We start from the raw sequence: 55,748 nt of genomic DNA on the forward strand, positions 1-55,748 counted from the left end.
CCGGGCCGCCGGTGGCCCGGTGACCGCCTCCCCGAAGCCCGGCGTGGGGTCCCCGTGCCCGTAGCAGACCGTGGAGGGCCCCAGCGTCAGCAACCGGTCCATCGACTCCCGCGCGCGCTCGCGGTCGACGTGGAAGACACCGAGGCTGACGCCGTTCACCGAAGCCATGGTGTCCCCGACGAACAGCACACCGTGACGCGGCAGATGGACCGCGATCGAACCGTCGGTGTGCCCCGGCGTGTGCACCACCCGGGCCCCGTCGCCGAAGCCCAGCTCGTCACCGTCCCCCACCTCCCGGTCCACCCGGGTGGGCGGCGCGGGCGGCACGGTCAGGCCGTGCTCGTACAGCGGGATCTCCCAGTCGAGCAACACCGGTTCCGGCACCGGCAGTTCGCCCCGGACGACCGGGGCGTCCAGCCGGTGCGCGACCACCTCGGCGCCGAACCGCCGCGCCAACTCCCCGGCGGAGCCCACGTGGTCGCGGTGGCAGTGGGTGAGGAGCACGCGCCGCAGCCCGCCGGGATCCAGCCCCAGGCCGGTGATCGCCTCCCCGATCCGCGCCCCGGCACCGCTGTGCCCGGCGTCGATCAGCGTCAGGTCCGTACCGTCGCGCCACAGATAGGCCTGGCCGATCGGGAAGCGCAACAGGTGCAGCCGTGGGCGTACTTCGACGACGTCGATGAGGTCCATACGGCGACCGTAGGCACCCGCGTCCCGCCCCCGCGCCCCTCTACGCTTCGAGCGATCTCGCTGTCCGCTGAACCGCCCCGCGCGCCCCGAGAGGCCCGTGAGGCAGCCGGACGCGGGCCGGTACGGCTCAACGGCCCGTACGGCTCAACGGCCCGTACGGATCAACCCCGCTTGGATTCCGCGTAGTTGACCAGGAAGTGCGCCTCGGTGACGGACAGGCGCTCCAACTCCTCCGGCGAGACACTCTCGTTCACCGCGTGGATCTGCGCCGCCGGCTCGCTCAGCCCGATCAGCAGGATCTCGGCGTCCGGGTACAGCGCGGCCAGTGTGTTGCAGAGCGGGATGGACCCGCCCTGGCCCGCGGTCTGCATGTCCTGGCCCGGGTAGCCGGCCCGCATCGCCTCCGCCATCGCGGTGTACGCGGGGCTGGAGGTGTCCGCGCGGAACGCCGCCCCCTGGCCGATCTGCTCCACCGCGACCCGCGCGCCCCACGGGGTGTGCTTCTCCAGGTGCGCGGTCAGCAACTTCGTCGCCTCGCCGGTGTCCTGCCCCGGCGGCACCCGCAGGCTGACCGTGGCCCGCGCCCCCGCCTGGATCGACGGGGTGGCGCCCACGACCGGCGGGGCGTCGATCCCGATGACGGTGACGGACGGGCGCGCCCAGATCCGGTCGGAGACCGAACCGTCACCGATCAGCCCCACTCCGTCGAGCACCTTGGCGTCCTTGCGGAAGTCCGCCTCCGGGTAGTCGAGCCCGTCCCACTCGGCGTCCGCCGCGAGCCCGTCCACCCGGGTCGAACCGTCCTCGGCGCGCAGCGAGTCCAGCACCCGGATCAGCGCCGCGAGCGCGTCGGGGGCCGCGCCGCCGAACTGCCCCGAGTGCAGGTTCCCTTCGAGCGTGTCCACCCGGACGCGCAGGAGCGTCATGCCCCGCAGGGTGGCCGTGACGGTCGGCAGGCCCACCCGGAAGTTCCCCGTGTCGCCGATCACGATCGTGTCGGCGGTCAGCAGGTCCGGGTGCGCCTCCGCGTACCGCTCCAGGCCGCCCGTACCCTGCTCCTCCGAACCCTCGGCGATCACCTTGACGGTCACCGGCACCCCGCCGTTCGCCTTGAGGGCGCGCAGGGCCAGCAGGTGCATCAGGAAGCCGCCCTTGCAGTCGGCGGCCCCGCGCCCGTACCAGCGCCCGTCGCGCTCGGTCAGCTCGAAGGGCGGCGACAGCCAGGCGGCCTCGTCCAGCGGCGGCTGTACGTCGTAGTGGGCGTAGAGCAGCACCGTCGGGGCGCCCTCGGGGCCGGGCAGCAGACCGTAGACGGACTGGCTCCCGTCGGGGGTGTCGAGGACCGCGACGTCCTGGAATCCTTCGGTACGCAGCGCGTCGGCGACCCACGCGGCGGCCGCCTCGCACTCGCTCTTCGGGAACACCGCGGGGTCCGCGACCGACCGGAAGGCCACCAGTTCTGCGAGCTCCGCCCGGGCGCGGGGCATCAGGGAAGCGACCGTTCCGGCAATCGGATCCGCGGTCATGGGCACGCTCCTGGTGGGTGCGACGTTCTCCTGGTGGGAGGACGTGGTGGGTACGTCGAAGGCACCACAGATCCTCCCACAGCGGTTCCGGGGCGCACGCGCCGTAGGATGCCGTTCGACAACAGGGGCCACCGGTCGGATCAGGAGCAGAAGCACATCGTGAGCAGCGAGAACGCAGACGCCGGAAGCGAGCACGACGAGCCGGTGTGGGATGTCGTCGTGGTCGGAGCAGGGCCGGCGGGAGCGTCGGCGGCATATGCCGCGGCGGTCGCGGGCCGTCAGGTGCTGCTGCTGGAGAAAGCCGAGTTGCCCCGCTACAAGACCTGCGGGGGAGGCATCATCGGTCCCTCGCGTGACGCGCTGCCCCCGGGCTTCGAGCTTCCGCTCAAGGACCGGGTGCACGCGGTCACCTTCTCCCTCAACGGCAAGCTGGCGCGGACACGACGGTCGAAGCGCATGCTCTTCGGGCTCATCAACCGCCCCGAGTTCGACGCGAGTCTGGTCGAGCACGCGCAGAAGGCGGGCGCCGTGCTCCGTACGGGAGCGACGGTCTCCCGGGTCGAGCAGCACGGCCCGGCCGTGCCCGACCGCCGCACGGTCGCCGTGGTCCTCTCGGACGGCGAGACGGTGCTGGCGCGGGCCGTGGTCGGCGCCGACGGCAGCGCGAGCCGCATAGGCGCGCATGTCGGGGTGAAGATGGACCAGGTCGACCTCGGCCTGGAGGCGGAGATCCCCGTCCCGGAGACGGTCGCGGAGGACTGGGCGGGACGGATCCTCATCGACTGGGGCCCGCTGCCGGGCAGTTACGGGTGGGTGTTCCCCAAGGGCGACACGCTCACCGTCGGGGTGATCTCGGCGCGCGGCGAGGGCGCGGCCACCAAGCGGTATCTGGAGGACTTCATCGCCCGGCTCGGCCTCGCCGGGTTCGAGCCCTCGGTCTCCTCCGGGCACCTGACGCGCTGCCGCAGCGAGGACTCGCCGCTGTCGCGCGGCCGGGTCCTGGTGTGCGGGGACGCGGCGGGGCTGCTGGAGCCGTGGACCAGGGAAGGGATCTCCTTCGCCCTGCGGTCGGGACGGCTCGCGGGGGAGTGGGCGGTCAGGATCTCGGAGTCGCACGACGCTGTGGACGCCCGCAGGCAGGCGCTGAACTACGCGTTCGCCATCAAGGCCGGCCTGGGCGTGGAGATGGGCGTCGGCCGGCGCATGCTCGGCATCTTCGAGCGCCGCCCCGGGCTGCTGCACGCGGCGATCACGGGCCTGCGCCCGGCGTGGAACGCGTTCGCGGACATCTCCCGGGGCTCGACGTCGCTGGCCGGGCTCGTACGGACCCATCCGCTGGCCCGGCGCGCGCTGGACATCCTGGACCGCAGGCAGGCGGCGGCCGCGGCGGCCGCCGAGGCCGAGGCGGGTGCCGCGGAGGCAGCGGCGGCGGAGGCCAAGGCGCCGGAGGTGGGCGCTCCCTAGCGGCGTCCGGTGGTCCGACCGACCCGCTTCATCCGGCCGACGGGTGGGGCGGGTCAGTGCGTCGTGATCAGGAAGACGGGGTGGTCCGGGGCCGCCGCGACGATCTCCGCGTCGGAGGACTTCGCGGTGACGCCCTGGAAGTACTGGTTGACCTCCCAGCCCCAGCGCTCCAGGTAGGCGCGCAGGATCGCGGGCTTCTCGCTGTCGGGGACCTCGGTGGCGGTGAAGGTGCGGACCTTGCGGCCGACGCGCAGTTCGCCGCCGCCCGCCGCCCTCATGTTGCGGACCCACTGGGAGTGGCCGCGGGCGGAGACGAGGTACTGGGCGCCCTCGAAGGGGTGCGGGTTGACGGGGACGCGCTGCATCTTGCCGCTCTTGCGGCCCCGTACGGACAGCTCGGCCGTGCCGAGCATGCTGACGCCGTGCCGGGCGAGCCAGCCGATGACGCTGTTCATCCGGACCGTGAACCGGCTGCCCTGGAGGTAGTACGGCTGCGACATGGTGACTCCCTTGGGGTGATGGGTGGGGCGAGGGCGGTGCGGAGAGCTGTGCACCGTTTCGAGAGCACTGCTCTCGCTTGAGATCAGTGTGCACCGGTCGGGTGCTCCAAAGCAAGAGCACCGCTCTCGATTCTGTTCACTGATCCGAATCCGGGTACGCTGCTCTCCATGGCAACCATCCGGGGAGCACGCGAACGAGCCCGCACCGAAGTCACCGCGGCGATCAAGGACGAGGCCCGCGAGCAGCTCGCCGCCGAGGGCGCCGCGAAGCTCTCGCTGCGCGCCGTCGCCCGCGAGCTGGGCCTGGCGTCCTCCGCCCTCTACCGCTACTTCCCCAGCCGGGACGACCTGCTGACCGCACTCATCGTCGACGCGTACGACGCCGTCGGCGCCGCCGCGGAGAAGGCCCTCGCCGCCGCCGGCCCCACCGACCACCCGGCGCGCTGGACCGCCGTCTGCGTGGCGGTACGGGACTGGGCCCTGGCCCACCCCCACGAGTACGCGCTGATCTACGGCTCGCCCGTGCCCGGCTACGCGGCGCCCGAGCTGACCATCGCCCCCGCCTCACGCGTCGGCCTGGCCCTGATCTCCATCGCGCGCGACGCCCATCGGGACAACGGCGTCGCGCTCCCGCCGCTCACCGACCGGCTCCGCCCCAAGGCGGCGAGGATGGTCGAGCGGTTCGCGCCCGACATCCCGCCCGAGGTGGCGGCGGCCCTGGTCGCGGCCTGGGCACAGCTCTTCGGGCTGATCTCCTTCGAGCTGTTCGGCCAGTTCCACAACGTGGTCGACGACCGCACCGCGTTCTTCGCCCACGCCGCCCGCCGCCTCGGCCACGAGGTCGGCCTGCTCTGACGGCCCGCGTCCGGAGGACGCCGCCCGCCGCCCTGCCCGCCGGTCTCAGGCCGCGGGCAGCGAACCCGGGCGCGGGGCGGGGTTCCGGTGTTGTACGTCCTCGGACCGGGCACCCGGCGCGGCGCCCAGGTCCGTCACCTCCACGACCCCGGCCCGCGCCTCCCCGTACGCCGCCGGTACCTCTTCCTGCGCCGCCGGGCGCCCGCCCTGCTGGAGCGCCCGTACCAGCAGCCCGGCCGCCCGCTCGCGGAGCGGATGCGCGGCCACCAGCCGCGTCAGCTCGTCCACGCACGCGGCGGAACGCCCCCGCTCGATCTCCCCCTCCAGCCGGGCCTCCGACGCGCGCAGCCGGTCCTCCGCCCAGCGTCGCCGTTCCGCCTCCAGGTACGGCCCCGCCAGTCCCTCCGCGTACGCGCCGCGCCACAGCGCCTCGGCCCGTACGGCCAGTTCGCCCGCGCCCCGCAGGTCCCCCGCCTCGCGCGCCGATTCGGCCGCGCGCAACAGGGCCCGGCGCTCGCGCAGATCGTCGATGGCGGCGCCCGCGAGGCGGTATCCCCGGCCGGTCCACGCCAGTTCCGGGGCGGCCCCCGGCTTCCCGGCTCCCGGTCCGAACGCCAGGGCGTGGCGCAGGCCGGAGACGTATTTCTGGACCAACGTCCGCGCCCGCGCCGGGGGTTCGGCGCCCCAGACCGCCTCGACGAGCGACTCGTACGGCATGGCCGCGCCGTCCTGGTGCAGCAGGACGGCCAGTACGGACCGTTGCAGCGGCGGCCCCAGCGGCACTTCGCCGTCCGGCCGCACGGCCCGCAGTGGGCCGAGCAGTTCGAACCGTATGCCCGCCACGCGTATTCCGTCCGTCATGTCCCGAGCGTATCCCGCCGCCCCTTCCGGTGGTCCGCCCCCGTCGGGGCGTACTCCCCGGGGAGTACGGGGGGCCACCTCGCCCGGCTGACGCCCGGACGGTGCCGCCCGGTCTAGCGTGGCCGGTATGGACGACCAGCACCCCCGCCGTGACCAGGGCCGCCCCCGCCCGCGCGGCCGACCGTCCTGGCGCCGCGACGGCGGACCGGCCCGCCTCCGCGGCGGACCGGCGTTCCTCCGCGCCCGGGGGACGGGGACCGGCGGGCGGGACCGGTGCGTCCCGTGGCCCTCCACCCTCCTGCTGTCGGTCCTCGTCGTCCTCGGATCGGTCTTCGCCGGGCGCCACCAGCACCGCGTCGGCCTCGACGCCTACGCCGTCCTGCTGCTGCTCGCCGGCCCCGCGCTGCTGCTGCTCCGGCGGCGGCACCCCGTGGTCGCGGTGTACGGGGTGGTGGTCACGGCGCTCGTCTACCTCGGCGCGGGCTATCCGTACGGACCGGTCTTCGTCTCCGTCGTCGTCGCCGTCTTCGCCGCCATCGCGGCAGGCCACCGGTACGCGGCCTGGTGGGCCGTCGGCCTGCTCTGGGCGGGCCACCTCCTCCTCGCGCACTGGCTCTACCGGTGGCTCCCGCCGGCCGGCGACCACGCGGCGCCCTGGGGACAGGAAGTGGTCGTCGCCGCCTGGGTGGTGGCCGTCTGCGCCGCCGCCGAACTGCTCCGGCTGCGCAGGGAGCGGTGGGCGCGGGAGGCCGCCGAGCGCGAGGCCGCCGAGCGGCGCAGGAGGGACGAGGAACGGATGCGCATCGCCCGCGAACTGCACGACGTGCTGGCCCACTCCATCTCCGTCATCAACGTCCAGGCCGGTGTGGGGCTCGCCCTGCTCGACGCCGACCCCGAACAGGCCCGCTCGGCGCTCACGACCATCAAGGCGGCCAGCAAGGAGGCCCTCGGCGAGGTACGGCAGGTCCTCGACACCCTCAGGACACCCGGCGACGCCCCGCGCGCCCCCGCCCCCGGCCTCGACCGGCTGCCCGAACTGGTCGAACAGGCGGCGGCCGCCGGCCTCGCCGTGGAGGTACGGCGGGAGGGCGAGCCCGTCCCGCTGCCGCCCGGCGCGGATCTGGCGGCCTTCCGGATCATCCAGGAGGCGCTGACCAACGTGGTGCGGCACTCGGGTTCCCGTACGGCACGGATCACACTCGCCTACGAGCGCGGGGCCGGCCGGGACGCCGACCAGGACCCGGAGGCCGGGTCCCGCGCACCGGCACGACGCGCGCCCGGCGCGCCCGGCCTCCTCCGTCTCCGTATCGACGACGCGGGCCCGGCCACCCGCGGGAACGCGGGAGGCGGCGGCAACGGCCTCGTCGGCATGCGCGAGCGGACGGCCGCGCTCGGTGGCACGATCGAGGCCGGCCCGGACCCGGACGGCGGCTTCCGCGTCCACGCCACGATTCCCCTGACGCCCGAGGAGACCCCGTGATCCGCGTCCTGCTCGCCGACGACCAGTCCCTCGTACGGGCGGGCTTCCGCGCCCTGCTCGACGCGCAGCCGGACATCGAGGTCGCGGGCGAGGCGGCGGACGGCGAGGAGGCCCTGAGCCGGGTGCGTGAACTGCGCCCGGACGTCGTCCTGATGGACATCCGCATGCCACGCCTGGACGGTCTCGCGGCCACGCGCCGGATCACCGAGGACGAGCGGCTCGGCGGGGTGAAGGTGGTCATGCTGACGACGTTCGAGCTCGACGAGTACGTCTTCGAGGCCCTCCGGGCCGGTGCCTCGGGGTTCCTCGTCAAGGACACCGAGCCGGACGAACTCCTGCGCGCGGTACGGGCGGTGGTCGCCGGGGACGCGCTGCTCTCGCCGGGGGTGACGCGCCGGCTCATCGCCGAGTTCGCGTCTCGCTCGAAGGCCCCCGCGGGCGGCTCGGGTCTCGGTGAACTCACCGAGCGGGAACGGGAGGTGATGGCCCTGGTGGGCATCGGGCTGTCCAACGACGAGATCGCCCGCCGCCTGGTCGTCAGCCCGCTCACCGCGAAGACCCATGTGAGCCGGACGATGGTGAAGCTGGGCGCGCGCGACCGGGCCCAACTGGTCGTGCTGGCCTACGAATCCGGGCTGGTACGGCCGGGCTGGCTGGGCTGATCCGGACCGGGCGTGCCACTGAGCCGGTCGTTCACGGACCGGCCCAGCTCCGTGCCCTGCGCCGCGCCGCGCGGGAAGCGCCACAGCACGTGCACCACCCGCACCACGAACGTGAGGGCCGCGAGCCCGCCCGCGACGCGGGCGAAACCGCGCGGCAGGTCGAAGTACCCGATAGGGGCGTACAGGCCGAGGTACACGAGAACGGCGACGAAGCCGCCACTGACCAGTGCGTAGCCGATCTCGACGGTGATCGCGTCCCGTTGTGCCCCGCTCCGTGTCCCCATGCGCCGAGGTTGCCCCCATATGCCGTCCCGGGCAAGGGAGTTGCCCCGGCCCGCCCTACTCCGCTCCGGGCCGGGTCAGGCCTCGCGGGGGTGCGCGGGCCGCGGCCGGTCGCGCAGCAGCCGTACGAACGCGCCGAGCGCGGCCGACTGGACGAGGACCGAGAGGACCAGCGCGGCGTAGAGGTAGGCGGCGGAACCGGCCACCCCGTCACCGAGCACTCCGCCGCCCACGAAGAACAGGAAGACGGTCGGCGCGGCGAGGAAGAAGAGCCAGATCCCGGCGAAGGAGGCGTCCTGGTGGTGGACGAAGAGGGTGTCGACCGCGACGAACACCGTCGTCGCGGCCACCAGGCCCAGGTAGACCTGCGAGGCGCGGTTGCCGAAGGTCAGCCGTGCGAGCGCGGTCAGTCGTCCGGATGTCATGTCGTTCTCCCTGGTCCCCGTCGGTGCGCGACGTGTGCGAACTGATGCCTCTTCAGCATGCGACGGACCGAACGCGTGTGCCTGAGTACGCCTACTCAGATGCCGGGAGTACGTCGTCCGTGACCCGGGACGCCTGGCCGGCGGAGGCCGGGCCTGCGGGGGCGGGAGCGGCGGGCGCCGTCGGCACGTCGCGCGCCGCCCAGCCGATGACGGACGCGGCGGCGGCGAGGACGGCGACCGTGGTCAGGGCGAGCGGCAGCGTGAACCAGTCGGCGAGGAAACCGATGGCGGGCGGGCTCAGCAGCATGCCGCCGTACCCGAGCGTGGACGCCGTCGCGACCCCGCCGGGCCCCGCCAGCGCGCCGGCCCGGCCGATGGCCATGGGGAAGATGTTGGCGAGGCCCACACCGGCGACGGCGAAGCCCAGCAGGACGACCCAGACGGACGGGGCCAGGGCGCCGACCAGCATCCCGGCCGTGGCGGTGGCCCCGCCGAGGACCAGGGCGCGGGTCTGGCCCAGCCGCTCCTGGAGGACGGTGCCGGAGAGCCGGCCCGCCGTCATGGCGAGGGCGAAGAGCGCGTACCCGGCCGCCGCGAGACCCGCGGACGCGTCGAGGTCCTGGGTCAGGTGCAGCGCGCTCCAGTCGGCCATCGCGCCCTCGCCGTACGCGGTGCAGAGGGCGATGACCCCGAAGACGACAACCGCCCGGCGGGTGCGGCGGTCGGGCTTCGCCGGGGCCGCCCGCCCCGGGAGAGCGGAGCCTTCCCTCGGCAGGGCCCGCTCCTCGTGCGCCCCGACGGGCGCCGGGTGGCGCACCAGCGCGGGGCCCGCCACGGCGATGACCGCCAGGCCGAGCCCGGACAGGAGCAGCAGATGGACGGTGGGGGAGAGGCCGCCCGCGAGCAGCCCGCCGAGCCCCGCGCCGGCCATGCCGCCCAGGCTGTACGCGGCGTGGAAGCTCGATATCACCGGCCGCCGCAGGGCGGTGACCAGGTCGACGGCCGCGCTGTTCATCGCCACGTTGGCCGCGCCGTAGGAGGCGCCGAAGACCAGCAGCACCAGGCCGAGGGCGAGCGCCGAGTGGGTCAGCGGCGGCAGGACGATGCTCAGCGAGAGCAGCGCCACGCTGCCGACGGTCACCGGGTGGTTGCCGAAGCGGCGGCAGAGCCGTCCGGTGAGGGTCATGGTCACGACGGCGCCCGCGGAGACGCCGAGGAGCGCGAGGCCGAGGTGGCTCTCGGAGGCTCCGGTCTGTTCCTTGATCGCGGGGATGCGGACCACCCAGCCGGCGAACAGGAAGCCGTCCAGTGCGAAGAAGAGGGTGAGCGCGGTACGGAGGGCGGAGAGCGAGGACGCGGCGGCGGGCGGGGCGGGGCTTACTTTGTTTCGGAACGGCACAAAAGGAGGATAGGGGCGGTGCCCCGTTCCGTACAAGGCGTCCGTCACCCCTCCGGATCATGGGAGACTCGCCCCCATGAACGGCAAGGCGACCACCCGGGCGAAGCTGGAGAGAGGCCGTGGCGCGCTCGGCCCGGCACTGGAACTGGTCCACACGGGACGGGCGCCCACCCGCGCCGTCCTCACCGCCGAGCTGGGTGTGACCCGTGCCACGGCCGGCGCGGTCGCGGCGGAGCTGGAGGCGCTGGGGCTGATCCGGGTCGATTCGCGGCCCGGGGCGGCGGCCGGTTCGCAGGGCCGTCCCTCGCACCGGTTGTCCGTGGACGACACGGGGCCGGTCGTGCTCGCCGCCCAGATCCACGCCGACGGCTTCCGGGCCGCGCTGGTCGGGCTCGGCGGCCGGATCGTCGCCACCGCGCCCGCCCGCGGCACGGTCACGGCCGACCCGGCGCAGGTGCTGGGCGAGGTGGTCGAGGTCGGGGCCGGGCTGTTGCGCGCGAGCGGCCGGCGCTGCGTCGGCGCGGGCCTCGCCGTCCCGTCGGCCGTCGCCGAGCCCGAGGGTACGGCCCTGAACCCGCTCCACGTCGCCTGGCCGGCCGGCGCCCCCGTCCGCGAGATCTTCGCGGAGCGGGTGGCGGCGGCGGGCATCGAGGGCCCCGCCTTCACCGGCAACGACGTCAACCTCGCCGCCCTCGCCGAACACCGCCACGGCGCCGGGCGCGGCGCCCAGCACCTCCTGTGCGTCGCCACCGGCCACCGGGGCGTGGGCGGGGCGCTGGTCCTGGACGGCCGCCTGCACACGGGCAGTTCGGGCCTCGCCCTCGAAGTGGGCCACCTCACCGTCAACCCCGAGGGTCGCCCCTGCTACTGCGGCGGCAAGGGCTGCCTGGACGTCGAGGCCGACCCGCTGGCCTTCCTCACGGCGGCGGGCCGCGAACCGGGCCCCGAGGTCTCGCTGTTGCAGCAGTCCCGCGACCTGCTCGGCACGCACGGCACGGACCCGACGGTACGAAGAGCCGTCGAGGAACTGATCGACCGCCTCGGCCTCGGCCTCGCCGGCCTGGTCAACATCCTCAACCCGGACCGCATCATCCTCGGCGGCCTGCACAAGGAACTCCTCGAAGCCGACCCGGACCGCCTGCGCGCCGTGGTCGCGGACCGCAGCCTCTGGGGCCGCAGCGGCGGAGTCCCCATCCTGGCCTGCACCCTGGACCACAACAGCCTGGTAGGCGCGGCCGAAGTAGCCTGGCAACCGATCCTGGACGACCCACTGGCCGCCCTCGCGTCCTGAGGCCGGCCGTGATCGTCATTGCCGCGGAGTCCGCCCCGATCGCGATCACGGCCAGTGCCGCGCACACCACCCCGGCGGCCTCCGACAGCCGCCGCGTCTCCGCGACCGCCTCCGCCAACAGGTCGGGCAGCGCGGCGGTTTCGGGGACGAGGTGACGGCGGCGTACGGCCGTGCGGGCCACGTTCGTGCTCGCCGGGCCCTCCTCGAAGGCGAGACCGGTCCAGTGCTGGACCTCGGGCCTGCCCGCGGTCCAGAGGTAGAACGGCGCGTACTGGTTCACCACCGACTCCGGGCCGCGCTCACGCATCAGGTACGCCTTGAGGCCCAACCCGGCGAAGTCGTCCAGGAGATGGCCCTTGGTCGCGACACGGGTGCGGATGATCCCCATGTCGTAATCGGCGGGCAGGGTGATCTCGTACTGCATGGTGTGCATACGGGCGGTCCTCCGTGGACGCGGTCGGGACAGGAGTCGGGCGGGGGCGGGGCGTCAGGGCGTCGCGGTGCGCGGCGGCAACAGCGCCGACAACCCCCGTACCCCCGCGTCGAACGCCTCCGGCGACCCCGACGCCCTCGCGAGCACGTAACCGCCCTGCACGGTCGCGGCGATCGTCGCGGCGACCTCCGCCGGATCCAGCCCGGCCGCGAACTCGCCGCCCGCCACGCCCTCCTCGACGATCTCCGCGAGCCGCGCCCGTACTCCCGGAGTGGTACGCGTACCGCCGCCGGGCGTACGACGACGCGGGGCCCCTCCCGGGGTGAGGCTCGGGGGTGACGGAGGGCGGCGGGGAGGCCGGGAGAACGGCTTCCGGATGACCGCGGCCGCCTCCACCGAGGAGCTGACCGACATGAACACCCTGGCTTTCGACGGCGGGCCCGGCCCGTGGATCCTCTTCTTCCCCCTGGTCTGGGCGGCCGTGATCCTCGCCGTCGTCACCCTCCTGCGCCGCACGGCGGGGCGGGGACGCGCCCTCGCCCACCGCGGCCCCTGGCGGGCGCCGCTCACCGGCCGTGGCGACGGCGGCCCCGCACACGACGAGCGGTCGCCGATCGCCCTGCTCGGCCGCCGGTTCGCCGCGGGCGAGATCGACGAGGACGAGTACTGGCGCCGACTGTCCGTACTGGACGAGCAGTTCGGCCGTACGGGGAAGGGCGGCGGCGACCTGTGAGCGCTCCGTCCGATCCCGTCCGGGCGCGGAGGGCCGTTCGGGTGGATCCGGCCCCGGGCCCGCCCCGTACGCCCGTACGCCCGTACGCCCATACGCCCATACGCCCGAGGGTCCGTTCAGCCCACGACGGTCGAACGCGCGTCCGTGGGTCCGTGCTCCCTGATCACCGCGCTCAGCTCCGACCCCCGGAAGGGGCCGTCCGTCGTCGCCCCGTACACCGGGCGCGGCGGCAGGGCCAGGGCGGCCGGCGGCGCGGGCAGGGTGAACCAGATGCTCTTGCCCAGCTCGCCCTCGGGGCGGATGCCCCAGCTCTCGCTGACCGCCGCGATCAGGGCCAGGCCGCGGCCACCGGTGTCGAGGAGTTTCGCGTCGTTGACCGTCGGCACCCGTGGGTCGTGGTCGCTGACCGAGACCGTGAGCCGGTCGAGCAGCAGCGCGATGTCGACGGTGCACAGCTTGTCCGGCTGCGCGTGCCGGTGGACGTTGGTCAGCAGCTCGGTGACTCCGAGCGCCGTGGGGTCGATCAAGGGATCGAGATGCCAGTAACGCAATTGCGCGCAGATGATTCTGCGGACCTGGCCGATCCGCGACGGCAGGGCCTGGAGCTCCACCGTGCAGTGCCTGCTGGGCTGGCTGATCACGGCTGCGACTCCCCGAATTGAGGTCCGGAAGACGGCGAAGGACCGGATCCAGCAACTGGCTCGCTGCTGTTCCCGCCCGGCGGGGGCTGGAGATCTCAGCGTCACCGCCGGTGCACCCTGAGTGAGGGGTGAGACCAGAGTGAACCAGGGGATACGGCTCCGCAACTCGCGGACAGCGGGGGAGGGCCCGGCGACCGGCCTCGGGCCGGTCCCGGCCCGGACTCAGCCCTTCGTACGGGTCGCCCTGCTCACGGCCTCCAGGAACCGGCCCGCCAGCGCCGACGCGTCCGGCCTGCGGCCGCCGGTGCGCTGGCCCATGGTCAGCCGGTAGCGGGTGCCGTTCACGGTGGCGACCGTGCTGCCCTTGCCCGCGAACCACGGCCTCGCCGCCTGGACCGCCCGGAGCGGAGCACTGTCGATCACCCGGCCGTAGCTGGTCAGCAGCGCCAGCCTGCCGTCCTGGATCAGCACCTGCCCGGCCCGGGTGAGCGAACGGGGCCACCGTTCTATCCGTACGCCGCGCGCGCTGAAATCGGGCTCTGCCATGGCCTGTCAGCCCCCTCCGTGCCACTGACCCGAGCGTGGTCCTCACCAGTATGCCGGTCGCTACCAGAAGCTGATGCCATGGATACCCAAAGTCATCATTTGCCCAGATGGTGGCGGTAGCGTGACGCATCGGGGACCGGAGTGGACCACTACGGAGGAACGGCGCTCATGACCGAACAGGACAGCGTGGGACCGGCCGCGGACGGCCCGGGAACGGGCGTCGTGACCATCGACGTGAACCGCAGCGACCCGCACTACCGCGCCTGGCTCAAGGAAGCCGTACGCAAGGTCCAGGCCGACGCCAACCGCTCCGCGGACACCCACCTGTTGCGCTTCCCGCTCCCCGAAGCGTGGGGCGTGGACCTGTACTTGAAGGACGAGTCGACCCATCCGACCGGCAGCCTCAAGCACCGCCTGGCCCGCTCGCTCTTCCTCTACGGCCTGTGCAACGGCTGGATCCGCCCCGGCAAACCGGTGATCGAGGCCTCCAGCGGCTCGACCGCCGTCTCCGAGGCGTACTTCGCGAAGCTGATCGGCGTCCCGTTCATCGCGGTCATGCCGCGCACCACCAGCCACGAGAAGTGCCGGCTCATCGAGTTCCACGGCGGGCAGTGTCACTTCGTCGACGAATCGAGGACGTTGTACGCGGAGTCGGCGCGCCTCGCCGCCGAGAGCGGCGGCCACTACATGGACCAGTTCACCTACGCGGAGCGGGCCACCGACTGGCGGGGCAACAACAACATCGCCGAATCGATGTTCCAGCAGCTGGAGTTGGAACGCCACCCCGAGCCCGCCTGGATCGTCGCCACGGCCGGTACGGGCGGCACGTCGGCGACCATCGCCCGCTACGTGCACTACATGCAGTACGACACCCTCATCTGCGTGCCGGACCCGGAGAACTCCTGTTTCTTCGACGGCTGGACCCGGGGCGACGCCACCGCCAGCACCGACTGCGGCTCCCGGATCGAGGGCATCGGCCGCCCCCGGATGGAACCGAGCTTCGTGCCCGGCGCCATCGACCGGATGATGAAGGTCCCCGACGCGGCGAGCATCGCCGCCGTACGCACCCTGGAGCGGGTCGTCGGGCGCAAGGCGGGCGGCTCCACCGGCACCGGACTGTGGAGTGCCCTGCGCATTGTGGCGGAGATGGTCGCCGAGGGGCGGCAGGGCAGTGTGGTCACGCTGCTCTGCGATCCCGGGGACCGCTACCTCGACAAGTACTACTCGGACGACTGGCTCGCCGCGCAGGGACTGGACATCGCCCCGTACACGATCACCCTCGAACGTTTCCTGGACACCGGGGTCTGGCCGTCCTGACCCGTCCTGACCCCTCCCGCCCCGTCCTGATCTGTCCTGATCGGCAGGAGGCCTTCTACGCCCCGCCGCGCAGCAGGCGGTCGACAGCCCGGCCGAACACCCTCCGTCCGGCCCGCGCGGTGAGCGGGCCGAACGCCCCGGGCAGCAGGCGCAGCCGGAGGTCCTCCTCCCACGTCACGGACGATCCGCCACCCCGCGCCCGTACGTGGATCTCGGCCCACCCGAGCACCGCCGTGCCCCGCTTCTCCAGCCGGCACCGGCCCGGCGCGTCCCCGGCCGGCGGCTCCCACAGGACCACCTCCATCGGGTCGTCGAACCCGACGGCTCCCACCGCGCTCCGCGCGACGAACACCGTACCGACCCGGGTGGGCCCCGGTGTGGGCACGGAGATCGTCGTCAGCGGCACCTGGTCGGCGTGCGCCGGCCAGTCGGTGAGCCGCCGCCAGGCCTCCTCGGCGGCGAGCGGTGTGGTCCGCTCGATACGGAACGCCGTCACCCGGACCCGCCCTCCTCCGGCTCGCCCGCCACCACCAGGCCGGGCAGCACCTCGGCGATCTCCGCGCGGGCCCCCGCCGACAGCCCCGCGTCCGTCACCAGTGTGTCGACCTCGTCCAGCGTCGCGAACGAACTGAGCCCCACCGTGCCCCACTTGGTGTGATCGGCGACCACCACCACCCGGCGCGCGGAGCGCACGAACCGCCGGTTGGTCTCCGCCTCGCCCAGGTTCGGCGTCGAAAGACCCGCCTCCACGGAGATGCCGTGCACCCCGAGGAACAGCACGTCGAAGTGGAGCGAGCGGATCGCCTGGTCGGCGATCGGACCCACCAGCGAGTCCGACGGGGTCCGCACCCCGCCCGTCAGCACCACCGTTGCCGCGCCGGGCCGCCGCCCGCCCGCCGCCCCGGCCGACTGGGCCGCGTGGAACACGTCGGCGACCCGCACCGAGTTGGTCACCACCGTCAGGTCCGGCACGTCCAGCAGATGCTGCGCCAGCGCGTAGGTGGTCGTACCACCCGACAGTGCGATCGCACTGCCCGGCACGGCCAGCTCCGCCGCGGCCCGCGCGATGTCCTCCTTCGCGCTCAGCTCCAGCGCCGACTTCGCCTCGAAGCCCGGCTCGTGCGTGCTCGCCTCCACCACCGGCACCGCGCCGCCGTGCACCTTCTCCACCACACCCTGCCGGGCGAGCGCGTCCAGGTCCCTGCGCACGGTCATGTCGGAGACCTTGAGCTTGCGCGTCAACTCGTTGACCCGGACCCCGCCCCGCCGGCGCACCTCGTCCAGGATCACGGCACGGCGCTGCTCCGCGAGGAGATTCTGGTTGTCGCTCACCACGGGAGCTGTCCTTCCGCTTCGGCCTGCCTGTTTCATCCTCCCACGCGCCTGTGACCCGTGCGGCGGGGTTGGCGGCGGTGGCACCCGGGGAAGTACCCGGCACCGGCCGATCCCGGCATGCGGAGGGCGAGTGACCGAAGTGTTCCCCGAGACCCCTGTTCCCCACCGTGGCGGACCCGCGCTCGAACTGCTCGTCCACGGTGTCGGTGGCACCACACCGCAGGAGATGCTCGACGACCCGCGTACGGTCCGCGTCACGGGCGACAACACGGCGGCGGTCTTCCGCCGCGCGGACGACGTGGACGCGGAGGACCGTACCGCCGAGGCCCGTACCCGCGAGGACCCGGCCGGAGACGGTACGGACGCCCGCGACCGGCCGGTCCCGGAGGCGTACGTGTGGTGCAACCTCACGTCGGGGAACGGCTCGCGGGCCCTGTGGCTGTTACTCCTGCCCTTCATGGTCGTCAACCTGGCGCACTGGATGCGCCCGGCGACCAGGGGCCTGATGAAGTCCCAACGGCTGTACGGCGTCCTGGTACGGCTGGTCGCCCTCACCCTCACCGTCCTGCTGACCGCCGCCGCCTGCGAGGTCGCGCTCGACCTCACCGCGTGGCAGTGCGCCGGTTCCGCCCGCTGCGTCGCCGACCGGTCCTGGCTCGGATTCCTCTCCCCGGAGGGCCACGGCTGGTGGGCGCAGCCCGGCCGCCGCCTCGCCCTGGCGTCCGTGGTGCCCGCCGCGCTGGTGGGCCTGCTCTGGTACCTCTCCAACCGGACGTGGAGCGCCTACGAGTCCCAACGGCCGCCCACCGACGCGCGCCCGGGCGGGTTCCCGGAGACCGAGGCCGTCCCTCACACCGGCACGGACACCGACACCCGGACGGACACGGGGACGGACACCGGCACCAAGACGGACACCGGCAGCCCCGTCCCCCGTCCCGCCCTGGGCCGCCCCGGCTTCTGGTACGGCCGCCGCCTCGTCGCCCGCCTCCGCGCCGCCCACACCGCCGCCGGCTTCCTCACCGTCGCCACCTCCCTCGTAGGGGCCGCCGCCCACCACGACCGGGACGCGGGCGGCGCCACCGCCGACCTGCTCGGCCGCCTCCTCCAAGCGGCGCTGGTCGTCTGCGCGGTCGTCGTCGTCCGGGTGGTGTGCAGCAGGGGCCGCGGCGAGCGCCGCCGCGACGCCACCGTCGACCGGGCGCTGGTGACCTGGCTGCCCGTCACCTCCCTCGCCCTGCTGGCCGCAGCGATGCTCTACGGCGGCTGGTCACGCCCCCGCTGGGTCTCGTCCGGCGCGCTCCCCAGCGACCTCACCTTCCGGGTGATCGTCCTCACCCAGGTCGCCCTGATCCTCGCCCTGTTGGTCACGGCGAGCGCCCTGCACCGCAGGGCCCCGCACGAGAGGACCGTCCTGCGGGGCCTCGGCGGCCCCGCCGTCGCGATGCTCGCCTGCGCCCTGGCCGGGGTGATGACCGGCGGCGTCGCCCAGCGCGTGGCCGACTGGCTGGACGGCGGCGCCACCCCCGGCATGGGCGAGGGCGCCATGGCCGGCCCGCCGGTGCTGCTCAGCTGGCAGGCCGCCGCCATCCCGGTCCTGCTGGTGCTGCTCCTCGTCCCGCTGACGGTCCTCGCCGTCCGCACGCTCCGCGCCGGGCGCCGGCTGGCCCCGGTCGTGGAGGCGGAGTACGGCGACGTGAGCGCCGACCCCCTCCGTACCCGCCAGATCGCCGGCGCCCGCGCGCGGGCCGCGCTGACCGACGCCGCCCCCTGGCTCGTCGGCACCCTGTCCGGGGCCGCGCTGCTGCTCGGCGCCGCCGCCGTCGCCGGGTCGTGGCTGAGCGGCGCCGTGCCGGGACAGGCGGCCGAGGGCAGCAACTCCCTGGTGGAGTCCGCCGCCGACACCGCCCAGGCGCTGGGCTCCTGGCTGATCGGCCTCGGCTTCATACTGTTCGTCACCTGGGGCCGCCGCGCCTACCGCGACCCGTCGGCCCGCCGCACCATCGGCATCCTCTGGGACGTCGGTACGTTCTGGCCGCGCGCCGCCCACCCCTTCGCCCCGCCCTGCTACGCCGAACGGGCCGTGCCCGACCTCACCTGGCGGATCGCCTCCTGGACCGGCCGGACCGGCGGACGGCTCGTCCTCTCCGGGCACTCGCAGGGCAGTGTGCTGGCCGCCGCCGCCGTCTGGCAGCTGCGCCCCGCCACCCGCCGCCGCGTGGCCCTGCTCACGTACGGCTCACCCCTGGAACGCCTCTACGGCCGCTGGTTCCCCGCCTACTTCGGCGCGGGCCCCCTGGCCGGCCTCAGCAAGGAGGTGCACTGCTGGCGCAACCTGTGGCGCGCCACCGACCCGATCGGCGGCCCGGTCAGGATCCCCGCCGACGGGGACCGGCCCGAGGTGGACCGCGGACCGCTCAAGGACCCGCTCGCGTACGGCCGTTCGGCGCGCCACCCGCTGCCCGAGCCGATCCTCGGGCACTCCGCCTACCAGAGCGACCCGGTCTTCACCGAGGAACGGGACGCGCTGCTCGACCGGTTGCCGCCCGCGCCACTCCCGCGCCAGAACACCTCACGCCGGAACACCTCACCCCACAAGTCCTCGCGCCCGGACACCTCGCGCCCGAACCCGCCCGGGAATCAGGGCAGTTCGGGAAGGTCGTCCGGGTAGAGGAGCGTCAGGTCGTCCGTGCTGGTCTGCGGCAGCTGGGCGACCCGGCCCGCGTGCCGCTCCACCATCGACTCGAACGTCTGCCGCGCGGTACGGCCGTTGCCGAAGGCGGGTCCCTTCGGCAACACGGTGAAGTACTTGAGCAGCGCCTCACCCGTGCCCTCGCCGAGCCGGTACTCCTGCTCCTCGGACTGCTGCTCCACGATCCGCAGCAGCTCCTCGGGAACGTAGTCGCTGAAGGTGATGGTGCGGGAGAAACGCGACGCCACACCGGGGTTGACGGTCAGGAACCGCTCCATCTCCACGGTGTAGCCGGCGACGATCACCACGACCGCCTCGCGGTGGTCCTCCATCAGCTTCACCAGCGTGTCGATGGCCTCCTTGCCGAAGTCCCGGCCGGAGTCCTCGGGCGACAGCGCGTACGCCTCGTCGATGAACAGCACACCGCCCCGGGCGCGGTCGAACGCCTCCTGCGTACGGATCGCCGTGGACCCGATGTGCTCCCCGACGAGGTCCACCCGGGACACCTCGACCAGATGGCCGCGCTCCAAGACGCCGAGGGAGTGGAGGATCTCGCCGTACAGCCGGGCCACCGTCGTCTTGCCGGTGCCGGGGGAGCCGGTGAAGACCAGGTGGCGGCGCACGGACGCGGCCTTGAGCCCGGCCTCCTTGCGGCGCCGGCCGACCTCGATCATGTCGGTGAGCGCCCGGACCTCCCGCTTGACGCTCTCCAGGCCGACCAGCGCGTCCAGCTCCCCGAGCACCGCCTCCGCCGCGCGCGCCGCTGCCGGGGGCGCCTCGGCCGCCGCCGGTGCGGCGGCGGGACGCGGGGGCACGGTGTTGAGCAGTCCGCCCGAGTGGGCCGCGACCGGCACCGGCGGCGGCTCCGCCGGCGGGGTCAGCACCCCGCTCTCGTCGCTCGTGCAGTCCTCGGCGACGGGCCCGTCCTCCGCGAACTCGTACCCGCCGCGCGCGCAGCGCTCCGTGCGGCAGCGGGTCAGCGTCGACCGGCAGCCATCCATCACGTGGAAGCCGTACCCCCCGCTGCCGGTGACCCGGCAGTTGTGGAACGTCCCGCGCCCCTCGGCGGAGACGTAGAAACCCGCCTCGGCCGGCGAGGTGACCGTGCACCGCTCGATCGTCGGGTCGGCGCCCTTGGTGACGATGACACCCGTCTGCACGGAGTCGATCGTGCACGAGTTCAGCGTGCCGCCGCTGCCGTGGTCCCGGAACCACGCCCCGGTGGAGGCCTCCCTGATGCGGCAGTCGTCGAGCTGCGCGGTCGCGCCGTCGCTCACCGACACGGCCGTGTTCCGCACCTGCGAGAGATCGCTGTCCACGACGTCGACACGCGAACCGCGGTCGAGGACGAAGAGCGCGTCGGGGACGTCGTGGAGCCGGCACGCGTCGAGCACGGCGGTGGCGCCGTCGCTGATCCACACCGCCGGGTAGTCGCCCGTACTGTCGTGGATCTCGCACTGGTTGGCGTCGACCCGGGTGCCCGGGTCCCACACCGAGAGGCCGTTGCGGCCGAAGCGGCGGACGGTCGAGCGGGTCAGCGTCAGCACCGAGCGCGACCGCAGGTCGATCGCGTTCTCGGGGATGTCGTGGATGTCGCAGTCGGAGAGCGTCAGCACGGCGTCCGTGTCGAGCGTGATGCCGTCGGCCGAGGTCCGGTGCACCGACGAGTCGGTGAGGTGGGCGGTCGCGCGCGACGCGATCTGGACCCCGGTGCCCTTGATCTCGTACACCTCGCAGCCGAAGGCCTCCAGGCCGCTGCCCTCACCGGTGACGGACAGGCCCGCCCCCGACGCGTGGTGGACGCGGCAGCGCTCCAGCCGCGGGTGCGCGCCCCCGCGCACCGAGAATCCGGACTGCCCGGCGGCGACGACCTCGCACTCCTCGAACACCCCGCCGGCCCCGTCGATTATGCCGATGCCGACCCCGGCGGGGTTGTCGACCGTGCAGCGGCGGACGGTCGGGCGCGCCGCGCCGCCCCGTACCTCTATCCCGGCCGCGGAGCGGGTCACCACCCGCAGGTCCAGCAGCTCGGGCGTGCCGTCCTCGACGAGCACGGCGGGCGCCGTCGTGTCCTGGCCCTCCACGTGCAGGTCCTGGATCGTCGCCGAGGCGCGGACGGTCAGCGGTACGCCGTCGACGGGCGCGATCCGCACCGAACCGAGCGAGCCCTCGGGCCCGCGCAGGGTCACGGCGCGCGCGACGATCAGGTTCTCCCGGTACGTGCCGGGCGCGATCGTCAGTATGTCGCCGTCGGCGGCGGCCTCCAGGGCTGCGGCGAGGGAGGCGTATTCGCCCGTGCGGCGCCGCCAACGCGATGTTCCGGTGTGCGTCACCTGGACCGTGCCCTGTGCCATGGCGCTGTTGTGCCCCCACCTCGTGCGTGTGCGCGTGACGATCCGAACCGGGGCCTGCCCGGGCCCCGCCCCGGTCCGGCAGGATCCGGCAAGATCCGGAAGAGACGGCCTGGCCGACCCGGGGGCACCACCGTAGCGCGCGCGGCACCGCTGGGTTGACGCAAGCGCGGGTCTCGCCCCGGGCCCGCGGCCGGCGGGCACCCGCCGGTGCTCACGCGCGGTGGCGGTCTCTCAACTCCCCGCGCCCGTGCGGCCCCAGTCGGGACCTGCCTTCGCCCAGGCCCGGTCGAGCAGGTGGTACCGCCGCCGTACGAGTCTCCAGACGACCAGCCGCCGCAGGAGCTCCACCAGCACCGCCGCCATGAGCGCTGTGGTCGCGCCCGCCGTCACGGCGTTGAGCCGCGCCCAGCTGCCGTCCATCGGGCTCTTGACCGGCTTGCCCCGGGGGTCGGTCCAGATGGTGAACGTCGAACCGGCCGCCGTCCGGTGTCCGGGCGCGGTGAGTGTGCCGGTGCGCCGCGTGCCGTCCGCGGCCGTCCACGCCGCGAGGACACGGCCGCCGCCGTCGTGGTCGACGGCCGACTCGGCGTCGAAGGCGTTGTGGTGGTGCTCCTTCGGCTGGCCGGTGACCGTGACGGTCGTCCGGTGCCGCTCCTCGCGCTGCAGACGCACCGTGTGCTGCAACGAGGAATTGATGCGTGATCCGCTGACCCAGCCGGTGGCCGGCGCGGCGAGGGCGAGCAGCAGCGCCGCGACCAGCGCCACCCACGCCTCCATGAGATCGGTGCCCCGGCGCAGGGGATTCTTGCGCCAGCGCCAGAGTCCGACGATCGATCGCACAGTCCCGCACCCCCTTCCGTGTCCGTTGTAGCCCGGGACGGCTCGCGTGATGCCCGGCGGACAAGGAGAGAGAGCAAAGTCACTTCGATGTCCCATGCACCCAACGTGCCTGCCACCGCCCGGAGTTCCCGTCGGGAGCGACTTTCACGCGAAGGGGGACGTGTGCCCCCGGTTCCCCGTCTCCCCGGTGCGGACGGGGAGTTGGGGAGATCGGGGGCACGAGAAGTACGGGTAGGACCTCCACCCTGGTACGTCGTCGTACGGGACTCGGGGGCGGTCAGTACCCCCGGCTCTGGTACGGCCGGTTGTACGGGTCCTCGTACGGGCCGGGCTGCGGAGCCGGCGGGCGCGGCGCCGCGGGGCGCATCGCCTCGTACCCGGTGCCGGGCATCGGGCGCTGCTGCTGTTGCTGGGGCGGCGCGCTCTGGTAGCCGCGGGGCGCGCCGACCTGCTGCGGGATGTACGGCGCGGGCGCGTGTTGCAGCGGGACGGGCTGCTGCATCGGAGCCTGCTGCTGGTATCCGCCGTACGCCGGGGAGGGCGCGGACGGACCCGCCGGGAGGGCCGGCAGGGCGGAGGGCAGAGCCGGCAGATAACTGTTGCCCGGGTCGTAGGCGGAAGGCACTCGGATCGGGGCGATCTGAGGCGTGCCCCGCTCCGCGACCAAGGAGTCGTAGATCGGGGTGTCCGGGAACGACGGCGCGGTGTAGTAACCGCCGCCGTAGGTGGCGCGGGGGGAGGTCATGGAACATAAGTTAAGCCCACCGTGTGCCGGTTGGGGAGCCCCCATCTCGGGCTCATCCGATTTACGCTGGTTCTGTGCGACCGACCGGCCATAGCGGCGTTAAAGGTTTTGTTAACGCCGGAGGCATTTCTTGTTGCGGAGGCCTCCCGGATAACGAGAAGTGGCGGCCGGGCTACAAAGGGCGACGGCCCGTCACGGTGACGGGCCGATAGCGAAAGCGAGGCGTGCGGGGCCGCTTCCCGCGCCCTACGGCCGGCGGGCGCGCGGCAGGGCTCCCTGCCCCTGGGCGGGCACCTGCGGGGCCGCGCCGGTGGTGTCGGTGAGCGTGAAGACGACGCGCGTACCGGGGCTGTGCGCGGGGTCGACGGTGACGGTTCCGCCGTGGTGTTCCACGATCTTGCGGCACAGCGCGAGGCCGATGCCGTTTCCCGCGTACTGCTCACGGGTGTGCAGACGCTGGAAGATGACGAAGACGCGGTCGGCGAACTCCGGCGCGATCCCGATCCCGTTGTCCGTGACGGCGAACTCCCACGCTCCCGCGACCTGTCGGACGCCGAGATGAATGAGCGGAGTGCGATCCGGGGAGCGGAACTTCACGGCGTTGCCGATCAGGTTCTGGAGCAGCATCCCGAGCTGCGTGCGCTCTCCCCGCAGGACGGGCAGCGGGTCGTGCGTGACGACGGCCCCGGATTCCTCGACGGCCATGCCGAGGGAATCGACGGTCCGGTCGAAGAGTTCGTTCATGTCGACGTCGACGTAGTCGGTCAGCAGGCGGCCGACGCGGGAGAAGCTCAGCAGGTCGTTGATGAGGCCCTGCATGCGGTTGGCCCCGTCGACGGCGAACGCGATGTACTGGCGGGCCCGGTCGTCGAGGTTTTCCGCGTAGCGGCGCTCCAGGAGCTGGCAGAAGCTCGCCACCTTCCGCAGCGGTTCCTGGAGGTCGTGCGAGGCGACGTACGCGAACTGCTCCAGCTCGGAGTTGGAACGGCGCAGTTCCTCGGTCTGGGTGGTCAGGGCCGCCTGCGCCGATTCGCTGACCGACAGCTCGGCGGCGAGCCGCGTCCGCATGAACTCGACGTCCGCCGCCAGCATGCGCAGGTCGACCGGGCCCGAACCGGACACCGGATGGGCGAAGTCGCCGGCGGCGACCTTCCGCACGTCGAGCGAGAGCCGGTCGAGGTGGGCGGTCACCCCGCGGCGCAGGCCGACGAAGACCAGGCCCGCGAGCGCCAGGATGACCAGCGCCATCGCCGAGAAGGTCCAGTTGCGGAAGGCGCGCGCGCCCTGGAGGTCGGCGCGGGCCTTGTTCCGCTCCGCCCGCAGGTGCTCCTGCTGGGCCGACACCGCCTTGCGCAGGGAGTCGAAGAGCTCCCTGCCCTCCTCGGCCCGCTGCCTGGCCGTCGGGATGGGGTCGGCGGAGGTGGCGACCGGGTCCGCGATCAGGGTCCGCCACCGCTGCGCGCGGTCGTCCACCGCCGCGAGGTCGCGCGCGGCCACCGGGTCACCGCCGCCGAGGAGCCTGAGCTGCCGTACCGCCGCCCGCTGCCGGGCGGTGCCTTCGCGGTACGGGTCCAGGAACTCGGACCGGCCGGTGATGCCGTACCCCCGGATACCGGTCTCCTGGTTGATCAGGGCGCTCTCCAGCTGGACGGACGCGATCAGGGCCGGGCTCGACCGGTCGACCAGCCGGTTGTTGATGGCGGTGGAGCGGGCGAAGACCCAGGCACCGCAGAGCGAGAGCCCGAGCAGCACCACCAGCGCCAGCGAGGTCCCGGTGAGCAGCCAGCGCCGCGTGGTCCATTCCGGGACGAAGCGGCTCGCGGTCCCTCGGCTCTTGCCCGACGTCTCCATGCCCACGCTTTCTCTCCGCGTCGCCCGAGGCGGCTGACGCGGGCGCGGTCAGCGTACCGTTGCCGGACAACAACTGTTGTCACGGGCACCCACCGGCCGGGGACCGCGGCCACAACTTTTGCGGGGGCGGCCCCTGCGGCGCAAGGTGAGAGAGCGCGGGCTCCGCCGCGCCGCCGGCGCCGGCCGTTTGCGCCCGTCGGCGGAGGGCAGGCGGCATCGGCCCCCTCCGCGGCCCTCGCGAGGGCCCCACCTCGTCCGTTCCGTACAGGAGGAAAAGTGTCCGCTGACGCGAGCTCTCCCGCGGGCCCCGTGCCGGGGGACGCTCCTCGCGACCCCGCCGGCCTCCGCGACGACCGTGCCCCCTTCGATCCCGACGCCGTCCGCCGCGCCGTCGCCGCCCGCTTCACGGCGCTGGCCGACGCGGGCGCCCTCCGTCTGCCCCTGCCCGGCGCGGGCCGCACCCGGGAGCGCTTCCGCGCGCTCTCCGACCTGGCCCGCGAGGACCTGTCCCTGGCCCGGCTGGCGGAGGGGCACACGGACGCGGTGGCGATCCTGCACGAGCTGGACGGCCCGCGGCCGCGGGACGGCGAGCGCTGGGCCGTGTGGGCGGCCCAGCCGCCGGGCCCGGGCCTCCACGCCACGCAGGTCCCCGGGGAGGCGGACGGGGACGGCGGCTGGCGGCTGACCGGCGTCAAGCCGTACTGCTCGGGCGCCCACGTCTGCACGCACGCGCTGATCAGCGCGGACACATCCCAGGGGCGGCGCCTGTTCGCGGTACGGCTGGACGGGGCCGGTGTGTCGCCGGTGCCCGGCACCTGGCAGGCGGTCGGCATGGCGGGCAGCGACTCGCCGGACGTCACGTTCTCCGGCGTCCCGGCCGTGCCGGTCGGCCCGGTGGGCGGCTACGTCGACCGCCCCGGCTTCCAGCACGGCGGGATCGGGGTCGCCGCCTGCTGGCTGGGCGGCGCCCTCGCGGTCGCCGGCACGCTGTCCGGCGCGGTACGTCACCGCGCGCCGGACGCGCACACCGCGGCGCACCTGGGCGCGGTCGACGTCCTGCTCGGCGCGGCGGAGACGGTCCTCGAACGCGCCGCCGACGACATCGACGCCGACCCCGCCGACGCGCTCGGCGGCGGCCGGATGCGCAGCCTGCGGGTCCGCGCCTTCGTGGAGAAGGTCTGCTCCGAGGTTCTCACCCACGTGGGACGGGCCACCGGAGCCGGCCCGCTGTGCCACGACGCCGGGCACGCCCGCGCGGTCGCCGACCTGACCGTCTACCTCCGCCAGCATCACGCCGAACGCAACCTCGCCGAGCTGGGACACCTCATCGCCGACCACCTGACCGCCGACCACCTGACATCCGACCGCGCGACCGCCGACCCCCGGAACGAGGACGCGCGATGAGCGCCGTACCCCGCCCCGCCGCGACCGGAACCGGGCAACAGGCCGCCGCCGACGCCATCGACGCCCAGGGCACCCCGGAGGCGCGGTGGGCCGCCTGGGCGCCCCTCGCGGACCTCCCCGCCGTCGCGCTGCCCGCCGGCCCCGTGGTGGTCGTGGCCGCCCACCCGGACGACGAGGTGCTCGGCTTCGGCGGAGCCCTGTCCGCCCTTGCGGCCACCGGCACCGAGGTGCGCCTGCTCTCCGTCACCGACGGCGAGGGCTCCCACCCACGGAGCCGGCGGATCGACCGCGCGCGCATGGCCGAGCTGCGGGAGGCCGAACTCCTCGCCGCCCTGGCGGAGTTGGGCCTCCCGGGGCTGCGGCCCACCCGGCTCGGGGTGCCCGACACCCAGGTGCACCGGCACGAGGCGCGGGTGGCCGGGGCGATCGGCGGACTCCTGCGGGAGACGGGCGCCGCCCTGTGCGTGGCCCCGTGGGCGGGCGACCTGCACAGCGACCACGAGGCGGCGGGACGCGCCGCCCGGGCCGCCTGCGCGACGGCCGGCGTACCGCTGTGGTCCTACCCCGTCTGGATGTGGCACTGGGCGCGGCCGGGGGACCCGCGCGTCCCGTGGGCCGACGCCGCCCGCCTGCCGATGCCGGCCGCGACCCTGGCCGGGAAGACCCGGGCGGTGGGGCGCTTCACGAGCCAGATCGCTCCGCTCGCCGAGGGGAAGGAGAACGCGCCGATCCTCCCCCCGGAGGAACTCGCCCACCACACCAGGCCGTTCGAGGTGGTGTTCCGATGACCGCGCCCACCGGCGCCTCCACACCCGCCGACTACTTCGACGGCATGTACCGGGGCACGTCCGACCCCTGGGACCTGGCCGGCCGCTGGTACGAACAGCGCAAGTACGGCCTGACCGTGGCCTCGCTGCCGAAGCGCCGCTACCGCTCCGCCTTCGAACCGGGCTGCTCCGTCGGCGTCCTCACCGCACTGCTCGCCCCGCGCTGCGACCGGCTGCTCGCCACCGACCGGGTCCCGGCCGCGGTACGCGCCGCCGCCGACCGGACCGCCGCGCTTCCCCAGGTGGAGGTACGACGCCTCACCGTGCCCGCCCAGTGGCCGGAGGGCCGCTTCGACCTGATCGTCCTGTCCGAACTGCTCTACTACTTCGACGACACCGCGCTGCGCGAGATCCTCGACCGCACCGTCGACAGCCTGGAGCCCGGCGGCACGCTGGTCACGGCGCACTGGGACCACCCCGTCGCCGAACACCTCCGTACCGGTACGGAACTGGCGCCGCTCCTCGCCGCCGTACCGGAGCTCCAGCCGCTCACCGACCACCGGGACCCCGACTTCGTCCTGCACACCTTCGCCCGGCGGCACCCCGACGGGAGTCCGGTGCCCTCCCCGGCCGAGGAGGAGGGGTTGGTGTGAGCACCGCGACCGGCGGCCCCTCCGCCCTCGCCGTCGTGGTCCCGGCCCACGACGAGGCGGGACACCTGCCCGCCACGCTGCGGAGCGTCCGTACCGCCGCCCTCCATCCCGGCGTCGCCGGTGTCACGGTGCTGACCGTCGTCGCGGCCGACGCCTGCACGGACGGCACCGCCGCCGCGGCCCGGCGCGCGGGCGCCCTGGTCGTCGAACTGGCCCGCCGGAACGTGGGAGCCGCCCGCGCGGCCGGGGTGAGCGCCGCCCTGGACCGCCTCAGGGCCCACGGCGACGGCGTCTGGATCGTCACCACCGACGCGGACACCCTCGTACCGCCGCACTGGCTCGCCCACCACATGCGCCACGCCCGCGACGGCTGGGACTGCCTCGCGGGGACGGTACGGCTGGCGCCGCACGCGGCGTTGAGCCCGGCGACCGCCGCACGCCACGACGCCCGGTACTTCGACGGCCGCCCCGCCGTGCCCGCGCTCTGGTCCCACCCGCACGTCCACGGCGCGAACCTGGGGATCGCGGCGGCCGCCTACCGGCGGGCCGGCGGCTTTCCGCCGCTCGCCTACAGCGAGGACCGCGCGCTGGTCGCCGCCCTGGAACGCGACGGCCGCCGCATTCTCCGGACCGACCTGTGCCCGGTCCTCACCTCACCCCGCTCCGACGCCCGCGCCCCGCACGGTTTCGGCGCCCACCTCCGCGCGCTGGCACGCTCGGAGGACTAGATCACACAGGGCCGGAGCCGGATTCGTGGTCCGAGCCCGGGTCCGAGCCCGGGAAGGTCACACCCGTCAGCGCCTCGGAGGCCTCCCACAGGCGCGCCGCGAGCCGCACGTCCCCGGCCCGCGCGGGCACCTTCGCCGGGGCGGGCGGGCCGCTCAGCTCGGCGAAGCCCGCCGGGGCGTAGTAGGCGCCGCCCTCCGCCCGCCCGCCCGTCGCGGCGAAGAACGGGAGCAGGGACCCGCGGGTCACGTCGTTCCCCAGCCCCGGCAGCTTGTAGAGGCGGGCCGAGAAGCGGGCCACCAGGTCCGGGCGCCCGCCGCCGAGGCTCGGGCCCGCCACGTGGAAGTGGCCGGACACCCCGCCCGGATGGACGGCGTTGCTGCTGATCCCCCAGTCGTGCAGCCGGCTGCGCCGGTCCAGCTCCAGGGCGAAGACGAGCAGCGCGAGCTTGGACGTGCTGTGCACGGCGTACGGGTGGTACGTGCCGGTGCCGGCCAGGTCCTCGGCGGCGAGGTGGGCGGTACGGGCCGTGAGGCTGCTCATGGCCACCACGCGCCCGCCGCCCCGCCGCAGCACGGGCAGGAGCAGTCCGGTCAGGGCGAAGGCGCCCAGGTAGTTGGTCGCCATCTGCAACTCGAAGCCGTCGTCGGTCCGCGTCCGCCGCGGCGGGGCGAGGATCCCGGCGTTGTTGACCAGATAGTGCAGAGGCGCCCCCTCGGCGTTCACCCGCGCGCCGAGGTCCCGCACCGAGGCGAGCGAGGACAGGTCCACCGCCTCCACCCGCACCCGCGCGCCGGGCGCCGCGTCGCCGAGGCGCTGCGCGGCCTCCGCGCCCTTGGCGGTGTTCCGTACGGCCAGGACGACATCGGCGCCCGCCCGGACGAAGCGGCGGGCGACACCGAACCCGATACCGCTGTTGGCACCGGTGACCAGGGCCAGGCGGCCTCGCAGGTCGGGGGCGGCCTCACGGGGGAGGGCCTTGGTCATCGGGGACTCCGGGGGACTCCGGGGGAGAGGCGGAAGGGGACATTCTGCTCGTCTCGGCACCCGCCCCGGAACCACCGAACGGGTGACGGGCCGCCCCGAGGCCCGGGGCGGCCCCCGGCGCACGCCCGTACGTACCCTGGGAAGAATGAGCGGCACCACGTTCGAGAACCCGACCGACGCCGACCTGCTGTCCGCCGCGCGGAACGGGGAGGTGGCCGCGGTGGGCGCCCTGCTCGAACGGCACCGGGCGGGCATGTGCGCGGTGGCGCTCGGGGTGCTGGGCACGGTGCCGGACATGGAGGACGCCGTCCAGGACGCGTCGCTCATCGCGCTGCGGCACATCGGCGAGGTGCGGCAGCCGGAGTCCGTCGGCGCGTGGCTGCGTACGGTCGTCCGCAACGTCTCCCGCTCCCGGCTGCGCTCGGCGGCCCCCACGACACCCGTCCCCGACCTGTCCGTGCTCGCCGTGGAGGCGACAGGACCCGAGGAGATCGTCGACCGGCACGCGACGGGGGACTGGGTCTGGCGGGCGGTCGGCGAGCTGTCCCCGACCCTGCGCATGACGGTGATGCTGCGCCACTTCAGCCCGCGGACGCCCTCCTACGAGGAGATGGCCGCGCTGTGCGGGGTGCCCGTCGGCACGGTCCGGAGCAGGCTCAACGAGGCCAGGCGGAAGCTGGTCGAGGCGATGAGGGCGACGTCCGACTCGGTGCACGACAACGCCCTAGCCCTGTCCCGGGCCAGCGCCCGGGACGCGGCGGAGACGCTGGCCGCGGCCGAGCAGGGCCGGTTCGCGGAGCTGACCGCCGAGCGGTGGACACCGGACGCCGGGTACTACGCGGGGCGGCAGCGCCTGGGTGACCGGGACTTCCTCATCCGCGGCATGGCCGGTGACCTGGAGGCGGGGGTGCACCAGCGCTTCGTGAGCGCGGTCACCAGCCGGGACATCACCATCTGGGAGATGGACCTCCTGAACCCGCCGGACAGCCCGGACCACTGCCCGCCGGCCGTCGCCTGGCTGATGACGAACCGGAACGGCAGGATGAGTGAGCTGCGCCTCTTCCACGCCCCCGCCGCCTGATCCGGCCGCCCGGAAGCACGGCCCGCCCCACCCCTCCCTGATTGTGATCTGAATCACATCGAACCGATCGAACTTCTCCGGCGCCTCCGCGTCCTGTGGGTGTCCCAAGTACCACCCACCTGGAGAGACCCGATGCAGAACAAGACGACCGATCTCCTGTCCCCCGGAACGCACGACATCGAGGTGGACGGCCTGCGCCAGCGGTACCACGTGCACGGCTCAGGACCGGTCTGCCTGGTCGTGCCCGGCGGTCCCGGCGTGGACTGGAAGCCCACGCGCGTCCCCGCCGCCGAGGAGTTCCTGACCATGCTGTACGTGGAGCCGCTCGGCACCGGCGGCTCCCAGCGGCTTCCGTCCCACCCCCACGGCTACACACGCGAGCGCTACGCACGCGGCCTGACGGGCCTGCTCGACGCCCTGTCCCTGCCGCGCGTCCTCGTCCTCGGGCATTCGTACGGCGGCTTCGTCGCCCAGTACCTCGCGCTGCACCACCCGGACCGGCTCAGCGGCATGGTGCTGTACGAGAGCGCCCCGGTCACCGGCCCCGAGCACATGGCCGAGTCCGCCGCCCGCGTCGAGGAGTTCGTCCGCCGCAACGGCGACCGGCCCGACCTCCCCACCGTCCTCGGCGGCCTCCAGGCCTCCGGGACCGCCAGGGACGACACGACGATCACGGCGGCGCTGCGCGATCTGCTGCCCGTCTCCCTCGCGCGCTACTGGGAGCGCGAGGACGAGTTCCGCGGCCTGCGCGAGACCATCACCTGCACCTACATCTCGTCCCTCGACGAGAACCTGGAACCTGACGTCATCGACGACCGGGCCGCCCTGCCGGCGGTCACCGTGCCCACCCTGGTCATCGTCGGCCGGTACGACGTGATCTGCGGACCCCGGTGGGCGCGGGAACTCCACGCCCTGATCCCCGGGTCGCGGCTGGTCGTCCTGGAGGACAGCGGGCACCTGGGCCACCTCGAAGAACCCGAGGCGTTCGCCGACGCGGTACGGACGTTCGCCCGGTCCGCGCTCGCGTAGGTCCCGGGTCCCGACCCCCGGCCGGTCAGGACCCCGTACCGGCCGGGGGATCCGCGCCCGCGACGGCGGGTCCCCGGGGGTCGGAACGGCCCGGTGGGGATTAGGTTGGCAGGAGGTAGTCGTCGGGACGCCGACTCGTGATGGGGGCGAGCATGTCCATGCTTAAAGGGGCCAATCTTCCGGTGGCGGCGTCGGCCGTCCGCGTGGAGTTGGGGTGGCGCTCGGCGCCGGGAACGCCGGACGTCGACGCCTCGGCGTTGCTGCTGGTGAACGGCAAGGTGCGCTCCGACGCGGACTTCGTCTTCTACAACCAGCCCGCGCACGCCTCGGGCGCCGTACGGCACGAGGGCAAGCGGCCCGCCGGGGACGCCGTCACCGACACCCTCGCGGTGGACCTGGCACAGGTGGAGCCGGCCGTCGAACGGATCGTCCTCGCGGCGTCGTCCGACGGCGGCACCTTCGGCCGGGTGCCCGGACTCCACGTCCGGGTGCTGGACGCCGCGTCCGGCACGGAGATCGCGCGGTACGACAGCCAGGACGCCACCGTCGAGACGGCGTTCGTCCTCGGTGAGCTGTACCGGCGTCAAGGAGCCTGGAAGTTCCGGGCGGTGGGACAGGGGTACGACTCCGGACTCGCCGGACTGGCCACCGACTTCGGCATCTCGGTCGACGAACCGCGGCCGGCGGCGGCGCCCCAGGCACCCGCCACGCCTCCCGCACCCCCCGCGCCCGCCGCCGTGACCGCCCCACCCGTCCAGGCCCCCGCGCCCACCCCGCCGGCGCCGCCCGCCCCCACCCCCGTCCGGCTCAGCAAGGTGACCCTGACGAAGGAGGCGCCCTCCGTCTCACTCACCAAGCAGGGCGGCACCTCGGGCGGCATGCGCGTCAACCTCACCTGGCAGGTCCGCAAGCAGTTCAAGGGCTGGGGAGCCAAACTCGGCCGCGCCGTCGCCGCCCACAGCGACCTCGACCTCGACCTGTGCGCGCTCTACGAACTGGCCGACGGGCGCAAGGGAGTGGTCCAGGCCCTCGGCAACGCCTTCGGCTCGCTCTCCCGGCCGCCGTACATCCACCTCGACGGCGACGACCGCACAGGCGGGTCGTCCAGCGGCGAGAACCTCACGATCAACCTCGACCACAAGGACCAACTGCGCCGCGTCGTCATCTTCGTCACCATCTACGAAGGCGCCCGCAGCTTCGCCGACCTCGACGCGCACGTCACCCTCCAGCCGCAGAACGGCGCCGCCGTCGACTTCTCCCTGGGCGAGTGCACCGTGCCCTCCACGGTCTGCGCGCTCGCCCTCATCACCAACACCGGGTCCGACCTCGTCGTCCAGCGCGAGGCGCGCTTCCTCGTCCCCGACCGCGGAGTCAGCCCGCAGCGCACCATCGACTACGCCTACGGCTGGGGCATGAACTGGACGCCCGGCAGGAAGTGACCTACGCAGGACCGCGGTCCCTACCGGGGCCGGGGCTCGCTCCCGGGACGGGCGTACGTACGCCCCTTCCAGGCCGCGCCCCGGCCCCGGTAGTGCTGTACGGCCGAGTCGACGGTCATCAGCAGGTACAGCAACGCCGTGAACGGCAGGAGCGGGGCCAGCCAGGACGACAGCCGGTAGTACCGCAACATGGGGAGGTACGTCCCCGCCATCACCGCCCAGGCCATGAGACCGAGCCACCCGGCGTCCGGGTCCCCGCCGAACAGCCCGGCGCACAGCGCGACGGGCGGCGCCAGATAGATCACCGCGAGGCCGGCCACCGTACCGAGGAGCAGCAGCGGGTTGTGCCGCAGCTGCGCGTACGCGCTGCGCGACACCATGCGCCACAGGTCGGCCAGCCGCGGATACGGGCGGATGCTGTCGACACGCTCCGCGAGACCCAGCCAGATCCGCCCGCCGCTGCCCTGGACCGCCTTCGCGAGCGACACGTCGTCGATGACCGCGTGCCGGATCGACTCGGGCACCCGGGCCCGTACGGCGACCTCCGTACGCAGCAGGACACAGCCGCCCGCCGCGGCCGCCGTCCTCGTGCCCGGGCGGTTGATCCAGCGGAACGGGTACAACTGCGCGAAGAAGTACACGAAGGCCGGGACGACGAGCTTCTCCCACCCGCTCGCCACCCGCAGCCGCGCCATCTGGGACACCAGGTCCAGCCGGTGGCCCGAGGCGGCGGCGACCAGTTCCCGCAGGCTGTCCGGCTCGTGCGCGATGTCCGCGTCCGTGAGCAGCAGGTACTCGGGGTCCTTCGGGCCCCCGCGGGCCAGCGCGATGCCGTGCCGCAGCGCCCAGAGCTTGCCGGTCCAGCCCGGCTCGGGCTCACCCGGCGAGGACACGGTCAGCGGCAGCCCGCCGTACCGGTCGGCGAGCTCGCGGGCCAGCGCGCCGGTGCCGTCCGAGCTCCCGTCGTCGACCAGGTAGATCCCGGCCGGGCCCGGATAGACCTGGGCCAGCAGCGACGGCAGGCTCTCCGGCAGCACCCCGGCCTCGTCCCTGGCGGGTACGACGACGGCGACCGACGGCCACGGGCTCTCACCCCCGGCGGGCTCCCCGGGCAGCGCGGACGGACCCGGCGCCGAAGGGGTGGGCAGCCGCTGGTCCGTCCGCCAGAAGAAACCCTGCCCCAGCGACAGCCAGCCCCACGCGGCCAGCGAACTCAACGCGATCCAGGCAATGGCGCTCATTCGCCGCAGTCTGCACCACAACTCCGGTGCCGCGAGCGCCGTCGACTATGGTGACCGGGTGAAGATCGCGCTCATGGATTCCGGTATCGGCCTGCTCGCCGCCACCGCCGCGGTACGCCGTCTGCGGCCCGACGCCGATCTGGTCCTGTCCCTGGACCCGGACGGCATGCCCTGGGGCCCCCGAGCCCCCCACGACGTGACCGAGCGGGCGCTCGCCGTCGCACGGGCCGCCGCCGCCCACCGGCCCGACGCCCTGATCGTCGCCTGCAACACCGCCTCCGTGCACTCCCTGCCCGCGCTGCGGGCCGCGCTGGAGCCCGGCCTGCCCGTCATCGGCACCGTCCCGGCGATCAAGCCGGCCGCGGTCGCCGGCGGCCCCTTCGCCATCTGGGCCACCCCGGCGACCACCGGCAGCCCCTACCAGCGCGGACTGATCCGGGACTTCGCCGCCTCCGCCGACGTCACCGAGGTCCCGTGCCCCGGGCTCGCGCAGGCCGTCGAGTCGGCCGACGAGGAGGCGATCGACCGCGCGGTGGCCGCCGCGGCGGCGCTCACCCCGCGCGGCGTGACGGCCGTCGTCCTCGGCTGCACCCACTACGAACTCGTCGCGGAACGCATCCGTACGGCCGTCCAGCAGCCGGACATGCCCCCGCTCGTCCTGCACGGCTCGGCCGACGCCGTCGCCGCCCAGGCGTTGCGCCGCCTCGGCGACGTACCCCCCCGCCAGGCTCCCCACGACCCCCGGCTCACCGTGCTCCTCAGCGGTCACGAGGGTGACCTGCCCGCACGCGCGCTCGGCTACGCGGAGGGGCGGCTGCTCGCCGCCGTCACCCAAGCGGGCTGACCGCGTGTCCGTCGTCACGGATTCCGCGCGGGACTTCCGCCCGCGCGGAACGTGGGTAGTCTGCTTGGCATGACGGAGCACCCCCAGCAGGAGGGCGACACCGTGGAACCCCTGCCCGAGATCTGGACCGGCCGTGCCACCAACCGCGCGCAGTGGCTGCTTGCCGCGGTGGGCGTCGCCTGCATCGCGCTCGGCGTCGTGCTGGCCGTCCAGTCGAACTGGACCTCCGGCTTCGCCGCCCTCCTGATGTCCGTCATCGGCTGCGTCGCCGCCGGACTGCTCATCCTCTTCGGCACCCTCGCCTTCGTCCACGTGGCGGTCCGGGTCGACGGCGACTGCCTGGAGGTGCGCTGCGGCCACATGGGGCTGCCGCGCCGCCGGATCCTGCTCGCCCACGTCGTGGACGCCGACTTCGCGCCCAAGGTCAACCCGCGCCACTGGGGCGGCTGGGGCTACCGCTGGCGCCCCGAGATGGGCACGGGCGTGGTGGTGCGCCGGGGCGAGGGACTTGTGCTGCGCCTGGGCGACGGCAGGACCTTCACCGTCACGGTGGACGACGCCGAGGCCGCCGTACGGATCATCAGGGACCGCCTGGGCCTCGGCCGCCACGGAAGCGCCCCGGCCGGCGCCTGATCCGGCGCGGCGCGCTCACCCTCGGCCCGGTGCGGCGCACCGTACGGCTGTCAGCCCGGCGCCCGGTTCAGGGCCGGGAGCGCGTGCGGTACGAGCCGCCCGGCCGGCCGGGCCGTCGCCAGCCCCGCCAGCAGCCCCGCCCCCGCCGTCACCGGCGCGAAGCTCAGCGCGTTCCCGACGCTCGCCAGGGTCGCCAGCGCCGTCAGGGTCGCCCCCGCCGTCAGGACCACCGGAGTGGAGCAGGGCGAGCGGACCAGTCCGTGGAGCAGCCAGCCGAACACGGTCGCCAGCAACAGCAGCCCCACCACCCCCTGCTCGGACACCTCCTGCAACGCCGCCGAGTGCGGCTTGCCGTCCGAGTCCAGCGACTGGAGGGCCGTCGGGCTGAGGTCGCCGAACCGGTCGGGACCCACCCCCAGCAGCGGATGCTCCTTCGCCAGGTCCACCGCCTCGTGCCACAGCTGCACCCGGTTCGTGGTCAGCTGCCCCTCCAGCGACACCGACAGCCCCTCGGGCAGCGCGTCCTCCGCCACCGCCCACGACCCGCCCACCACCAGCGCCGCGACCAGCGCCAGACCGGCCAGCGCCGCCGACCTGCGCCGCATCCGGGCCGCCGCCAGCGAGCACAGCAGCACCCCGAGCACCGCCACGAGACCCGCGACCGAGCCCAGCAGGAGAGCGGCGGCCGCGATCGTCACCGCCAGCAGCCGCAGCAGCACCCGGGACCGGTGGCGCCGCGCCGACGTGGCCGCGCAGCACGCCGCCCCCGCCGCCAGCGCCAGCAGCGCCGCGACCGCGCCCGAGTCGCCCTGCGGGGTGGCGACGGCCACCGAGGCCGCCGGTGTGTCCCGGCCCGAGACGACCGCCGCGGCGAGCGCCGCCACCGCCACCACCGAGGCCGCGGCCACCGGGACCGTGCCGCCGCTGATCCGGCCGCACGCGTACCCCGCGGCGAGGGCGAGCACCGCGAGGAGTATCCCCTCGGGCCGCCCGCCCCCCGCGGCCGCGCTGATCAGCGCCCACACCGCGCAGGCGCCGAGCACCACGGCGCCGACGACGTCGGGCGCGCTGCCCCGCTCCCGTACGGCGGCCCGTCCTGCCGGTACAGCCATCCTGTCGACCATTCCGTCGACCCCTTCGACCTGTGCGAACCCCGTCCCACAGCAGCCGGATCCGGCCAGGTGACAAAGGCTGGCGCACACGTTAACGGCAAGAAGGGGGATTTGTGGACACCTTGCGGAGGAACGCTGCCGCACCCGCCCCGGCACACGTCCGCCGGCGTGACCGTCACCCTGACCGACAGCACGCGGGGACGCACTCCCCTCCACACAGACACCCACCGTAGACTCCGCCCGGTGAGCACCACCATCGCCCCCGTCCAGAGCCCGCCGCCCGCCCCCTCCGCCCGGCGCGAGAGGCGACTGGTCAGGCCGGGCGCCGCCGCGCTGTCGGGCCTGATGCTCTACGCGAGCTTCCCGCCCCGCCCCCTGTGGTGGCTGGCCCTGCCGGGCTTCGCCCTGATGGCCTGGAGCCTGCACGGCCGCCGCCTTCGCGCCGGATTCGGCCTCGGCTACCTCGCCGGCCTCGGCTTCCTGCTCCCGCTGCTGATCTGGACCGGCGCAGAGGTGGGCCCCGGCCCCTGGCTCGCCCTCGCCGCCGTCGAGGCCGTCTTCGTCGCCCTGGTCGGCATGGGCATCGCGGCCGTGTCCAAGCTGCCCGCCTGGCCGGTGTGGGCCGCCGCCGTCTGGATCCTCGGCGAGGGCGTCCGCGCCCGGGTGCCGTTCGGCGGGTTCCCCTGGGGCAAGATCGCCTTCGGCCAGGCCGACAGTGTGTTCCTGCCGCTGGCCGCCGTCGGTGGCACACCGGTGCTCGGTTTCGCCGTCGTCCTGTGCGGCTTCGGCCTGTACGAGGCGGTCCGCCAGGGCCTCGCGTACCGGCGCACCGGACAGCTGCCGCGCCGGGCCGTCGCCGCCGCGGCCGCCACCGTGCTCGTGCCGGTGCTCGGCGCGCTGGCCGCCCTGCCGCTCGTGTCCGACGCCGCCGAGGACGGCACGGCGACCGTCGCCGCCGTCCAGGGCAACGTCCCCCGGGCGGGGCTGGAGTTCAACGCCCAGCGCCGCGCGGTCCTCGACAACCACGTCCGCGAGACCATCCGGCTCGCCGCCGAGGTCAAGGCGGGCAAGGTCCCGCAGCCCGACTTCGTGCTGTGGCCCGAGAACTCCTCGGACATCGACCCGTACCGCAACGAGGACGCCCGCCAGGTCATCGACCAGGCGGCCAAGGCGATCGGGGTGCCGATCTCGGTGGGCGCCGTGATCACCCCGGACACCGGGCCGCTGCGCAACACCCAGATCCTCTGGGACCCGGTGAAGGGGCCGACGGCCACCTACGACAAGCGGCAGATCCAGCCCTTCGGCGAGTACCTGCCCCTGCGCTCCCTGCTCAAGAAGATCACCCCCGGCTACGCCGACATGGTCGCGCGCGACTTCGGCCGCGGGTCGAAGCCGGGCGTCTTCGACATGGCGGGTACGGAGGTCGGCCTCGCCACCTGCTACGAGGCGGCCTTCGACTGGGCGGTACGGGACACCGTCACCCACGGCGCCCAGATCATCTCCGTACCGAGCAACAACGCCACCTTCGACCGCAGCCAGATGACGTACCAGCAGCTCGCCATGTCACGCGTCCGCGCCGTCGAGCACAGCAGGACCGTGGTGGTGCCCGTCACCAGCGGGGTCAGCGCGATCATCAGGCCCGACGGAACGATCGTCCAGCAGACCAAGATGTTCACCCCGGACACCCTGGTCGACAAGGTGCCGCTGCGCTCCTCGCTGACCCCCGCGACCCGGCTCGGCACCCTGCCCGAAGGACTGCTGGTGGCGGTCGCCCTCGGCGGCCTCGGCTGGGCGACGGTCCTGACGGTACGCGCCCGGCGCGGCGCGACGGGCGTCTGAGCTCCGTCCGGCGGCCGGTCGTCGCAGGCCGGTGACGCGGGCCGGTGACGCCGGGCAGGATGGACCCATGTGGACACAACTGCCGTTCGGGGAAGGGCTGCGCGCCGCACTCGGACCGCCCCGGGGGCCGCGCCGGCTGGAGAGCAGCCCGCGCTCCCGGGTGTGGCGCGTCGAGCTGGCCGGGACACCGGCGGTGGTCAAGCAGCTCGTGGCGGGCCCCGGCGCCGAGGAGCGCTACGCGCGCGAGGTCGCCGCGCTGCGGATCGCCTCCCGGGCCGAGCCGGCCGTGGTGCCCGCCCTGCTGGGCACCGACCCCGGGGAACGTGTCCTGGTCCTCGCGCACGTCGACCACCGCCCGCCGCCCCGCGAGTGGATCGTCGGCTACGCGAAGGCACTGGCCCGGCTGCACGCGACCGGCGTCCCGGCGGACGCCGGCCTCCTCCCCGCCTGGAGCGGACCCACCCAGGGCGACGCCGACTCCTTCCTCCACCTGGCCGAAACGCTCGGAGTGACCGTCGCGCCCGGCGTCCCGGCCGAACTCACCGCGCTCGTCGGCCGGCTCGACCGGGCCGGGGGACACGCCCTGCTGCACGGGGACCCCTGCCCCGGCAACGACCTGCACACCCGGGGCGGCGTCACGTTCATCGACTTCGAACAGGCGTCCCTCGGCAACGGCCTGACGGAGCTGGCGTACGTGCGCATCGGCTTTCCCACCTGCTGGTGCGTCACGAAGGCGGCCCCGGCGCTGCTGGACCGCGCCGAGACCGCGTACCGCACCACCTGGAAGGCCCTGACCGGCACCGACCCGGAGGCTGACCTGACCGACGCGTGCGCGGGCTGGCTCCTGCGCGGTGACGCGCTGGTCGAGCGGGCCCGGCGGGGGACGGTGGACCACCTGGCCAGGATCCCGGACCACGACTGGACCTGGGGCACCGTCTCGGCGCGGCAGCGGCTGGCCCACCGTCTCGGCGTCGTCGCGGGGATGACGGCCGACCGCCCCGGCCTGCGCGGTCTGCACACCGTCAGCACGGACCTGCGCCGGGCCATGGCGGCCCGGTGGCCCTCGCTCGGCCCGGTGCCCGCCGACCGTCCCTGAGCTGCGGGTGGTCCGCTATCGGGCGGTCGCGCCCTCACCGGCGCCGCCGCCCGGTGTGCCCGGGTCGAACCACGTCGGTTCGTCGGCGAGCGCCTGCTTGATCCGCGTCAGCGAGAACTCGGACAACTCGGGCAGCGCGTCCAGCGGGAACCACCCCACGTCCAGCGACTCGTCGTCGTTGACCCGCGCCTCGCCGCCCGTCGCACGGCACAGGAACGTGATGTCCATGAACTGGCAGCGGTCCTCGTTCGGATACCGGATCGGCTCCAGGCCCTGGACCAGCACCACACGCTCCGCGCGGCAGTGCACGCCGGTCTCCTCCTCCACCTCGCGCACGGCCGACGCCGCCGGCTGCTCGCCCGGTTCGGGGATGCCCCCGATCAGCGACCAGCGGCCGGTGTCGACGCGGCGGGCCAGCAGGACCCGGCCCTCGTCGTCCAGGACCACCGCGCTCACCCCGGGCAGGAAGAGCAGCTGGTGGCCCGCGGAGGCGCGGATCGTACGGATGAAGTCGGGCGTCGCCATGCAACGGAGCTTAGGGCGTACCGGAGCTCGGGGCCTGTCCCGGTGGGACACGCCGCCCTACGGCCGGTCGCCGGCCAGCGGCAGGTTGACCGCCGAGAGCGCGGTGGGGGAGCGGTGGACCGTGTAGGTGCCCGGCAGGGTCCGCCGCTGCGGGTCGGTCGGGAAGCACGGGTCCACGCCCAGCGGCGCCGAGCAGTCCGCCTCCGGCGTCCGGGTGGTCAGCGTCAGCCGCAGCGCGTGGCCGGGCGCGATCCGAACGGCCCGCGGGGACAGGCCGATCGTCAGGTCGTACACCCGCCCCGGCCGCAGATACCGGTCCGCGCCGAACGTGCCGTACGGACGGACGACCACCCCCTTCGCGTCGCGCCACGACCGGTTGGGGTCGAGCGCGCGCAGGCTCGCGACCAGCGAGCCGGAGGTGATGCTCGTGGCGGCCCCGCCGGGGGCGATGTCGTCCAGCCGGGCGATCAGCGTCAGGTTCGTCCCGCTCGAACTCGCCGACACCCGCGCGCTGAGCGGACCGGCCAGGACCGCGCCCCGGCGGAACGGCTCCGTCGTGTACGTGAGCCGCCCCTCGGCGCGCGACGGTTCCGTGTACGTGATCCGGTCCGCGCCCGGGGAGCGCGGCGGGGTCGGGCCGAGGGTGCCGCCGGGGCCCAGGTAGTACGGCGTGTAGGAGCGGACCCGCTGGAAGGCCGTGGTGTGGAGCCAGGTCCTGCTGCCCTGCTGGTAGAGGTGCAACGGGGTGGTGGTCGCGCCGATGGCGGTCCGCCTGCCCTTGAGCCAGGTGTCGAACCAGGCCAGCGCCACGGCGCGGTCCACGCCCTCGCCGTGCCCCCACGGGCCGACGACGGCCTGGTAGCGCGGCGTCGTCCGCTGCCCGGGCGCGGGGCTCGCGTGCACCGGCCGGTGGAAGTAGGCGTTCTGGAGGTAGGTGTACATCTCCTGGGAGCCCTGCGCGTACAGGTCCAGGTTCCCGCTCCACAACAGCGCCGGGATGTCCGCCCGTACGATCGCGGCGGCCAGGTCCCCGGGCGTGCGCGACCTCGCCCACGCCCCGGCGTACGCCCGGTCGCCGCCCCGCTGCACGGCCGCGGCGAGGGCCGTGCCGTACGCGCCGGCCCGCGGGCCCATCTGCGACCCGAGGTGGGTGAAGTAGTTCCGCGTCTGGGTGGGCATCCCGCCGGAGTTCATCGCCTCCCGGTAGGTCTCCGCCCCGGCGCACGCCGGAAGCATCGCCTTCACGGCGGAGCCGCGGGGGAGGAGCGAGGCGGTCAGGAGCTGGTTGATGCCCAGGTACGAGCAGCCGGTCAGGCCGACCGTCCCGTCGGACCCGTCCAGGCCGGCCGCCCACGCGACCAGTTCGACACCGTCGCGGCGCTCGCGCGGGCCGAACAGGTCGAACGCGCCGCCCGAGCGCCCCGTACCGCGCACGCACACCGACGCGTAGACGTACCCGCGCTCCACGAAGTACGCGGGGTCGCCGAGGGCGCCCTGCCCCAGACCGTGCAGGTTCCCGGCCGGGGTGTCGCAGGCGTACGGATTCTGCGAGAGCAGGACGGGGAACGTCCCCGCGGCCCGCTCGCCGGTCAGCCGGTCCGCCGGATACATGACGTCGCCCACCAGCGTCGTACCGTCGCTCATCGGCACCCTCACCCCGGGGACCGTCGTGCTGCCGTACGACGCCGTGACCCGCGCGGGCGCGGCGCCCGCCGTCACGGACGGGGCGAGCACCACGAGCAGCACGAGGAGCGGGACCAGGGCCGGGAGGCCGGTCAACAGCCCCCGCCCCAGGGGTGAGCGGGCGGGAGGAAGAGCGGCGACCATGGCGTCCAGTTTATCGGCGGGCACCGGACAGGGGAGGGCCCTGACGATTCGGCACTTCGGTCGAATACGGCGGACGCGTACGGCGGCCGGGGTTGGCGGCCGGGGTGGGCCGAAGTGGACCGCGAACGCACGATCCGCGTCAACGGCCGACATAATAAGGCGAGTTGTGCTCTGTCCTGGTCCGCCGGTACTGCCTAGGGTACGGAGCGGAGGGTGGTCGGCGTGTTACGCATTCACTTCACCGGCGAGGATCTGACCCGGGTGACGGTCGCCACCCGCTCGGATCCGCTGTGGGACGTCCTGCTCAGTCTGCACCTGCTCCAGGAACCCGACCGTTCGCTCGCGTTCGGCGAATGGCGGCGCAGGACACGCGCGTTGCGGATGCCGTCCGTGCGCCCTCTCCTGGAACTCGCCCGCCCCTGGGGCTACTCGCCCGACTTCCTGACGCCGGGCCGGGGCGAGGCGGACTTCACCACCCAACTGGACGACGTCCTGTCCACCTCGCGTACCCAACTGTCCGCGGAGCTGTCGATCCTGGCCGACGAGAGCGGGTCCACCCCGTGGATCCACCAACTCGCCGGCGGGGACCGCCAGGTCATGGCCCGGCTGGGCGACGCCCTGACCGCGTACCACCGCGTCGCCCTCGCGCCGTACCAGGAGCGGATCGCGGCGCACGCCGAGGCGGACCGCGCCCGGCGCGGCCTCGCGCTGGTGACCGGCGGGGTGGAACGCCTGCTGGCCGAACTGCACCCGCGCGTCACGTGGGAGGCCCCGGTGCTCCGGATCCCGGTGTACGCGGACCAGGACGTCCACCTGGAGGGCCGCGGTCTGGTGCTCGTCCCGTCCTTCTTCTGCCGCATCCAGCCGATCACCCTGATGGACCCCGGCCGGCCGCCGGTGCTGGTGTATCCGCTCTCACCACGTCTGGGCTGGCTGCGGCCGGCCGGGGCGGAGGGCCGGCAGGACGGCCTGGAACCGGTCGTCGCCCTGCTCGGCAGGACCCGCGCCCACGTGCTCGACGCGGCGGCGGCCGGCGGGACCACCACCGAACTGGCGCTGCGGGTCGGGGTGGCGCTCCCGGTCATCAGCCGCCAGACGTCCGTCCTGCGGGAGGCGGGGCTGCTGGACACCCGCCGCGAGGGCGGATCCGTCCGGCACCACGTCACCCCCCTGGGCCTCGCCCTCCTCAACGGCGAACTCGCCCCGGACGGGACGCTGGGCTGATCCCGTCGGGCGCCTCACGCGCCGCCCGGGTCCTGCTCCTCGTGTCCGGGGCCGGCCGTGAGGTGGTCGAGGAGCAGGCGGCCGCGGGGCGAGAGCCGGTAGCCGGTGCCGAGGCTCTCCGTCAGGCCGTGCTCCTTGAGCTTGCGCACGTCCGCCTTGAAGCGCGGGGTGTCGCGGTCCAGCCGGGCGGCGAGGTCCGCGGCGCGTACGGCCGGATGCGCGCCGATCAGGTCGAGGGTCGCCGTCGTCCACGGCCCCCGGCCGCCGTGTGCGTCCATCCGGCCCAGCGCGGCGGCGATCTCCGCGAGTTCCGCATCGGACAGGCAGGTGTCCTCCCGCAGGGCCGCCCGGGGGTCCTCGCCGGTGAGCCGTACGCCCACGCGGTAGAGCGTTCTGTCCCCGCCGGGGCGCAGAGCGGCCAGCAACTCCGCCCGGGTGCCGTAACCGGCCCGGCGCGCGTCCCGGTCGGACACCGCGCTCTCCGGTACGGCCGTCACCTCACCGACGGTGACCACGCCGATGGCGGTACGCAGGGCCGTGCCGGTCCGTACGGCGGGCCGCAGCCAGCGCCGGAACGCCAGATCGACCTCGCCCGAGGCGATCGCGGCCAGGGTGTCGTGGGTGAACAGCAAGGCGCACTCCGTCTCCGTGGGGGGCAGCCGTGCGGGCCGGAACGAGCGGACGTCAGGCGCGGCCCACCGTGCCAGTATGAGCGGAAGGCCGGTCGGTCGCGGAGCCGGACGCCGACCCCGCGGCGTGTCACCGGTGGCACAGCTTCCACGTCCCCACCCCGTACCCCTGGAGGCCAGCATGAGCACCACGTCCCTCCCCGCAGCGGTCCAGCGGGCCCTCGACGCCGCGAACGACGCCGACACCGAGGCGTTCCTCGACGCCTTCACCCTCGACGGGGCCGTCGACGACTGGGGCCGGGTCTTCGGGGGCCGGGACGCGATCCGGGGCTGGAGCGACAAGGAGTTCATCGGTGTGAACGTCCACCTCGACGTGACCGGCGTCAACCGATCGGGCGATCGGGTCAGGGTCAGCGCGGTGGTGGGCGGGGACGGCTTCAACGGCCCGTCCGACTTCACCTTCGTCGTGGCCGACGACGGTGTGTCGCTGATGCGGATCACCGGCTGACACCGGCTGACACCTGCGGACACCGGCCGACACCGGACGCGGCGTTCCGGCGGTGAATCGGCGGCGGCGCGGCGGACCTGCCGGGGAAACGCCGGTGGGGCTCGCCGGTCGCCGGTGATCGGTCCTTCCGGCGGGCGGGGGCCGGTCATAGCGTTGCGGGCATGGAACACCCCACGACGGCGGGCACGCCGACCGACGCGACCTCGGTGGACGCCGTGGTGCGAGCCGCCACCCGGGACGACCTTCCCGCCCTGGCCGAACTGTGCGCCGCGCACGCCCTGTTCGAGAGGGCGGACCCGGTCCCCGGCGACCTGGCCGCCCGTCTGGAGCCGGCCCTGTTCGCCGAACCCGCCCGGCTGGGCTGCCTGGTGCTGGAGTCGGGCGGCGTGCTGACCGGATACGCGACCTTCACCCGGGACTTCGCCACCTGGTCCGCGTCCGAGTACGTCCACCTCGACTGCCTCTTCGTCAGCGCGTCCCACCGGGGCGCGGGCCGGGGACGGCTCCTCCTGGACGCGGTGGTGGCCGCCGCGCGGGCCTCCGGTGTCACGCAGGTGCAGTGGCAGACCCCGCGCTGGAACCACGACGCCGTCCGCTTCTACGACCGCACCGGCGCCCGCCGCCGTACGAAGACCCGCTACGTCCTCACCCTCGCCCCCCAGGAACCCACCGCCCCGGGACCGTGAATCCCGTAGTGCGAATCCCGGAGTGTGAACCTCGGTCGATACTCTGTTCCCCCCTGCCACGAGGCAGGGTGAACAGGGGTGGGACATGCGCAGAAGAATCGCTGTGGCCTCCGCGGTGGCGGCGGTGGCCGCCGGGATCGTGGCGGCGCCGGCCGCACACGCGGAGGGACGGGGCGACATCCGGGTCACCAGGACCGTTGTGAACGGCGGCGGCAATGTGATCGTCGGGGTCAAGGACGTCAAGCGGTTCACGATCTCGATGACGGTCAAGGACAACTCGGGGGTGAAGAAGGTCAGCCGGGTCTCCGCGTTCAACACGGCCAACGGCTACGGGCCCGTGGACTACCTGGGCTCGACCTGCAAGAAGTCGAACAAGACGACCTCCGTGTGCACCGCGACCATGCAGGTGGACCCGGCCTGGATCGACTCCTACGGGAGCGGGAACAGGGGCTGGGACGCCAACGCGGTGGCGGGGGAGTGGCAGGTCAACGCCACGGTCCAGGCCAACGACGGCGACTACTGGATCTCGGACCGCATCGCCCTCTTCAAGGTGAAGCGCGCCGCGAGCCTGACCACGGACGCCACTCCCGAACCGGTCAGGAAGGGAGCCACGCTGACGGTCACCGGAAAGCTCTCGCGGGCCAACTGGACGGACCGGAAGTACCACGGCTTCACCAAGCAGGTCGTGAAGTTGCAGTACAAGAAGGCCGGCGGCTCCTACAGCACCGTCAAGACGGCGACCACCGACAGCAAGGGAAACCTCCGCGCCACGGTGAAGGCGAGCGCCGCGGGCAGTTGGCGTTGGGCTTTCGCCGGGACGACCACGACCATGAAGGTCGACTCCACCGGTGACGCCGTCACACTGAAGTGACACCGCGGCGGGCCGGAAACGGCCCGCCGTTCCCGTACGACCCCCTCGGCGGCCCCGTCCGGTCACACCCCGGCCAGCTCCGCCACCGTCGCGGCGATGGCCGGTGCCTGTTCCTCCTGGAGGTAGTGCCGGGCCGCCAGGACCGTCGGTGCCACCACCCCCAGCGCGTCCAGCACCCCGCGCAGGCGGGGGAGCCCGAGGAGCGGGTCGTCGCGGGCCCAGACCACCTGGGCGGGGTACGGGCGGGACGCCAGGCCCTCGTAGTAGAAGGCCTGCCTGGCCCCGGTCAGCTCGAAACCGCGCATGACCCGCAGGAAGGCGCGCCCCGCGTCCTGGCGGGTGACCAGCGCGAAGTGGGCGTCCACCTCCGCGTCGCTCAGCGAGGAGCCGTCGGCCAGCGCCACCCGCCGGAACATCCGCCGGGAGACCGGCGGGCGCAGCACGGGCAGCCAGGCCTCGCCCGCGACCGGGACGGTGAAGGGCCACAGCGACGGCGGCGGCCGGTACGCGGCGACGTCCACGAACGTGTCGAGCGCCGTCAGGGAAAGCACCCGCTCCGGCCGGGCGATCGCCCAGGCGAAGCCGATCGGGCCGCCGAGGTCGTGGACCACCAGATGGCAGCGGTCGATGCCGAGCGCGTCCATCGCCCGGTCGGTCCACCGGGCGAGACCGCTCCAGGTGTAGTCGAACGCGAGCGGCCGTGCCCCCAGGCCGAGCCCGGGGAAGTCGGGGGCGACCCCGCGCAGCCCCCGGGCCGCCAGTTCCGGTACGAGCTTGCGGTACACGAACGAGCTGGTGGGCACCCCGTGCAGACACACGACGGGCGGCCCCTCGCCCTGGTCCAGTGTGAAACCGCGGATCCCGCCGGCCCGGAAGGTGTGACCGGAGGCGCGGTGCCGTTCCACCACGTCGTCGGCGGCGCGCGACGCCCGAGACATATGCCAAGTGTACGAGCCGTTCGCTTCCCGCGCCGGTACGCACCCGCGCACCTGCCGGGCCCGCCGCATTCCCGTGGTTACAATCCGCCCCATGAGCGTTGTCGAATCGATCCACGATTCCGCACCCCAGTTCGCGAATTCCCGTGACTACTACTTCGGATACGGCGACAAAAAGCGATCCGACGACCCGGAATTCATGATCTACCGCAGTCATCTCATGAAACCGCGGCGCAATGGAGTGCTCAGATACACCCGCGGACCCGGCGAACTCGACGCGGCGATCGCGCGGGCCCACGCCGAGCTGGATCCGGTGCCGTGGCTGTGGTGGGTCGGCGCGGACAGCTCCGCCGGGCTCGCGGACCACCTCCTCGCCCGGGGCGCCGCCCAGGTCGGCGTACTGCCGCTGATGGCCGCCGATATCGACCGGCTCGACACGCCGGCCGCCCCGCCCGGCGTACGGGTCGAGGAGGTCAACGGCCCCCGGGAGCTGGCCGCGTGGGTCGCCTCGTACTCCCCGTCCTTCGGTCTCACGCCCGAACAGGTCACCGGGAACCAGGCCAACGAGGCCCACCGGGCGGACGAGCCGGGGAGCCTGGTCCGGTTCGCCGCGTGGCTCGACGGCCGGGTGGTCGGCACCTCCGCGCTGCTCGACCGGCACGGTGTGGCGGGCGTGTACGTCGTGAGTACGGAACCCGCCTACCGGGGGCGCGGGATCGGCGCGTTCCTGACCCTCGTGGCGTTGCGGGCCGGCCGGGAAAGGGGCCTGCGGATCGGCACACTCCAGGCCAGCGCCGACGGGGAGCGGCTGTACTCGCGCATGGGCTTCGAGACCGTCGCCCATTACCGGCAGTTCCAACTGCCCAGGCTCTGAAAGGGAATGCACGACCCCGGGCGGGGAATGCCGCCCCGGCCCTGTCAGAGTTCCGCGCGGATCCGCGTGATCAGCCGCCGTGTGCGGTGTGCGGACTCCGCGTGCGCGACCATCCGGTCCATGGCCTCCATGTGCGCCGTCACCTCGTCGTGCCCGTCGAGATAGAGCGCCCCCGTCAGGTGCTCGATGTAGACCATGTCGGGCAGTTCGGGGAGATCGAAGCGGAAGAGGGTGAACGGGCTGTACGTCCCCGGATGGTGGCCCGACGCGAACTCCGCCATCTGGAGGGTCACATGGGGCAGCTCGGAGACCTCCAGCAGCCGGTCGATCTGCGCCCGCATCAGCGCGGGCGAGCCCACGGGCCGGCGCAGCACCGTCTCGTCCAGCACCGCCCAGACCACCGGGGCGTCGGCCCGCGTGAGCAGCGTCTGGCGCTCCAGCCGCAGCGCCACCTGCCGGTCGATCCGCGCGGGGCTGCCCGCCCGTCCCACCACGCCCGGCGCCGCGAGGATCGCCCGGGCGTACTCCTCCGTCTGGAGCAGACCGGGTACGAAGTGCGGCTCGTAGGTACGGATCGTCCTGGCGGCCTCTTCGAGGCTGACGTACCCGCTGAACCAGTCCGGCAGGATGTCGTGGAAGTGCTGCCACCAGCCGGGCCGGCTCGCCTCGTCCGCCAGCTGGAGGAAGACCGCGATCTCCGGCTCGGGGACGCCGTACGCGGGCAGCAGCATCTGGACGTACGGGATCTTGAGCCCGACCTCGGCCGCCTCCATCCGGCGGACCGTCGCGGCGGTGACCCGGAGTAACGCGCCGGCCTGCTCCCGGCTGAGGCCGGCCTTCTCCCGCAGCACACGCAGCCGCCTGCTGAGGACGAGCTGACCGACCGTCGGTGCGGACCGTGGCTCGCTCACACTCCACCCCCCAGCTTCGCGGACGCGCCGCCGGGCAGTCTGCCACAGCAACATGCCCTTCAGCACGGCCTGTTGGCAGGAAATTGCGGGCCTGGCATTCCGGTTCCCGACCCCGGGCTTGATCGTCCGGCGCGGGTATGAGCATGCTGCCCCTATGACCCCTTCCTCCGCATCCGACCCGTCCGTCCCCGCCCCGCGGCCCGACTTCCCGCTCGGCGGCACCACCACGATCCCCCGGCTGGGCTTCGGCGCGATGCAGCTGCCGGGCCGCTGGAACGGTCCCGCCCACGACCGGTCGACCGCGCTGGCGGTCGCGCGCCGCGCCGTCGAGCTGGGCGCCCGCCACCTCGACACCGCCGCCTTCTACTTCGCCGGCGACGTACGCGCCAACGACCTGCTGCGCGAGGCCCTGCACCCGTACCCCGCCGACCTGACCCTCGCCACCAAGGTGGGCCCGCTGCGCAACCCGGCCGGCGAGATGTACGGGGAGGCGACCGCCGAGCAGCTGCGGCCGGCCGTCGAGCGGAACCTGCGGGAACTGGACGTGGACGTCCTCGACCTGGTCTACCTGCGGGTGGGGCGGCTCTCCGGCAAGGGCGGGCCGCCGCTCGGCGAGCGCTTCGCCGTCCTGGCCGCGCTGCGGGACGAGGGGCTGATCCGCCACCTCGGGGTGAGCAACGTGTCCCCGGAGCAGCTCGCCGAGGCCAGGGCCGTCGCCCCGGTCGCCGCGGTGCAGAACCGCTTCGGTGTGCTCGACCAGGAGGACGCGGCGCTGGTCGACACCTGCGCGGCCGCCGGCATCGCCTACATGCCGTTCTTCGCCCTCGGCGGCGCCCACGGCGGCCTCGCCGACGACACCCTGCGCGCGGTCGCCGAACGGCACGGGGCGACCGCGCACCAGGTGGCCCTCGCCTGGGGCCTCGCGCGGTCGCCCTCGATCGTGCAGATCCCCGGTACCGCCTCGCTCGCCCACCTGGAGGAGAACATGGCGGCGACCGGTGTGGTCCTCGACGCGGCCGACCTGGCCCTGCTCGGCAAGGCGGCCGGCTGACGCGTCAGCGCACCAGCAGGGTGAACGCCGCGCAGGTGCCCGTCGCCGCGCCGGCGGCCACCAGCGCGGCGGCCACACAGCGGGCCCTGAGCCGTTCGTACCGCTCCGTGTACTCGCCGCGCAGCTCGTGGGCGCGCTCCGTGATCCGTACGAGCACCGCCCGGGACACCTCGATCCGGTCGGCGGTGTACACGCGCTCCACGTCCTCGCGCTGTGCCGTGGTCAGCCAGGGCAGCCGCGCGGTGAACAGGGCCGCCTGCCGGTGGATCTCCTCGATCTCCGCGCTCCACAAGAGGTAGCCCTCCAGCTGCACCAGCCCCCGGACGCTGTCCTCCTCGGGCCTCACCGCTGCTTGTCCCCGGGCGCCACGGTCGTGGAGTCGGCGGGCCGGTTGACCTCGTCCTCCAGGGCCCGGATCGCCGGATGGTGGAGGTCGAAGGCGGGGGACTCGGAGCGGATCCGCGGCAGCGTGAGGAAGTTGTGCCGGGGCGGCGGGCAGGAGGTCGCCCACTCCAGGGAGCGGCCGTAGCCCCAGGGGTCGTCCTCCTCGACCTTCCTGCCGTACTTCGTGGTTTTCCAGACGTTGTAGAAGAACGGCAGCATCGACAGGCCGAGGACAAACGCGCTGATCGAGGAAACCATGTTGAGCGCGGTGAAACCGTCGGCGGCGAGATAGTCCGCGTACCGGCGCGGCATTCCCTCCGCGCCCAGCCAGTGCTGCACCAGGAACGTGCCGTGGAAACCGCAGAACAGCGTCCAGAAGGTCATCTTGCCGAGCCGCTCGTCCAGCATCTTCCCGGTGAACTTCGGCCACCAGAAGTGGAATCCGGCGAACATCGCGAACACCACGGTGCCGAACACCACGTAATGGAAGTGCGCGACCACGAAGTACGAGTCGGAGACGTGGAAGTCGAGCGGTGGCGAGGCCAGGATGATCCCGGTCAGGCCGCCGAAGAGGAAGGTGACGAGGAATCCGATCGACCAGAGCATCGGTGTCTCCAGCGACAGCGAACCCTTCCAGATCGTGCCGATCCAGTTGAAGAACTTCACCCCGGTCGGCACGGCGATCAGGAAGGTCATGAACGAGAAGAACGGCAGCAGCACCCCGCCGGTGACGAACATGTGGTGCGCCCACACCGTGACCGACAGACCTGCGATGGAGATCGTCGCCGCGACCAGGCCGATGTAGCCGAAGACCGGCTTGCGGCTGAAGACGGGCAGGATCTCGGTCACGATCCCGAAGAACGGCAGCGCGATGATGTACACCTCGGGATGCCCGAAGAACCAGAACAGGTGCTGCCACAGCAGCGCGCCCCCGTTGGCCGGGTCGAAGACGTGCGCGCCGAACTTGCGGTCCGCCTCCAGGGCGAGCAGCGCCGCGGCCAGGACGGGGAAGGCGAACAGCACGAGCAGGGCCGTGAGCAGCACGTTCCAGGTGAAGATCGGCATGCGGAACATCGTCATGCCGGGCGCGCGCATGCAGATGATCGTGGTGATGAAGTTGACCGAGCCGAGGATCGTGCCGAAGCCGGAGAAGGCCAGGCCCATGATCCACAGGTCTCCGCCGATGCCCGGCGAGCGCACGATGTCGGTCAGCGGGGAGTAGGCGAACCAGCCGAAGTCGGCGGCGCCGTTGGGCGTCAGGAACCCGCTGACGACGATGAGCGAACCGAACAGGTACAGCCAGTAGGCGAATCCGTTGAGCCGGGGGAACGCCACGTCGGGCGCGCCGATCTGGAGCGGCATGATCCAGTTGGTGAATCCGGCGAACAGGGGGGTCGCGAACATCAACAGCATCACGGTGCCGTGCATCGTGAACGCCTGGTTGAACTGTTCGTGCGACATGATCTGGATGCCGGGGCGGGCCAGTTCGGCGCGCATGAAGAGCGCCATCACCCCGCCGACGATGAAAAACGCGAACGAAGTAATCAGATACAACGAACCGATCGTCTTATGGTCGGTGGTGGTGAGCCAGCCCACGATGACAGCGCCGGGCCGCTTGCGCACGACCGGCATTTCGTTCTGGTAGCTCTCGTCGGCCTCGGCCGACCCTTCGGTGCCCATCGTCGTCACTGCGACGCTCTCCTCCGGCTCGACGGTCGCGGGTGGACTCGGCAAGCAGCATGGCGGCGGATTCACCGGGCGGGTGACACCCCCTCATTCCCGGCGCGTCGCGAATGGCCCGCCCTTTTGTCCCGCGCGCCTTGCGGGGGCGCCGAGTTGCCGCGTGGCCGGCCGGCCCGGGCCGGGGAGAACTTTCACCCGGGAGAGGGACGGGAGCGGTCCACGACGGACCGCGCGGGTCCGCGACGCGCGCCGCGGGCCCACGACGCACAGCGCCGGGCCGCGCCCTGGTCGGCGCGGCCCGGCGGGGTCGGGTGAGATGGTCGGGTGGGATCGGGCGGCTCAGCCCGCGAGGGCCGCCGCGACGACGGCCTTCGCCTCCTCCTGCACCCGCGCGAGGTGGTCGGGGCCCTGGAAGGACTCCGCGTAGATCTTGTAGACGTCCTCCGTGCCCGAGGGGCGCGCGGCGAACCACGCGCTCTCCGTGGTGACCTTGATGCCGCCGATGGACGCGCCGTTGCCGGGCGCCTCGGTGAGCACCGCGGTGACGGGCTCGCCCGCGAGGGTGTCGGCCGTGACCTGGTCGGGCGAGAGCCGCCCCAGGATCGCCTTCTCCTCGCGGGTGGCGGCGGCGTCGATGCGTGCGTAGGCGGGCTCGCCGAAGCGGGCCGTCAGCGCGCCGTAGTGCTCGGAGGGGGTCTTCCCGGTGACCGCGAGGATCTCGGAGGCGAGCAGCGCGAGGATGATGCCGTCCTTGTCGGTGGTCCACACGCCGCCGTCGCGCCGCAGGAACGAGGCGCCCGCCGACTCCTCGCCGCCGAAGCCGATCGACCCGTCGGACAGCCCGTCCACGAACCACTTGAACCCGACGGGGACTTCCACCAGCGGGCGGCCGAGGTCGGCGGCGACCCGGTCGATCATCCCGGAGGACACCAGGGTCTTGCCGATGCCCGCGCCGGCCGGCCACTGCTCGCGGTGGCCGTAGAGGTAGCCGATGGCGGCGGCCAGGTAGTGGTTGGGGTTCATCAGCCCGGCGTCCGGGGTCACGATGCCGTGTCGGTCGGCGTCGGCGTCGTTGCCGGTGGTGATCGCGAACCGGTCGCGTCCCTCGATGAGCGAGGCCATCGCGTACGGCGACGAGCAGTCCATCCGGATCTTGCCGTCCCAGTCCAGCGTCATGAACCGCCAGGTGGGGTCGGCCAGCGGATTGATCACGGTCAGGTCGATCCGGTGCTGTTCGGCGATCCGGCCCCAGTAGCCGACCGACGCCCCGCCGAGCGGGTCGGCGCCGATCCGTACCCCCGCCGCGCGGACCGCGTCCAGGTCCAGGACGGCGGGCAGGTCGGCCACGTAGGCGCCGAGGAAGTCGTACCGGCCGGTGGTGTCCGCCGCGAGGGCGCGGGTGTACGGCAGGCGCTGGACGTCCTTCATCCCGGCCGCGATGATCGCGTTGGCCCGGTCCTGGATCCAGCCGGTCGCGTCGGAGCCCGCAGGGCCGCCGCTGGGCGGGTTGTACTTGAACCCGCCGTCCCGGGGCGGGTTGTGCGACGGGGTGACCACGACACCGTCGGCGAGCTGTGCGGTACGGCCCCGGTTGTACGTGACGATCGCGTGCGACACCGCGGGGGTGGGCGTGTAGCCGTCGGCGGTGTCGAGGAGCAGGGTCACACCGTTGGCGGCGAAGACCTCGACGGCGGTCACCCGGGCCGGCTCGGAGAGCGCGTGGGTGTCGATGCCGAGGAAGAGGGGCCCGTCGGTGCCCTGGCCGGCGCGGTACTCGCAGATCGCCTGGCTGGTCGCGGCGATGTGGTCCTCGTTGAACGCGGTGTCGAGCGACGACCCGCGGTGCCCCGAGGTGCCGAACGCCACGCGCTGACCCGGCTCGTCGAGGTCGGGACGGAGGGCGTAGTACGCGGTCACCAGGCGGGCGACATCGGTGAGGTCCTCCGGCCGCGCCGGCTGTCCCGCTCGTTCGTGCGGCATGTGACCACTCCTCCATATCGGTCCCTGCGATCAGGCGATCAGTTCATCATCCCGGGTTACCGTGGATAACGACGGGTGACCCGCCGGGTGGCGCACGATCCCGGCGCGGGTACGGCTCTCCTTCTCCGCCTCCGCCACGTTCGGTGACGCGGAACCGGGGCACACGCTCAGCACCTCGGCGCGAACGTGCCGTATCCAAGGAAGGCGGTCGTTGTGCGCAGTGTCGGTGTGGAGGAAGAACTGCTTCTGGTCGACGCGGAGACCGGAGAGCCCCGGGCGCTGTCCGCGGCGGTTCTGGCCTTCGCTTCCCAGGGCGGCGACGCGGATGTGTTCGAGAGCGAACTGCACGGCTCGCAGCTGGAGTTCGCCACGCATCCGCAGACGGACATGCGCGAACTGGCGCGGGAGATCATACGGTGGCGGGCCGAGGCGGCCGATCACGCGGCCAACGCCGGCGCCGCGGTGGCCGCGCTGGCCACTTCCCCGCTGCCGATCGGGCCGTCCATCAACCCGGGCGAGCGGTTCGACTGGCTCAAGGAGCAGTTCGGGCTGACCGCGCAGGAGCAGATCACCTGCGGCTGCCACGTCCACGTGTCGGTGGAGTCCGACGAGGAGGGCGTCGCGGTGCTCGACCGGATCCGGCCGTGGCTGTCGGTCCTGCTCGCGATGAGCACGAACTCCCCGTTCTGGCAGAGCAACGACACCAGCTACAGCAGTTACCGCAGCCGGGTGTGGGGCCGGTGGCCCTCCGCGGGGCCCGTGGAGGTGTTCGGTTCCGCCGCGCGCTACCACGCGCAGGTCGACGCCATGGTCGGCACGGGCGCCCTGCGCGACACCGGGATGATCTACTTCGACGCCCGGCTCTCGGCTGCCTGGCCGACCGTGGAGATCCGGGTGGCGGACGTCTGCCTGGACGCCTCCACGACGGTGCTGGTGGCCACGCTGGTCAGGGCGTTGGTGGAGACGGCGGCCCGGGACTGGCGCGCGGGGAGGCCGGTGGCCGACCCCGGGGTCGGCCTGCTCCGGCTGGCGGCGTGGCGGGCCGGCCGGTCCGGGCTCGACGACGAGCTGATCAACCCGGTGACGATGAAGCCGGACCGCGCGGACTCCGTCGTGGGGGCGCTGCTCGCCCACGTCCGGGAGGCGCTGGACGACAGCGGGGACCTGATCCCCGCCCAGGACGCCGTGGCGCACCTGCTCAAGACCGGCAACGGCGCGCGCGTGCAGCGGGAGCTGTTCGAGAAGACCGGGAGCCTGCGGGAGATGGTCGCGGAGTGCGCCCGCCGTACGTCGGCGGGCCCGGTCTGACGGATCGCGCACCGGTCGCCTGACCGGTGCCGCACACCCCCGGGGCCGCGCGCCGGATCAGGCGTCGGCCCCGCCCGGGTGGTGGCGCCGGTAGTGGCGTGCGACGCGGGCGCGGTTGCCGCAGCCCGCCGAGCACCACTCCCGGCGCGGGTGGGCCCGGACGAAGTACCGCACACAGCCGGGGGCGTGGCAGGCGCGCAGCCCGGCCGCGTCCGGCCCGGTGAACAGCTGCACGGTCTCCTCCGCGATCCGCGACAGGGCCCGGGCCTCCGGGCCGTACGACGAGCCGTCGGCACGTGCCGGCGGCTCGTCCTCGTTCCAGGCGAGCCGCGACCAGGTGGGCGCGTACGCGCAGGCGCGGTTCACGGCGCCGACGGCCGCGGCCAGGTCGGGGACCGGGGAGGCGGCGGTGGGACGGGTGTCCCGCGTCGCCACGGCGGCCAGCCGCCGCAGCGCGTCGCGCAGCTCCCGGAACCGCTCCACGGACGGCCGGTCCGGAGCCGGTACGGACGCCTCGGCCTCCGGGCCGCCCAGATCCAGCGGCGGGGAGAAGCGCGCGTCCACGGAGCGCAGCCACCGCGC

At 73.8% G+C, this 55,748-nt stretch carries 53 protein-coding genes and 2 pseudogenes (2 of these 55 only partly in view); 26 read left to right on the top strand and 29 right to left on the bottom strand.

The annotated features are described in order from the left end of the window. Positions 1–690 carry the 5' portion of an MBL fold metallo-hydrolase gene (locus HA039_RS31465; protein ID WP_167035112.1) on the bottom strand. It extends 3 nt beyond the left edge of the window, so only the first 690 of its 693 coding nucleotides appear in the window; it begins with the start codon at positions 688–690; its stop codon lies beyond the left edge, outside the window. Positions 691–851: 161 nt separating this feature from the next. Continuing rightward, positions 852–2,216 carry a dipeptidase gene (locus HA039_RS31470; protein WP_167035114.1) on the bottom strand — a complete coding sequence of 455 codons (1,365 nt, stop codon included), beginning with the start codon at positions 2,214–2,216 and terminating at the stop codon, positions 852–854. Positions 2,217–2,375: 159 nt separating this feature from the next. Here HA039_RS31470 and HA039_RS31475 point away from each other — a divergent pair, with 159 nt between their 5' ends. Then, positions 2,376–3,680 carry a geranylgeranyl reductase family protein gene (locus tag HA039_RS31475; RefSeq protein WP_167035116.1) on the top strand — a complete coding sequence of 435 codons (1,305 nt, stop codon included), beginning with the start codon at positions 2,376–2,378 and terminating at the stop codon, positions 3,678–3,680. 53 nt (positions 3,681–3,733) lie between these two features. Here the strand turns inward: HA039_RS31475 and HA039_RS31480 are convergent, their stop codons facing one another. Next, a complete protein-coding gene (locus HA039_RS31480; RefSeq protein ID WP_167035118.1) occupies positions 3,734–4,180 on the bottom strand; it encodes a nitroreductase family deazaflavin-dependent oxidoreductase in 447 nt (148 codons plus the stop codon). 168 nt (positions 4,181–4,348) lie between these two features. Here HA039_RS31480 and HA039_RS31485 point away from each other — a divergent pair, with 168 nt between their 5' ends. After that, entirely contained in the window at positions 4,349–5,035 is a 687-nt protein-coding gene (locus HA039_RS31485) for a TetR/AcrR family transcriptional regulator (protein WP_167035120.1), read from the top strand. A gap of 45 nt (positions 5,036–5,080) precedes the next feature. Here HA039_RS31485 and HA039_RS31490 read toward each other — a convergent pair whose 3' ends face one another. Continuing rightward, positions 5,081–5,896, bottom strand: coding sequence for an AfsR/SARP family transcriptional regulator (locus HA039_RS31490; RefSeq protein ID WP_167035123.1), 816 nt, complete (start codon positions 5,894–5,896; stop codon positions 5,081–5,083). A 127-nt stretch (positions 5,897–6,023) separates the two neighbouring features. On the opposite strand from HA039_RS31490, the gene HA039_RS31495 reads away from it, so the two are divergent. Both HA039_RS31495 and HA039_RS31500 read left to right on the top strand, forming a co-directional pair. Next, positions 6,024–7,376 (top strand): sensor histidine kinase, encoded by a 1,353-nt coding sequence (locus tag HA039_RS31495; RefSeq protein WP_167035125.1) that lies wholly within the window; start codon positions 6,024–6,026, stop codon positions 7,374–7,376. Continuing rightward, on the top strand, positions 7,373–8,038 hold the full coding sequence (locus HA039_RS31500) for a response regulator transcription factor (protein ID WP_167035127.1): 666 nt from the start codon (positions 7,373–7,375) through the stop codon (positions 8,036–8,038). The genes HA039_RS31495 and HA039_RS31500 overlap by 4 nt, the downstream gene beginning before the upstream one ends. Here the strand turns inward: HA039_RS31500 and HA039_RS31505 are convergent. The 3 genes from HA039_RS31505 to HA039_RS31515 form a co-directional block, all read right to left on the bottom strand. Continuing rightward, complete coding sequence (locus HA039_RS31505) at positions 7,999–8,322, bottom strand: DUF6332 family protein (protein WP_167035129.1); 324 nt, start codon at positions 8,320–8,322, stop codon at positions 7,999–8,001. The two genes, HA039_RS31500 and HA039_RS31505, sit on opposite strands and share 40 nt — an antisense overlap. Positions 8,323–8,397: 75 nt before the next feature. Further along, positions 8,398–8,745: an SCO4225 family membrane protein gene (locus HA039_RS31510; protein ID WP_167035131.1), complete on the bottom strand. Its 348-nt coding sequence runs from the start codon at positions 8,743–8,745 to the stop codon at positions 8,398–8,400. 91 nt (positions 8,746–8,836) lie between these two features. Next, positions 8,837–10,144, bottom strand: coding sequence for an MFS transporter (locus HA039_RS31515; protein WP_167035133.1), 1,308 nt, complete (start codon positions 10,142–10,144; stop codon positions 8,837–8,839). A gap of 76 nt (positions 10,145–10,220) precedes the next feature. Between HA039_RS31515 and HA039_RS31520 the strand changes: the two genes are divergently transcribed. Beyond that, positions 10,221–11,435 (top strand): ROK family protein, encoded by a 1,215-nt coding sequence (locus tag HA039_RS31520; protein WP_167035135.1) that lies wholly within the window; start codon positions 10,221–10,223, stop codon positions 11,433–11,435. A gap of 46 nt (positions 11,436–11,481) precedes the next feature. Here HA039_RS31520 and HA039_RS31525 read toward each other — a convergent pair. Next, positions 11,482–11,868 (bottom strand): annotated as a pseudogene (locus HA039_RS31525) (DUF4865 family protein); the annotation flags it as partial. 54 nt (positions 11,869–11,922) lie between these two features. Next, positions 11,923–12,129 (bottom strand): annotated as a pseudogene (locus HA039_RS31530) (TetR family transcriptional regulator C-terminal domain-containing protein); the annotation flags it as partial. A gap of 151 nt (positions 12,130–12,280) precedes the next feature. Here HA039_RS31530 and HA039_RS31535 point away from each other — a divergent pair. Further along, positions 12,281–12,601, top strand: a complete 321-nt coding sequence (locus tag HA039_RS31535; RefSeq protein ID WP_167035137.1) for an SHOCT domain-containing protein — start codon at positions 12,281–12,283, stop codon at positions 12,599–12,601. A gap of 116 nt (positions 12,602–12,717) precedes the next feature. Here HA039_RS31535 and HA039_RS31540 read toward each other — a convergent pair whose 3' ends face one another. After that, a complete protein-coding gene (locus tag HA039_RS31540; protein ID WP_208298743.1) occupies positions 12,718–13,242 on the bottom strand; it encodes an ATP-binding protein in 525 nt (174 codons plus the stop codon). Between the two features lie 222 nt (positions 13,243–13,464). After that, on the bottom strand, positions 13,465–13,788 hold the full coding sequence (locus HA039_RS31545) for a hypothetical protein (RefSeq protein ID WP_167035139.1): 324 nt from the start codon (positions 13,786–13,788) through the stop codon (positions 13,465–13,467). A gap of 168 nt (positions 13,789–13,956) precedes the next feature. Between HA039_RS31545 and cds1 the strand changes: the two genes are divergently transcribed. Then, positions 13,957–15,105 (top strand): L-cysteine desulfhydrase Cds1, encoded by a 1,149-nt coding sequence (gene cds1 / locus HA039_RS31550; RefSeq protein ID WP_167035141.1) that lies wholly within the window; start codon positions 13,957–13,959, stop codon positions 15,103–15,105. A 55-nt stretch (positions 15,106–15,160) separates the two neighbouring features. Here the strand turns inward: cds1 and HA039_RS31555 are convergent, their stop codons facing one another. Together HA039_RS31555 and HA039_RS31560 are read right to left on the bottom strand one after the other, a co-directional pair. After that, complete coding sequence (locus HA039_RS31555) at positions 15,161–15,601, bottom strand: SRPBCC family protein (protein ID WP_167035143.1); 441 nt, start codon at positions 15,599–15,601, stop codon at positions 15,161–15,163. Next, the gene (locus tag HA039_RS31560) at positions 15,598–16,437 is read right to left on the bottom strand and encodes a DeoR/GlpR family DNA-binding transcription regulator (protein WP_167035145.1); all 840 of its coding nucleotides are present in this window, start codon (positions 16,435–16,437) and stop codon (positions 15,598–15,600) included. The genes HA039_RS31555 and HA039_RS31560 overlap by 4 nt, the downstream gene beginning before the upstream one ends. Positions 16,438–16,579: 142 nt before the next feature. Here HA039_RS31560 and HA039_RS31565 point away from each other — a divergent pair, with 142 nt between their 5' ends. After that, entirely contained in the window at positions 16,580–19,108 is a 2,529-nt protein-coding gene (locus tag HA039_RS31565; RefSeq protein ID WP_243870286.1) for a hypothetical protein, read from the top strand. On the opposite strand, the gene HA039_RS31570 is transcribed toward HA039_RS31565, so the two are convergent. The 4 genes from HA039_RS31570 to HA039_RS31585 form a co-directional block, all read right to left on the bottom strand. Next, entirely contained in the window at positions 19,078–21,483 is a 2,406-nt protein-coding gene (locus HA039_RS31570; protein WP_167035147.1) for a right-handed parallel beta-helix repeat-containing protein, read from the bottom strand. The genes HA039_RS31565 and HA039_RS31570 overlap by 31 nt on opposite strands. A gap of 231 nt (positions 21,484–21,714) precedes the next feature. Further along, positions 21,715–22,323 (bottom strand): Rv1733c family protein, encoded by a 609-nt coding sequence (locus HA039_RS31575; RefSeq protein WP_167035149.1) that lies wholly within the window; start codon positions 22,321–22,323, stop codon positions 21,715–21,717. 277 nt (positions 22,324–22,600) lie between these two features. Continuing rightward, positions 22,601–23,068, bottom strand: coding sequence for a DUF6643 family protein (locus HA039_RS31580; RefSeq protein ID WP_167035151.1), 468 nt, complete (start codon positions 23,066–23,068; stop codon positions 22,601–22,603). A 246-nt stretch (positions 23,069–23,314) separates the two neighbouring features. Continuing rightward, complete coding sequence (locus HA039_RS31585; protein WP_167037919.1) at positions 23,315–24,919, bottom strand: sensor histidine kinase; 1,605 nt, start codon at positions 24,917–24,919, stop codon at positions 23,315–23,317. A gap of 276 nt (positions 24,920–25,195) precedes the next feature. On the opposite strand from HA039_RS31585, the gene HA039_RS31590 reads away from it, so the two are divergent. Genes HA039_RS31590 through HA039_RS31605 form a run of 4 tightly spaced genes read left to right on the top strand, consistent with a single transcriptional unit; the run spans position 25,196 to position 28,471 of the window. Further along, positions 25,196–26,323 carry an acyl-CoA dehydrogenase gene (locus HA039_RS31590; RefSeq protein WP_425086393.1) on the top strand — a complete coding sequence of 376 codons (1,128 nt, stop codon included), beginning with the start codon at positions 25,196–25,198 and terminating at the stop codon, positions 26,321–26,323. Beyond that, positions 26,320–27,111 carry a PIG-L deacetylase family protein gene (locus tag HA039_RS31595; protein WP_167035153.1) on the top strand — a complete coding sequence of 264 codons (792 nt, stop codon included), beginning with the start codon at positions 26,320–26,322 and terminating at the stop codon, positions 27,109–27,111. Before HA039_RS31590 ends, HA039_RS31595 begins: the two co-directional genes overlap by 4 nt. Beyond that, positions 27,108–27,743, top strand: coding sequence for an SAM-dependent methyltransferase (locus HA039_RS31600; RefSeq protein ID WP_167035155.1), 636 nt, complete (start codon positions 27,108–27,110; stop codon positions 27,741–27,743). The genes HA039_RS31595 and HA039_RS31600 overlap by 4 nt, the downstream gene beginning before the upstream one ends. Then, complete coding sequence (locus tag HA039_RS31605; protein WP_167035157.1) at positions 27,740–28,471, top strand: glycosyltransferase family 2 protein; 732 nt, start codon at positions 27,740–27,742, stop codon at positions 28,469–28,471. The genes HA039_RS31600 and HA039_RS31605 overlap by 4 nt, the downstream gene beginning before the upstream one ends. A 1-nt stretch (position 28,472) precedes the next feature. Here HA039_RS31605 and HA039_RS31610 read toward each other — a convergent pair whose 3' ends face one another. Next, the gene (locus HA039_RS31610) at positions 28,473–29,456 is read right to left on the bottom strand and encodes an SDR family oxidoreductase (RefSeq protein WP_167035160.1); all 984 of its coding nucleotides are present in this window, start codon (positions 29,454–29,456) and stop codon (positions 28,473–28,475) included. Between the two features lie 145 nt (positions 29,457–29,601). Here HA039_RS31610 and HA039_RS31615 point away from each other — a divergent pair, with 145 nt between their 5' ends. From HA039_RS31615 to HA039_RS31625, 3 genes are all read left to right on the top strand, one after another. After that, positions 29,602–30,537, top strand: coding sequence for an RNA polymerase sigma factor (locus HA039_RS31615; RefSeq protein ID WP_167035162.1), 936 nt, complete (start codon positions 29,602–29,604; stop codon positions 30,535–30,537). 132 nt (positions 30,538–30,669) lie between these two features. Next, the gene (locus HA039_RS31620) at positions 30,670–31,566 is read left to right on the top strand and encodes an alpha/beta fold hydrolase (protein ID WP_167035164.1); all 897 of its coding nucleotides are present in this window, start codon (positions 30,670–30,672) and stop codon (positions 31,564–31,566) included. 152 nt (positions 31,567–31,718) lie between these two features. After that, the gene (locus tag HA039_RS31625) at positions 31,719–33,005 is read left to right on the top strand and encodes a TerD family protein (protein ID WP_481906683.1); all 1,287 of its coding nucleotides are present in this window, start codon (positions 31,719–31,721) and stop codon (positions 33,003–33,005) included. A gap of 20 nt (positions 33,006–33,025) precedes the next feature. Here HA039_RS31625 and HA039_RS31630 read toward each other — a convergent pair whose 3' ends face one another. Then, on the bottom strand, positions 33,026–34,246 hold the full coding sequence (locus tag HA039_RS31630) for a glycosyltransferase (RefSeq protein WP_167035167.1): 1,221 nt from the start codon (positions 34,244–34,246) through the stop codon (positions 33,026–33,028). 58 nt (positions 34,247–34,304) lie between these two features. Between HA039_RS31630 and HA039_RS31635 the strand changes: the two genes are divergently transcribed. Both HA039_RS31635 and HA039_RS31640 read left to right on the top strand, forming a co-directional pair. Next, entirely contained in the window at positions 34,305–35,090 is a 786-nt protein-coding gene (locus tag HA039_RS31635) for a glutamate racemase (protein WP_167037925.1), read from the top strand. Between the two features lie 69 nt (positions 35,091–35,159). Then, positions 35,160–35,723, top strand: coding sequence for a hypothetical protein (locus HA039_RS31640; protein WP_167035170.1), 564 nt, complete (start codon positions 35,160–35,162; stop codon positions 35,721–35,723). 50 nt (positions 35,724–35,773) lie between these two features. Here HA039_RS31640 and HA039_RS31645 read toward each other — a convergent pair whose 3' ends face one another. Next, entirely contained in the window at positions 35,774–36,835 is a 1,062-nt protein-coding gene (locus tag HA039_RS31645) for an O-antigen ligase family protein (RefSeq protein ID WP_208298745.1), read from the bottom strand. Between the two features lie 243 nt (positions 36,836–37,078). On the opposite strand from HA039_RS31645, the gene lnt reads away from it, so the two are divergent. Together lnt and HA039_RS31655 are read left to right on the top strand one after the other, a co-directional pair. Next, positions 37,079–38,674 carry an apolipoprotein N-acyltransferase gene (gene lnt, locus HA039_RS31650; RefSeq protein ID WP_167035175.1) on the top strand — a complete coding sequence of 532 codons (1,596 nt, stop codon included), beginning with the start codon at positions 37,079–37,081 and terminating at the stop codon, positions 38,672–38,674. Positions 38,675–38,741: 67 nt separating this feature from the next. Continuing rightward, positions 38,742–39,770 (top strand): aminoglycoside phosphotransferase family protein, encoded by a 1,029-nt coding sequence (locus HA039_RS31655; RefSeq protein ID WP_167035178.1) that lies wholly within the window; start codon positions 38,742–38,744, stop codon positions 39,768–39,770. Between the two features lie 15 nt (positions 39,771–39,785). On the opposite strand, the gene HA039_RS31660 is transcribed toward HA039_RS31655, so the two are convergent. Next, on the bottom strand, positions 39,786–40,295 hold the full coding sequence (locus HA039_RS31660; protein WP_167035180.1) for an NUDIX hydrolase: 510 nt from the start codon (positions 40,293–40,295) through the stop codon (positions 39,786–39,788). 57 nt (positions 40,296–40,352) lie between these two features. Continuing rightward, positions 40,353–42,122, bottom strand: coding sequence for a CocE/NonD family hydrolase (locus tag HA039_RS31665; protein ID WP_167035183.1), 1,770 nt, complete (start codon positions 42,120–42,122; stop codon positions 40,353–40,355). Positions 42,123–42,344: 222 nt separating this feature from the next. Here HA039_RS31665 and HA039_RS31670 point away from each other — a divergent pair, with 222 nt between their 5' ends. Next, positions 42,345–43,346 carry an ArsR/SmtB family transcription factor gene (locus HA039_RS31670; protein ID WP_167035185.1) on the top strand — a complete coding sequence of 334 codons (1,002 nt, stop codon included), beginning with the start codon at positions 42,345–42,347 and terminating at the stop codon, positions 43,344–43,346. 14 nt (positions 43,347–43,360) lie between these two features. Here HA039_RS31670 and HA039_RS31675 read toward each other — a convergent pair whose 3' ends face one another. Then, positions 43,361–43,978, bottom strand: coding sequence for an ASCH domain-containing protein (locus HA039_RS31675; protein ID WP_167035187.1), 618 nt, complete (start codon positions 43,976–43,978; stop codon positions 43,361–43,363). Between the two features lie 178 nt (positions 43,979–44,156). Between HA039_RS31675 and HA039_RS31680 the strand changes: the two genes are divergently transcribed. The 3 genes from HA039_RS31680 (at position 44,157) to HA039_RS31690 (ending at position 46,040) form a co-directional block, all read left to right on the top strand. Next, entirely contained in the window at positions 44,157–44,483 is a 327-nt protein-coding gene (locus HA039_RS31680) for a nuclear transport factor 2 family protein (protein WP_167035189.1), read from the top strand. Positions 44,484–44,644: 161 nt separating this feature from the next. Beyond that, positions 44,645–45,169, top strand: a complete 525-nt coding sequence (locus HA039_RS31685) for a GNAT family N-acetyltransferase (RefSeq protein WP_167035191.1) — start codon at positions 44,645–44,647, stop codon at positions 45,167–45,169. An 85-nt stretch (positions 45,170–45,254) separates the two neighbouring features. Continuing rightward, entirely contained in the window at positions 45,255–46,040 is a 786-nt protein-coding gene (locus HA039_RS31690) for a hypothetical protein (RefSeq protein ID WP_167035193.1), read from the top strand. Positions 46,041–46,102: 62 nt separating this feature from the next. Here HA039_RS31690 and HA039_RS31695 read toward each other — a convergent pair whose 3' ends face one another. Continuing rightward, complete coding sequence (locus tag HA039_RS31695) at positions 46,103–46,978, bottom strand: alpha/beta fold hydrolase (protein WP_167035195.1); 876 nt, start codon at positions 46,976–46,978, stop codon at positions 46,103–46,105. 91 nt (positions 46,979–47,069) lie between these two features. Between HA039_RS31695 and HA039_RS31700 the strand changes: the two genes are divergently transcribed. Further along, complete coding sequence (locus HA039_RS31700; protein WP_167035197.1) at positions 47,070–47,849, top strand: GNAT family N-acetyltransferase; 780 nt, start codon at positions 47,070–47,072, stop codon at positions 47,847–47,849. A 44-nt stretch (positions 47,850–47,893) separates the two neighbouring features. On the opposite strand, the gene HA039_RS31705 is transcribed toward HA039_RS31700, so the two are convergent. Further along, positions 47,894–48,760 carry a helix-turn-helix domain-containing protein gene (locus tag HA039_RS31705; protein ID WP_167035199.1) on the bottom strand — a complete coding sequence of 289 codons (867 nt, stop codon included), beginning with the start codon at positions 48,758–48,760 and terminating at the stop codon, positions 47,894–47,896. Positions 48,761–48,914: 154 nt separating this feature from the next. Here HA039_RS31705 and HA039_RS31710 point away from each other — a divergent pair, with 154 nt between their 5' ends. Next, entirely contained in the window at positions 48,915–49,811 is an 897-nt protein-coding gene (locus tag HA039_RS31710) for an aldo/keto reductase (protein ID WP_167035201.1), read from the top strand. A gap of 4 nt (positions 49,812–49,815) precedes the next feature. Here HA039_RS31710 and HA039_RS31715 read toward each other — a convergent pair whose 3' ends face one another. The 3 genes from HA039_RS31715 to pgm all read right to left on the bottom strand — a co-directional run bounded on the left by HA039_RS31715 (position 49,816) and on the right by pgm (position 53,858). Next, the gene (locus HA039_RS31715; RefSeq protein WP_167035203.1) at positions 49,816–50,157 is read right to left on the bottom strand and encodes a hypothetical protein; all 342 of its coding nucleotides are present in this window, start codon (positions 50,155–50,157) and stop codon (positions 49,816–49,818) included. Then, a complete protein-coding gene (ctaD, locus tag HA039_RS31720; RefSeq protein ID WP_425086432.1) occupies positions 50,154–51,875 on the bottom strand; it encodes an aa3-type cytochrome oxidase subunit I in 1,722 nt (573 codons plus the stop codon). The genes HA039_RS31715 and ctaD overlap by 4 nt, the downstream gene beginning before the upstream one ends. A gap of 342 nt (positions 51,876–52,217) precedes the next feature. Next, positions 52,218–53,858: a phosphoglucomutase (alpha-D-glucose-1,6-bisphosphate-dependent) gene (gene pgm, locus HA039_RS31725; protein ID WP_167035207.1), complete on the bottom strand. Its 1,641-nt coding sequence runs from the start codon at positions 53,856–53,858 to the stop codon at positions 52,218–52,220. 213 nt (positions 53,859–54,071) lie between these two features. Here pgm and HA039_RS31730 point away from each other — a divergent pair, with 213 nt between their 5' ends. Further along, positions 54,072–55,166 (top strand): glutamate--cysteine ligase, encoded by a 1,095-nt coding sequence (locus HA039_RS31730; protein ID WP_167035210.1) that lies wholly within the window; start codon positions 54,072–54,074, stop codon positions 55,164–55,166. 57 nt (positions 55,167–55,223) lie between these two features. Here the strand turns inward: HA039_RS31730 and HA039_RS31735 are convergent, their stop codons facing one another. Further along, positions 55,224–55,748 carry the 3' portion of a CGNR zinc finger domain-containing protein gene (locus HA039_RS31735; RefSeq protein ID WP_167035212.1) on the bottom strand. The gene runs 159 nt beyond the window's last position, so only the last 525 of its 684 coding nucleotides appear in the window; its start codon lies beyond the right edge, outside the window; the stop codon is at positions 55,224–55,226.

Origin of the sequence: Streptomyces liangshanensis (assembly GCF_011694815.1) — a bacterium.
GTDB classification, from domain to species: Bacteria; Actinomycetota; Actinomycetes; order Streptomycetales; family Streptomycetaceae; genus Streptomyces; species Streptomyces liangshanensis.

Bases quoted from the DNA above. Each gene is read 5' to 3' on its own strand.
- pgm (WP_167035207.1), bottom strand. From the start codon at position 53,858: ATGCCGCACGAACGAGCGGGACAGCCGGCGCGGCCGGAGGACCTCACC.
- HA039_RS31595 (WP_167035153.1), top strand. From the start codon at position 26,320: ATGAGCGCCGTACCCCGCCCCGCCGCGACCGGAACCGGGCAACAGGCC.
- HA039_RS31505 (WP_167035129.1), bottom strand. From the start codon at position 8,322: ATGGGGACACGGAGCGGGGCACAACGGGACGCGATCACCGTCGAGATC.
- HA039_RS31665 (WP_167035183.1), bottom strand. From the start codon at position 42,122: ATGGTCGCCGCTCTTCCTCCCGCCCGCTCACCCCTGGGGCGGGGGCTG.
- HA039_RS31625 (WP_481906683.1), top strand. From the start codon at position 31,719: ATGTCCATGCTTAAAGGGGCCAATCTTCCGGTGGCGGCGTCGGCCGTC.
- HA039_RS31480 (WP_167035118.1), bottom strand. From the start codon at position 4,180: ATGTCGCAGCCGTACTACCTCCAGGGCAGCCGGTTCACGGTCCGGATG.
- HA039_RS31600 (WP_167035155.1), top strand. From the start codon at position 27,108: ATGACCGCGCCCACCGGCGCCTCCACACCCGCCGACTACTTCGACGGC.
- HA039_RS31585 (WP_167037919.1), bottom strand. From the start codon at position 24,919: ATGGAGACGTCGGGCAAGAGCCGAGGGACCGCGAGCCGCTTCGTCCCG.
- HA039_RS31685 (WP_167035191.1), top strand. From the start codon at position 44,645: ATGGAACACCCCACGACGGCGGGCACGCCGACCGACGCGACCTCGGTG.
- HA039_RS31660 (WP_167035180.1), bottom strand. From the start codon at position 40,295: ATGGCGACGCCCGACTTCATCCGTACGATCCGCGCCTCCGCGGGCCAC.
- HA039_RS31710 (WP_167035201.1), top strand. From the start codon at position 48,915: ATGACCCCTTCCTCCGCATCCGACCCGTCCGTCCCCGCCCCGCGGCCC.
- HA039_RS31535 (WP_167035137.1), top strand. From the start codon at position 12,281: ATGAACACCCTGGCTTTCGACGGCGGGCCCGGCCCGTGGATCCTCTTC.
- HA039_RS31645 (WP_208298745.1), bottom strand. From the start codon at position 36,835: ATGGCTGTACCGGCAGGACGGGCCGCCGTACGGGAGCGGGGCAGCGCG.
- HA039_RS31640 (WP_167035170.1), top strand. From the start codon at position 35,160: ATGACGGAGCACCCCCAGCAGGAGGGCGACACCGTGGAACCCCTGCCC.
- cds1 (WP_167035141.1), top strand. From the start codon at position 13,957: ATGACCGAACAGGACAGCGTGGGACCGGCCGCGGACGGCCCGGGAACG.
- HA039_RS31700 (WP_167035197.1), top strand. From the start codon at position 47,070: ATGAGCGTTGTCGAATCGATCCACGATTCCGCACCCCAGTTCGCGAAT.
- HA039_RS31695 (WP_167035195.1), bottom strand. From the start codon at position 46,978: ATGTCTCGGGCGTCGCGCGCCGCCGACGACGTGGTGGAACGGCACCGC.
- HA039_RS31680 (WP_167035189.1), top strand. From the start codon at position 44,157: ATGAGCACCACGTCCCTCCCCGCAGCGGTCCAGCGGGCCCTCGACGCC.
- HA039_RS31485 (WP_167035120.1), top strand. From the start codon at position 4,349: ATGGCAACCATCCGGGGAGCACGCGAACGAGCCCGCACCGAAGTCACC.
- HA039_RS31570 (WP_167035147.1), bottom strand. From the start codon at position 21,483: ATGGCACAGGGCACGGTCCAGGTGACGCACACCGGAACATCGCGTTGG.
- HA039_RS31620 (WP_167035164.1), top strand. From the start codon at position 30,670: ATGCAGAACAAGACGACCGATCTCCTGTCCCCCGGAACGCACGACATC.
- HA039_RS31510 (WP_167035131.1), bottom strand. From the start codon at position 8,745: ATGACATCCGGACGACTGACCGCGCTCGCACGGCTGACCTTCGGCAAC.
- HA039_RS31630 (WP_167035167.1), bottom strand. From the start codon at position 34,246: ATGAGCGCCATTGCCTGGATCGCGTTGAGTTCGCTGGCCGCGTGGGGC.
- ctaD (WP_425086432.1), bottom strand. From the start codon at position 51,875: ATGGGCACCGAAGGGTCGGCCGAGGCCGACGAGAGCTACCAGAACGAA.
- HA039_RS31495 (WP_167035125.1), top strand. From the start codon at position 6,024: ATGGACGACCAGCACCCCCGCCGTGACCAGGGCCGCCCCCGCCCGCGC.
- HA039_RS31520 (WP_167035135.1), top strand. From the start codon at position 10,221: ATGAACGGCAAGGCGACCACCCGGGCGAAGCTGGAGAGAGGCCGTGGC.
- HA039_RS31470 (WP_167035114.1), bottom strand. From the start codon at position 2,216: ATGACCGCGGATCCGATTGCCGGAACGGTCGCTTCCCTGATGCCCCGC.
- HA039_RS31615 (WP_167035162.1), top strand. From the start codon at position 29,602: ATGAGCGGCACCACGTTCGAGAACCCGACCGACGCCGACCTGCTGTCC.
- HA039_RS31545 (WP_167035139.1), bottom strand. From the start codon at position 13,788: ATGGCAGAGCCCGATTTCAGCGCGCGCGGCGTACGGATAGAACGGTGG.
- HA039_RS31690 (WP_167035193.1), top strand. From the start codon at position 45,255: ATGCGCAGAAGAATCGCTGTGGCCTCCGCGGTGGCGGCGGTGGCCGCC.
- HA039_RS31655 (WP_167035178.1), top strand. From the start codon at position 38,742: ATGTGGACACAACTGCCGTTCGGGGAAGGGCTGCGCGCCGCACTCGGA.
- HA039_RS31610 (WP_167035160.1), bottom strand. From the start codon at position 29,456: ATGACCAAGGCCCTCCCCCGTGAGGCCGCCCCCGACCTGCGAGGCCGC.
- HA039_RS31580 (WP_167035151.1), bottom strand. From the start codon at position 23,068: ATGACCTCCCCCCGCGCCACCTACGGCGGCGGTTACTACACCGCGCCG.
- HA039_RS31490 (WP_167035123.1), bottom strand. From the start codon at position 5,896: ATGACGGACGGAATACGCGTGGCGGGCATACGGTTCGAACTGCTCGGC.